The 57,438-nt window shown below is 66.8% G+C and carries 50 protein-coding genes (2 of these 50 only partly in view); 33 read left to right on the top strand and 17 right to left on the bottom strand.

Annotated features, from left to right (window positions below; all coding sequences use genetic code 11):
* The 7 genes from M9H71_RS04780 to M9H71_RS04750 all read left to right on the top strand — a co-directional run.
* Positions 1-1,284, top strand: partial view of an AMP-binding protein gene (locus M9H71_RS04780; RefSeq protein WP_455403938.1) — the 3' portion only. It extends 408 nt beyond the left edge of the window; 1,284 of the gene's 1,692 nt are visible here — the last part of the coding sequence; the start codon falls outside the window, past its left edge; its stop codon occupies positions 1,282-1,284.
* 18 nt (positions 1,285-1,302) lie between these two features.
* Positions 1,303-2,070, top strand: coding sequence for a 3-hydroxyacyl-CoA dehydrogenase (locus tag M9H71_RS04775; protein WP_011157856.1), 768 nt, complete (start codon positions 1,303-1,305; stop codon positions 2,068-2,070).
* 58 nt (positions 2,071-2,128) lie between these two features.
* Positions 2,129-3,316 carry an acetyl-CoA C-acetyltransferase gene (locus M9H71_RS04770; protein WP_455403937.1) on the top strand — a complete coding sequence of 396 codons (1,188 nt, stop codon included), beginning with the start codon at positions 2,129-2,131 and terminating at the stop codon, positions 3,314-3,316.
* A 7-nt stretch (positions 3,317-3,323) separates the two neighbouring features.
* Positions 3,324-4,451 carry an acyl-CoA dehydrogenase family protein gene (locus M9H71_RS04765; RefSeq protein WP_455403936.1) on the top strand — a complete coding sequence of 376 codons (1,128 nt, stop codon included), beginning with the start codon at positions 3,324-3,326 and terminating at the stop codon, positions 4,449-4,451.
* Positions 4,452-4,575: 124 nt separating this feature from the next.
* Positions 4,576-5,487 carry a DUF2163 domain-containing protein gene (locus M9H71_RS04760; RefSeq protein ID WP_455403935.1) on the top strand — a complete coding sequence of 304 codons (912 nt, stop codon included), beginning with the start codon at positions 4,576-4,578 and terminating at the stop codon, positions 5,485-5,487.
* Positions 5,488-5,526: 39 nt separating this feature from the next.
* A complete protein-coding gene (locus tag M9H71_RS04755; RefSeq protein ID WP_455403934.1) occupies positions 5,527-5,979 on the top strand; it encodes a peptidase P60 in 453 nt (150 codons plus the stop codon).
* Between the two features lie 56 nt (positions 5,980-6,035).
* Positions 6,036-6,461 carry a GFA family protein gene (locus tag M9H71_RS04750; RefSeq protein WP_107357462.1) on the top strand — a complete coding sequence of 142 codons (426 nt, stop codon included), beginning with the start codon at positions 6,036-6,038 and terminating at the stop codon, positions 6,459-6,461.
* Between the two features lie 36 nt (positions 6,462-6,497).
* On the opposite strand, the gene M9H71_RS04745 is transcribed toward M9H71_RS04750, so the two are convergent.
* Entirely contained in the window at positions 6,498-6,965 is a 468-nt protein-coding gene (locus M9H71_RS04745) for a hypothetical protein (RefSeq protein WP_455403933.1), read from the bottom strand.
* Between the two features lie 153 nt (positions 6,966-7,118).
* Between M9H71_RS04745 and M9H71_RS04740 the strand changes: the two genes are divergently transcribed.
* From M9H71_RS04740 to M9H71_RS04670, 15 genes are all read left to right on the top strand, one after another.
* Positions 7,119-7,592: a MarR family winged helix-turn-helix transcriptional regulator gene (locus M9H71_RS04740; RefSeq protein WP_455403932.1), complete on the top strand. Its 474-nt coding sequence runs from the start codon at positions 7,119-7,121 to the stop codon at positions 7,590-7,592.
* Position 7,593: 1 nt separating this feature from the next.
* Positions 7,594-8,046, top strand: coding sequence for a hypothetical protein (locus M9H71_RS04735; protein ID WP_455403931.1), 453 nt, complete (start codon positions 7,594-7,596; stop codon positions 8,044-8,046).
* A 179-nt stretch (positions 8,047-8,225) separates the two neighbouring features.
* Positions 8,226-12,098 (top strand): baseplate multidomain protein megatron, encoded by a 3,873-nt coding sequence (locus M9H71_RS04730; protein ID WP_455403930.1) that lies wholly within the window; start codon positions 8,226-8,228, stop codon positions 12,096-12,098.
* A 9-nt stretch (positions 12,099-12,107) separates the two neighbouring features.
* On the top strand, positions 12,108-13,238 hold the full coding sequence (locus M9H71_RS04725) for a DUF2793 domain-containing protein (protein WP_455403929.1): 1,131 nt from the start codon (positions 12,108-12,110) through the stop codon (positions 13,236-13,238).
* A gap of 1 nt (position 13,239) precedes the next feature.
* Positions 13,240-13,473, top strand: a complete 234-nt coding sequence (locus M9H71_RS04720) for a hypothetical protein (protein ID WP_455403928.1) — start codon at positions 13,240-13,242, stop codon at positions 13,471-13,473.
* A gap of 123 nt (positions 13,474-13,596) precedes the next feature.
* Positions 13,597-14,361, top strand: a complete 765-nt coding sequence (locus tag M9H71_RS04715; RefSeq protein ID WP_455403927.1) for a glycoside hydrolase family 19 protein — start codon at positions 13,597-13,599, stop codon at positions 14,359-14,361.
* A 2-nt stretch (positions 14,362-14,363) separates the two neighbouring features.
* Positions 14,364-14,936, top strand: a complete 573-nt coding sequence (locus M9H71_RS04710; RefSeq protein WP_455403926.1) for a 3TM-type holin — start codon at positions 14,364-14,366, stop codon at positions 14,934-14,936.
* Positions 14,937-15,054: 118 nt separating this feature from the next.
* Positions 15,055-15,729, top strand: coding sequence for a response regulator transcription factor (locus M9H71_RS04705; RefSeq protein WP_455403925.1), 675 nt, complete (start codon positions 15,055-15,057; stop codon positions 15,727-15,729).
* 15 nt (positions 15,730-15,744) lie between these two features.
* The gene (locus M9H71_RS04700; RefSeq protein WP_455403924.1) at positions 15,745-17,136 is read left to right on the top strand and encodes a sensor histidine kinase; all 1,392 of its coding nucleotides are present in this window, start codon (positions 15,745-15,747) and stop codon (positions 17,134-17,136) included.
* Positions 17,137-17,231: 95 nt separating this feature from the next.
* Positions 17,232-17,696 carry an RT0821/Lpp0805 family surface protein gene (locus M9H71_RS04695; RefSeq protein WP_455403923.1) on the top strand — a complete coding sequence of 155 codons (465 nt, stop codon included), beginning with the start codon at positions 17,232-17,234 and terminating at the stop codon, positions 17,694-17,696.
* Between the two features lie 218 nt (positions 17,697-17,914).
* Entirely contained in the window at positions 17,915-19,318 is a 1,404-nt protein-coding gene (locus tag M9H71_RS04690) for a hypothetical protein (RefSeq protein ID WP_455403922.1), read from the top strand.
* A gap of 162 nt (positions 19,319-19,480) precedes the next feature.
* The gene (gene ccmI / locus M9H71_RS04685) at positions 19,481-20,587 is read left to right on the top strand and encodes a c-type cytochrome biogenesis protein CcmI (RefSeq protein WP_455403921.1); all 1,107 of its coding nucleotides are present in this window, start codon (positions 19,481-19,483) and stop codon (positions 20,585-20,587) included.
* 114 nt (positions 20,588-20,701) lie between these two features.
* On the top strand, positions 20,702-21,190 hold the full coding sequence (gene ccmE, locus M9H71_RS04680; RefSeq protein ID WP_455403920.1) for a cytochrome c maturation protein CcmE: 489 nt from the start codon (positions 20,702-20,704) through the stop codon (positions 21,188-21,190).
* Complete coding sequence (locus tag M9H71_RS04675; protein ID WP_455403919.1) at positions 21,187-23,169, top strand: heme lyase CcmF/NrfE family subunit; 1,983 nt, start codon at positions 21,187-21,189, stop codon at positions 23,167-23,169. Before ccmE ends, M9H71_RS04675 begins: the two co-directional genes overlap by 4 nt.
* 13 nt (positions 23,170-23,182) lie before the next feature.
* A complete protein-coding gene (locus M9H71_RS04670) occupies positions 23,183-23,677 on the top strand; it encodes a cytochrome c-type biogenesis protein (protein WP_455403918.1) in 495 nt (164 codons plus the stop codon).
* A 33-nt stretch (positions 23,678-23,710) separates the two neighbouring features.
* On the opposite strand, the gene M9H71_RS04665 is transcribed toward M9H71_RS04670, so the two are convergent.
* Both M9H71_RS04665 and M9H71_RS04660 read right to left on the bottom strand, forming a co-directional pair.
* Positions 23,711-24,199 (bottom strand): ferritin-like domain-containing protein, encoded by a 489-nt coding sequence (locus M9H71_RS04665; RefSeq protein ID WP_455403917.1) that lies wholly within the window; start codon positions 24,197-24,199, stop codon positions 23,711-23,713.
* Between the two features lie 53 nt (positions 24,200-24,252).
* Positions 24,253-25,161, bottom strand: coding sequence for a 2Fe-2S iron-sulfur cluster-binding protein (locus M9H71_RS04660; protein WP_455403916.1), 909 nt, complete (start codon positions 25,159-25,161; stop codon positions 24,253-24,255).
* A gap of 369 nt (positions 25,162-25,530) precedes the next feature.
* On the opposite strand from M9H71_RS04660, the gene M9H71_RS04655 reads away from it, so the two are divergent.
* From M9H71_RS04655 to M9H71_RS04635, 5 genes are all read left to right on the top strand, one after another.
* Positions 25,531-27,102 (top strand): Do family serine endopeptidase, encoded by a 1,572-nt coding sequence (locus M9H71_RS04655; RefSeq protein WP_455403915.1) that lies wholly within the window; start codon positions 25,531-25,533, stop codon positions 27,100-27,102.
* 280 nt (positions 27,103-27,382) lie between these two features.
* Positions 27,383-28,063, top strand: a complete 681-nt coding sequence (locus M9H71_RS04650; RefSeq protein ID WP_164605380.1) for a response regulator transcription factor — start codon at positions 27,383-27,385, stop codon at positions 28,061-28,063.
* Between the two features lie 72 nt (positions 28,064-28,135).
* Entirely contained in the window at positions 28,136-29,467 is a 1,332-nt protein-coding gene (locus M9H71_RS04645) for a methyl-accepting chemotaxis protein (RefSeq protein ID WP_455403914.1), read from the top strand.
* Positions 29,468-29,695: 228 nt separating this feature from the next.
* A complete protein-coding gene (locus M9H71_RS04640) occupies positions 29,696-31,144 on the top strand; it encodes a sensor histidine kinase (protein WP_455403913.1) in 1,449 nt (482 codons plus the stop codon).
* Positions 31,141-34,113 carry a bifunctional [glutamine synthetase] adenylyltransferase/[glutamine synthetase]-adenylyl-L-tyrosine phosphorylase gene (locus M9H71_RS04635; protein WP_455403912.1) on the top strand — a complete coding sequence of 991 codons (2,973 nt, stop codon included), beginning with the start codon at positions 31,141-31,143 and terminating at the stop codon, positions 34,111-34,113. The genes M9H71_RS04640 and M9H71_RS04635 overlap by 4 nt, the downstream gene beginning before the upstream one ends.
* Before the next feature lie 57 nt (positions 34,114-34,170).
* On the opposite strand, the gene M9H71_RS04630 is transcribed toward M9H71_RS04635, so the two are convergent.
* Together M9H71_RS04630 and M9H71_RS04625 are read right to left on the bottom strand one after the other, a co-directional pair.
* Complete coding sequence (locus tag M9H71_RS04630) at positions 34,171-34,428, bottom strand: hypothetical protein (protein ID WP_455403911.1); 258 nt, start codon at positions 34,426-34,428, stop codon at positions 34,171-34,173.
* A gap of 79 nt (positions 34,429-34,507) precedes the next feature.
* Positions 34,508-35,530, bottom strand: coding sequence for a helix-turn-helix domain-containing protein (locus M9H71_RS04625; protein WP_455403910.1), 1,023 nt, complete (start codon positions 35,528-35,530; stop codon positions 34,508-34,510).
* A gap of 394 nt (positions 35,531-35,924) precedes the next feature.
* Between M9H71_RS04625 and M9H71_RS04620 the strand changes: the two genes are divergently transcribed.
* Positions 35,925-39,395 (top strand): S8 family peptidase, encoded by a 3,471-nt coding sequence (locus M9H71_RS04620; protein ID WP_455403909.1) that lies wholly within the window; start codon positions 35,925-35,927, stop codon positions 39,393-39,395.
* 315 nt (positions 39,396-39,710) lie between these two features.
* Here the strand turns inward: M9H71_RS04620 and M9H71_RS04615 are convergent, their stop codons facing one another.
* The 9 genes from M9H71_RS04615 to M9H71_RS04575 all read right to left on the bottom strand — a co-directional run bounded on the left by M9H71_RS04615 (position 39,711) and on the right by M9H71_RS04575 (position 51,626).
* Positions 39,711-42,020 (bottom strand): PAS domain-containing sensor histidine kinase, encoded by a 2,310-nt coding sequence (locus tag M9H71_RS04615; protein WP_455403908.1) that lies wholly within the window; start codon positions 42,018-42,020, stop codon positions 39,711-39,713.
* A gap of 202 nt (positions 42,021-42,222) precedes the next feature.
* Positions 42,223-43,602 carry a cation diffusion facilitator family transporter gene (locus tag M9H71_RS04610; RefSeq protein ID WP_455403907.1) on the bottom strand — a complete coding sequence of 460 codons (1,380 nt, stop codon included), beginning with the start codon at positions 43,600-43,602 and terminating at the stop codon, positions 42,223-42,225.
* Between the two features lie 131 nt (positions 43,603-43,733).
* Positions 43,734-44,702 carry a quinone oxidoreductase family protein gene (locus tag M9H71_RS04605; RefSeq protein ID WP_455403906.1) on the bottom strand — a complete coding sequence of 323 codons (969 nt, stop codon included), beginning with the start codon at positions 44,700-44,702 and terminating at the stop codon, positions 43,734-43,736.
* 43 nt (positions 44,703-44,745) lie between these two features.
* Positions 44,746-45,741, bottom strand: coding sequence for an NAD(P)H-dependent flavin oxidoreductase (locus M9H71_RS04600; RefSeq protein ID WP_455403905.1), 996 nt, complete (start codon positions 45,739-45,741; stop codon positions 44,746-44,748).
* 244 nt (positions 45,742-45,985) lie between these two features.
* Positions 45,986-46,771, bottom strand: coding sequence for a fumarylacetoacetate hydrolase family protein (locus M9H71_RS04595; protein ID WP_455403904.1), 786 nt, complete (start codon positions 46,769-46,771; stop codon positions 45,986-45,988).
* Between the two features lie 155 nt (positions 46,772-46,926).
* Positions 46,927-47,907: a 2-dehydropantoate 2-reductase gene (locus M9H71_RS04590; RefSeq protein WP_455403903.1), complete on the bottom strand. Its 981-nt coding sequence runs from the start codon at positions 47,905-47,907 to the stop codon at positions 46,927-46,929.
* Positions 47,908-48,007: 100 nt separating this feature from the next.
* The gene (gene oxlT / locus M9H71_RS04585; RefSeq protein WP_455403902.1) at positions 48,008-49,300 is read right to left on the bottom strand and encodes an oxalate/formate MFS antiporter; all 1,293 of its coding nucleotides are present in this window, start codon (positions 49,298-49,300) and stop codon (positions 48,008-48,010) included.
* A 169-nt stretch (positions 49,301-49,469) separates the two neighbouring features.
* Positions 49,470-50,747, bottom strand: a complete 1,278-nt coding sequence (gene frc, locus M9H71_RS04580) for a formyl-CoA transferase (protein WP_455403901.1) — start codon at positions 50,745-50,747, stop codon at positions 49,470-49,472.
* 147 nt (positions 50,748-50,894) lie between these two features.
* Positions 50,895-51,626: a GntR family transcriptional regulator gene (locus M9H71_RS04575; protein WP_455403900.1), complete on the bottom strand. Its 732-nt coding sequence runs from the start codon at positions 51,624-51,626 to the stop codon at positions 50,895-50,897.
* Between the two features lie 340 nt (positions 51,627-51,966).
* On the opposite strand from M9H71_RS04575, the gene pqqA reads away from it, so the two are divergent.
* The 5 genes from pqqA to pqqE all read left to right on the top strand — a co-directional run bounded on the left by pqqA (position 51,967) and on the right by pqqE (position 55,346).
* Complete coding sequence (pqqA, locus tag M9H71_RS04570; RefSeq protein ID WP_013503240.1) at positions 51,967-52,047, top strand: pyrroloquinoline quinone precursor peptide PqqA; 81 nt, start codon at positions 51,967-51,969, stop codon at positions 52,045-52,047.
* Positions 52,048-52,170: 123 nt separating this feature from the next.
* The gene (gene pqqB / locus M9H71_RS04565; RefSeq protein ID WP_455403899.1) at positions 52,171-53,097 is read left to right on the top strand and encodes a pyrroloquinoline quinone biosynthesis protein PqqB; all 927 of its coding nucleotides are present in this window, start codon (positions 52,171-52,173) and stop codon (positions 53,095-53,097) included.
* On the top strand, positions 53,094-53,858 hold the full coding sequence (pqqC, locus tag M9H71_RS04560; protein ID WP_455403898.1) for a pyrroloquinoline-quinone synthase PqqC: 765 nt from the start codon (positions 53,094-53,096) through the stop codon (positions 53,856-53,858). Before pqqB ends, pqqC begins: the two co-directional genes overlap by 4 nt.
* 4 nt (positions 53,859-53,862) lie before the next feature.
* Positions 53,863-54,171 carry a pyrroloquinoline quinone biosynthesis peptide chaperone PqqD gene (pqqD, locus tag M9H71_RS04555; protein WP_455403897.1) on the top strand — a complete coding sequence of 103 codons (309 nt, stop codon included), beginning with the start codon at positions 53,863-53,865 and terminating at the stop codon, positions 54,169-54,171.
* A complete protein-coding gene (pqqE, locus tag M9H71_RS04550; protein WP_455403896.1) occupies positions 54,168-55,346 on the top strand; it encodes a pyrroloquinoline quinone biosynthesis protein PqqE in 1,179 nt (392 codons plus the stop codon). Before pqqD ends, pqqE begins: the two co-directional genes overlap by 4 nt.
* A gap of 187 nt (positions 55,347-55,533) precedes the next feature.
* On the opposite strand, the gene M9H71_RS04545 is transcribed toward pqqE, so the two are convergent.
* The 3 genes in view from M9H71_RS04545 to M9H71_RS04535 are tightly spaced (at most 11 nt apart) and all read right to left on the bottom strand, a layout consistent with a single transcriptional unit that may run on beyond the window.
* The gene (locus M9H71_RS04545) at positions 55,534-56,409 is read right to left on the bottom strand and encodes an efflux RND transporter periplasmic adaptor subunit (protein WP_455403895.1); all 876 of its coding nucleotides are present in this window, start codon (positions 56,407-56,409) and stop codon (positions 55,534-55,536) included.
* 11 nt (positions 56,410-56,420) lie between these two features.
* Positions 56,421-56,630, bottom strand: a complete 210-nt coding sequence (locus M9H71_RS04540) for a DUF1656 domain-containing protein (protein WP_011157507.1) — start codon at positions 56,628-56,630, stop codon at positions 56,421-56,423.
* Positions 56,627-57,438: the final stretch of an FUSC family protein gene (locus M9H71_RS04535; RefSeq protein ID WP_455403894.1), read on the bottom strand. The gene runs 1,201 nt beyond the window's last position; only the last 812 of its 2,013 coding nucleotides appear in the window; the start codon falls outside the window, past its right edge; it ends in the stop codon at positions 56,627-56,629. Before M9H71_RS04535 ends, M9H71_RS04540 begins: the two co-directional genes overlap by 4 nt.

Raw genomic sequence — 57,438 nt, 5'->3', positions numbered from 1 at the left:
ATGAGCGCCGCCAAGCTGGTGGTCACCGATCTGGCCAACCGCGCCAAGCTCGCCGACGTCGCCGATTGCCCGACCGTCGCGATCGTGCTCCGGCCCGGCGAGACCGCGCCGCTCTGCGATCTCGATTTCCATGCCGAGATCGCGGCGCAATCGACCGAATTCGCTCCGGTGCTGCGCAAGGGCACCGACCTGTTCCTGATGATGTCGACCTCCGGCACCACCGGTCTGCCGAAGGGCGTGCCGGTGCCGATCAACGCGCTGCCGGCGTTCTATTCGTATATCCGCGATGCGGTCGATCTGCGCGCGGGCGACATCTTCTGGAACATCGCCGATCCGGGCTGGGCCTATGGCTTGTACTACGCGGTCACTGGCCCGCTGCTGCACGGCCACGCCACCACCTTCTACGACGGTCCGTTCACCGCCGAGAGCACCTACGGCCTGATCAAGCGCCGCGGCATCACCAACCTCGCCGGTGCGCCGACCGCGTATCGGCTGCTGATCGCAGCGGGTCCGGAAGCGGCGGCGCCGGTGAAGGGCCAGCTCCGCGTCGTCAGCAGCGCCGGCGAGCCGCTCAATCCGGAAGTGATCCGCTGGTTTGCCGAGCATCTCGCCGCGCCGATCCACGATCACTACGGCCAGACCGAGCTCGGCATGGTGGTCAACAATCACCACCGCCTGCGCCACACCGTGCATCCGGGTTCCGCCGGGCTCGCGATGCCGGGCTTCCGCGTCGCAGTGCTCGACGAGCACAGCAACGAACTGCCGCCGAACGTCCCGGGCGTGCTGAGCGTCGATTTAAAGCGTTCGCCGCTGATGTGGTTCTCCGGCTATTGGCAGCAGGAGACGCCGGCGATCGAAGGCGGTTACTACCGCACCGGCGACACCGTCGAACTGGAGCCGGATGGCTCGATCAGCTTCGTCGGCCGGGCCGACGACGTCATCACCTCGTCGGGCTATCGCATCGGTCCGTTCGACGTCGAAAGCGCGCTGATCGAGCACGCCGCGGTGATCGAGGCGGCGGTGATCGGCAAGCCCGATCCCGAGCGCACCGAGATCGTCAAAGCCTATGTGGTGCTCGCCAAGGACGTGACGCCGAGCGAGGCGCTGGCCGAGGAGCTGCGGCAATACGTCAAGAAGCGGCTCTCCGCGCACGCCTATCCGCGCGAGATCGAATTCCTGGAGCAACTCCCGAAAACGCCGAGCGGCAAGCTGCAGCGCTTCATCCTGCGCAAGCGCGACACCGAACCGGCGGGCACGACCCAGGGCTCTTCTTCTGCAGCTTGAGAGACGGATTGTATCATCATGAACATTACTGATCGCGTTTTCCTGGTCACTGGCGCTGCCTCCGGTCTCGGCGCTGCCACCGCCCGTACGCTGGTCGCCGGCGGCGCCAAGGTGGTCGGCCTCGATCTCAACGCCGAGGCTGGCGCCAAGCTCGAACAGGAGCTCGGTGCGAGCTTCCGCTTTCTCGCCACCGACGTCACCAAAGCCGAGGATGCCGAGGCGGCGGTGAAGCTCGCCCAGGACGTCTTCGGTCACGTCAACGGGTTGGTGAACTGCGCCGGCGTGGCGCCGGGCGAGAAGGTGCTCGGCCGCAACGGTCCGCACAAGCTCGACAGCTTCGCCCGGGCGATTACCATCAACCTGATCGGCAGCTTCAACATGATCCGGCTCGCCGCCGAGGCGATGAGCAAGGAACAGCCGGACGCCGAAGGCGAGCGCGGCGTCATCATCAACACCGCGTCGGTCGCAGCGTTCGACGGCCAGATCGGGCAGGCGGCCTACTCGGCGTCCAAGGGCGGCGTCGCCGCGATGACGCTGCCGATCGCGCGCGAATTGGCACAGCACGGCATTCGCGTCGTGACGATCGCGCCCGGCATCTTCGAAACGCCGATGATGGCAGGGATGCCGCAGCCGGTGCAGGATGCGCTCGGCAAGAGCGTGCCGTTCCCGCCGCGGCTCGGCCGGCCGGCCGAATATGCCGCGCTGGTGAAGGCGATCTGCGAGAATACGATGTTGAACGGCGAGGTGATCCGCCTCGACGGTGCACTGCGGATGGCGCCGCGCTGAGGCGCGGCGGTTTCTCTATTCATTCGATCAAACAAACCAAGATGCAGGGAGAACTCCCATGACCCACGATCCTATCGTTATCGTCGGCTCCGCGCGCACCCCGATGGGCGGCTTTCAGGGCGAGCTGAAGGACGCCACCGCATCCCAGCTCGGCGCGGCTGCGATTTCGGCCGCGGTCGAGCGCGCCGGCCTGAAGCCGGATGCGATCGACGAAGTCGTGTTCGGCTGCGTGCTGCCGGCCGGCCAGGGCCAAGCCCCGGCGCGCCAGGCGTCGCTTGGCGCCGGCCTGCCGCTCTCGGCCGGCTGCACCACGGTCAACAAGATGTGCGGCTCCGGCATGAAGGCCGCGATGTTCGCGCATGATCTGTTGATCGCCGGCAGCGCCACCATCGCAGTCGCCGGCGGCATGGAGAGCATGACCAACGCGCCGTATCTGCTCGACCGCGCGCGCGGCGGCTATCGCATGGGCCACGGCCGGGTGATCGACCACATGTTCCTCGACGGCCTGGAAGACGCCTACGACAAAGGGCGGCTGATGGGGACCTTCGCCGAGGACTGTGCGCAAAGCTATCAGTTCACCCGTGAGACCCAGGACAATTTCGCCATCACTTCGCTGACCCGTGCCCAGGCCGCGATCAAGGACGGTTCGTTCGCGCGCGAGATCACGCCGGTGACGATCAAGGCCGGCAAGTCGGACGTCACCGTGACCACCGACGAGCAGCCGCTGAAGGCCAAGCTCGACAAGATCCCGACGCTGAAGCCGGCCTTCCGCGAGGGCGGCACCGTGACGGCGGCGAACTCGTCGTCGATCTCCGACGGCGCTGCGGCGCTGGTGCTGATGCGCCGCTCGGAGGCCGACAAGCGCGGCCTGAAGCCGCTCGCGGCGATCGTCGGCCATTCCACCCACGCGCACGAGCCGGCGCTGTTCGCCACTGCGCCGATCGGCGCGATCCGCAAGCTCAGCGAGCGCACCGGCTGGAATCTCGCCGACGTCGATCTGTTCGAAGTCAACGAGGCGTTCGCGGTGGTGGCGCTGGCGGCGATGCACGATCTCGGCCTGCCGCACGACAAGGTCAACGTCCATGGCGGCGCCTGCGCGCTCGGCCATCCGATCGGCGCCTCCGGTGCACGCGTGCTGGTGACGCTGCTGGCGGCGCTGGAGAAGCACGACCTCAAGCGCGGCATCGCCTCGCTGTGCATCGGCGGCGGCGAAGCCACCGCTGTCGCGGTCGAGCGGCTGTCGTGAGCGCATCATGATCTTGAACGAACTGCAGACCCAGATCCGCGACACCGCCCGCGACTTCGCGCGTGAGCGGCTCGCCCCGACTGCGGCGGCGCGCGATGCCGCGCACGCCTTTCCGCGCGCCGAACTGACCGAAATGGGCCAGCTCGGCTTTCTCGGCATGCTGGTGCCGGAAGCCTATGGCGGCTCTGAGACCGGCATGGTGGCCTATACGCTTGCGCTGGAGGAGATTGCGGCGGGCGACGGCGCGTGCTCGACCATCGTCAGCGTGCATTCCTCCGTGGGCTGCATGCCGATCCTGAAATTCGGCACCGACGAGCAGAAGCAGCGCTTCCTGCCGAAGCTTGCGAGCGGCGAGTGGATCGGCGGCTTTGCGCTGACCGAGCCGCAGGCCGGCTCCGATGCCTCGAACCTGCGGACCACCGCGCGCCGCGACGGCGATCACTACGTCATCAACGGCGCCAAGCAGTTCATCACCTCGGGGCAGAACGGCCAGCTGATCATCCTGTTCGCCGTCACCGATCCGTCGGCCGGCAAGAAGGGCATCACCGCCTTCATCGTGCCGACCGATACGCCCGGCTACGAGGTGGTGCGGGTCGAGGACAAGCTTGGCCAGCATTCGTCCGACACTTGCCAGCTCGCCTTCAACGACATGCGGATTCCGGCCGACCTCCGGCTCGGCGCCGAAGGCGAGGGGCTGAAGATCGCGCTGTCGAACCTCGAAGGCGGCCGGATCGGCATCGCGTCGCAGGCGGTCGGCATGGCGCGCGCCGCGTTCGAAGCGGCCCGCGACTACGCGCGCGACCGCGTCACCTTCGGCAAGCCGATCATCGAGCATCAGGCGGTGGCGTTCCGGCTCGCCGACATGGCGACGCGCATCGCCGCCGCGCGGCAGATGGTGCTGCATGCGGCGAGCCTGCGCGAAGCCGGGCTGCCGTGCCTGACCGAAGCCTCGATGGCCAAGCTGCTTGCCTCCGAGACTGCCGAGGCGGTGTGCTCGTCGGCGATCCAGACGCTCGGCGGCTACGGTTACTTGAAGGACTTCCCGGTCGAGCGGATCTATCGCGACGTCCGCGTCTGCCAGATCTACGAAGGCACCAGCGACGTCCAGCGCATCGTGATCGCGCGCAATCTCTGATCTGAACTAATCGTCGGTCCCGGCGCGGCGCTTGTCGCCGCCGCCGGGCCGTCGATGCGACATCGTCCGCGAGGCATTGAGATGCCCGGCGGATGCGTCGTCGCGCGCCATCGAGGAGTTCGTCATGCGCAGCATTCCGGATGTGTTGCAGGCGAGGCTCGACAGCGGTGCGACGACGCTGGCGCAGTGCTGGATCGTGCGGCGGCGCGACGGCGTCGTGCTCGGCTTCACCGACCACGACCGCGATCTCGTCATCGAGGGCGTAAGCTGCCGCGCCGGCACCGGGTTCTCGGCGTCGGAGGCGTCGCAGCGGTTCGATCTGTCGGTCGATGGGGCGGAGATTTCCGGCGCGCTCGATGACGATCTGCTGCGCGAGGCGGATCTCGCCGCCGGGCGCTTCGACGCGGCGGCGATCGAGAGCTGGCTGGTGGATTGGAGCACGCCCGAACTGCGGGTGCTGACCGCGCGCGGCACGCTCGGCGAGGTGCGGCGCGAGGGCTCGGCGTTCACCGCGGAACTGCGCGGGCTCGCCGATCTGTTGTCGCAGGAGAGCGGCCGGCTCTACACCGCGAGCTGCAATGCCGATCTCGGCGACGCGCGCTGCCGTGTCGATCTCGGCAGTCCGGCGCGGCGCGGCGAGGGGACGGTCGTCGCGGCGCCAGGAACCTCCACTATCACGGTCTCCGGGCTCGACGGCTTCGCGCCCGGCCTGTTCACCGCCGGCCGGCTGAGCTGGCGCAGCGGCGCCAACCAAGGCGCGGCGGTCGAGATCAAGCAGCATCGTGTCGTCGGCGGCGAGGTGCGGCTGTCGCTGTGGCAGGCGATGGCCGAGCCGATCGCGGCCGGCGACGGCTTCGTCGTCACCGCCGGTTGCGACAAGCTGTTCGCGACCTGCCGCGACCGCTTTGCTAACAGCGACAATTTCCGCGGTTTCCCGCAGATCCCCGGCAACGATTTTGTCGTCAGCTATCCGGTGCCCGGCGCGCCCGGCAACACCGGCGAGCCGATCGGCCCGGTGCTGCGCGGCAATCTGTGACCGCGTCACGATCTCATCACTCCATCAAGCGAGGGCACGATGGATCAGCCATTGGGGCGCGACGCGATTGTCGCCGAAGCGCGGAGCTGGATCGGCACCCGCTATCGGCACCAGGCTTCGGTGAAGGGCGTTGGCTGCGACTGCCTCGGCCTGGTGCGCGGGGTGTGGCGCGCCTGTCTCGGCGAGGAGCCGGAAGCGCCCCCGCCTTACGCGCCGGATTGGGCCGAAGCCGGCGGCGACGAGACGCTGGCGGCGGCGGCGCTGCGCCATCTGGTGCCGGTGCCGTGCGATGCGTTCGACAAAGCCGACGTGCTGCTGTTCCGCTGGCGCGATGGCTGCGTCGCCAAGCACGCCGCGATCGCCAGCTCGGCCACGACGATGATCCATGCGCATGACGGCGCGGCGGTGTGCGAGGTCGCGATCACGCCGTGGTGGCGGCGCCGGCTGGCTTATGCGTTCACGTTCCCCGGCGTTGCAGATCCGCTGCGTTGACGACGCCGGAGCTGTCTGGTCAGGTCCGGCCGAGTTTCGAACGGGAGGTCTGCGGGATGGATCACGACAGCAACGTGCGGACCGGTGGATGCCATTGCGGGGCGGTGCGCTTCGAGGTCACGCTGAGCGACGGCTTCGACTCGATCCGGCGCTGCACCTGCTCGTATTGCCGGATGCGCGGTGCGGTGGTGGCGATGGCCGAGATGGGCGGGATCAAGATCCTGCAGGGCGAGGACGTGCTGACGACCTATCGCTTCCACACCGGTACGGCGCAGCACTTCTTCTGCTCGCGCTGCGGCATCTACACCCATCATCAGCGGCGATCCAATACGAACCTCTACGCCGTCAACGTCGCCTGCCTCGACGGCGTCAGCCCGTTCGATTTCACCGAGGTGCCGGTGATGGACGGCGTCAATCACACCAACGACACCGGCCAGCCGACAAGGCGCGCCGGCACGCTGCGCTTCATCGCGTCGGAGTGACCGCGCGCGCGGCGCGGCACGACAGCACAATCAGCTTCAGGCAGGGGCCTTGGCGTTGGCCGCCTTGGTCTCGGCGATCATCCGCTTGATGGCATCGACGGTTTCGGGCGGCAGGTGCTTGGCAGCGCCGAGCGCGACGTACAGTGCATTCAGCGTGTTGCGGCGGGCTTCCGGCGGAATCACCATCTTGGCGCGCGGGCCTTCGGCGAGTCCGTACAGCGCCTGCGCGGCGAGATCGAGATCGTAGCCCCACAGCCAGCACCACAGCCGGACCGCGGTAGACCAGCCGCGCTGATAGGCGCGCAGCGAGGTGCCGGCTTCGAACAGCGCCTTGACGGCGGCGTCGCGGGTGTCCTCGGGGGCGCCGGCATCGACCGCGGAGTAGCGCTCGGCGACGTCGAGCACTTCGATCCGCTTGGCCTGCAGCGCCACCACCGGCTTGCCGATGAAATACACCGCGCCATAGGCGAGGATCGCCACGACTACGCTCGCTAGAAATTCCATCGTCTGATCCTGCCGGCCGGTTCGCTCAAGCCGGGTACGATGCAAATACCGTGCACGCCGTCAACGCCGCCGGCATTGAACTTCCGTCGCGTCCGGGCGAGCAGGAGCGGTCGGAAGATTGACAGCACGCTGTCAAAATGACAGGATGCTGTCATGACGCAGGCGACCGATACCCCGTTCGACCATCCCGCCAACGCCCTCGTGCTGGAAGTCTTCCGGCTCAACGGCGCGCTGATCAGGTGCGGCGATGCGCTGGTGAAGCCGCTCGGGCTGACCAGCGCGCGCTGGCAGGTGCTGGGCTCGGTCGCCCACGGCCGCGGCACGTTCTCGGTGGCGCGGCTGGCCGACAACATGGGGCTGGCGCGGCAGTCGGTGCAGCGGATCGTCGATGAGCTGGCCGAGGCCGGGCTGGTCGGCTTCGCGCCGAACCCCGCGCACAAGCGCGCCAAGCTGGTGGTGCTGACGCCGCGCGGCGAGCGCGTGTTCAAGCAGGCGAGCGACCTGTGGGCGCCGGTCGCCGACGCGATGATCGCCGGCGCCGATCCGCGCCAACTGCGCAAGACCCGCGATGCGCTGATCGCGCTGCGCGAACGGCTCGATGAGCAATTCAGTGACAGGAGTTCGTAAAATGATCAGGAAGCTACACCCGATTGCGGGCATCATCGCGTTTCTCACCATCCTGGTGTTCTGGACCTCGACCGTCGTGGTCGAACTCGGCGGCGACGAGGCTGCGATTGCGGCGGTGAAGCTCCGCATCCTGTGGGGCCTCGCGGTTCTGATCCCGGCGATCGCGCTTGCGGGGGCCAGCGGCTTCAGGCTCGGCGGCAAGTCCCCGCATCCGATCGTCGCCGCCAAGCGCTGGCGGATGCCGTTCATCGCCATCAACGGCATCGCAGTGCTGGTGCCGTGTGCAGTTCTGCTGCAGCAGCGCGCCGCGGCCGGTCAGTTCGACCAGATCTTTACGGTGGTGCAGGCGGTGGAGCTGATCGCCGGCGCGATCAACCTGACGCTGATTGGTCTCAGCATCCGCGATGGTTTCCGGCTGACACGGCGGTTCGGCCTGTCGGCTGCGACGCAGTGAGTGATCCTCGCGCCTCCGCGGTGACGCGGCGGCTGTGAAGCCCGCTGGCCCGAACACCCGTTGGTCTTCGCGCGCCGCATCTGATCAAGAAGTCTGACGCCCGGGCCGGATGCCTCCGCCCGGGCGTTTTGCGTCGGCCGACGCTCTTGTCGTCCAGCAATCGCCGAAGGCGTGCTCCCATGGCAGCTCTCGTTCTTTCCGTCGCCGGCGCTGCGGCCGGTGCGCTGTTCGGTCCTGTCGGCGCGATCGCCGGGCGGATTGCGGGCGCGCTGATCGGCAATGCGCTCGATCAGTCGATGTTCGGCGGCAGCAGCGACACCTCGCGCGCGGTCGAAGGGCCGCGGCTGGCCGATCTCGACGTGATGGCCTCGACCGAAGGCGCGCCGATCCCGCGGGTCTATGGCCGCGCCCGGCTCGCCGGCCAGGTGATCTGGGCCACCGCGCTCGAGGAGGTGATCAGCGTCGAGCAGAGCACCACCGGCGGCGGAGGCGGCGGCAAGGGCTTCGGCGGCGGTGGGGGCGGGCAGACCACGACCACCACCACGACCTACAGTTACTTCGCCAACTTCGCGGTCGGGCTGTGCGAAGGGCCGATCGGCCGGGTGGCGCGAATCTGGGCCGACGGCAAGCCGCTCGATCTGTCCGGCCTCAACATTCGCGTCCATCGCGGCACCGAGGATCAGGCGCCCGACGGACTGATCGTCGCCAAGGAAGGCGCCGGCAATACGCCGGCCTATCGCGGGCTGGCTTACGTGGTGTTCGAGCGGCTGCCGCTGGCCGATTTCGGCAACCGGCTGCCGCAATTGTCGTTCGAGATCGTGCGGCCGATCGGCCGGCTCGAACAGATCACCCGCGCGGTGACGCTGATCCCCGGCACCACCGAATTCGGCTACGAGCCGGCGACGCGGGTGCAGGTGCTCGGCGCCGGCAGCGCCGCGCCCGAGAACCGCCATGTCGCTTATGCGCCGTCCGATGTGCTCGCCTCGCTCGACGATCTGCAGGGCGTCTGCCCCGGGCTGCAGCGCGTCGCGCTGGTGGTGGCGTGGTTCGGCACAGATCTGCGCGCGCAGGCCTGCACCGTCGAGCCCGGCGTCGAGCGCCGCGACAAGAAGCTCGATCAGGGCAGCTGGTCGGTAGCTGGTGCGACGCGCGCCAGCGCACGGCTGATCTCGCAGGTCGACGGACGGCCTGCGTATGGCGGCACGCCGTCCGACGAGACCGTGGTGCATCTGATCGGCGAACTGAAGGCGCGCGGGCTGAAGATCACGTTCTATCCGTTCGTGGTGATGGACGTGCCGGCCGGCAACGGCCTTCCCAATCCGTGGACCGGCGCGGCGCCGCAGCCGCCTTATCCCTGGCGCGGCCGCATCACCTGTGATCCGGCGCCGGGCGTGCCGGGCTCGCCGCAAGGCACTGCGACGGCCGCCGCGCAGGTCGCGCAGTTCTTCGCTGGGGGCGTCTGGAACTATCGCCGCATGATCCTACACTACGCGCAGCTCTGCGCCAATGCCGGCGGCGTCGATGCGTTCCTGATCGGCTCGGAGCTGCGCTCGCTGACGCGGGTGCGCTCGGCACCCGGCGTTTACCCGGCAGTGCAGCAGCTCGTCGCGCTCGCCGCCGACGTCAAGGCGATCGTCGGCGGCGGCACGCTGGTCACGTATGGAGCGGACTGGACCGAATACGGCGCCGACGTCGTGATGCCGGACGCGTCGGAGGTGCGGTTTCCGCTCGACCCGCTGTGGGCCTCGCCCGCGATCGGCGCGATCGGAATCGATTACTACGCACCGCTGGCCGATTGGCGGGACGATGCCGGCCATCTGGATTCGGCGATTGCCGTCACCACTTACGATCGCGATTACCTTGCCGGCAATGTCGAGGCCGGGGAGGGCTATGACTGGTATTACCCGGACGCGGCGGCGCGCACAGCGCAGGCGCGGGTGCCGATCACCGACGGGCTCGGCAAGCCGTGGATCCACCGCGTCAAAGATATCCGCAGCTTCTGGTCGCTGCCGCATCATGAACGGGTCGGCGGGGCCGAGTTGGCCTCGCCGACCGGCTGGGTGCCGATGAGCAAGCCGGTGTGGCTGACCGAGGTCGGCTGCCCGGCGGTCGACAAGGGCGCCAATCAGCCGAGCGTGTTTCCCGATCCGAAATCGAGCGAGAATTTTGCGCCATATTTCTCCAGCGGCGAGCGCGACGACCTGATCCAGCGCCGCTATCTCGAATGCCTGATCACGGCGTTCAGCGCTGAGACCCGCAACCCGGTGTCGCCGCTGTATGGCGGGCGGATGATCGACCTGTCGGCGATCCATCTGTGGACCTGGGACGCGCGGCCTTATCCGGTGTTTCCCGCCGCCGATGAGGTGTGGAGCGATGCGCCGAACTGGACCAGCGGGCACTGGCTGACCGGCCGGCTCGGCGGCGCGCCGCTCGATGCGCTGATTGCCGCGCTGCTGGCCGATGCCGGTGTCGGCGGAGTCGACAGCAGCGATCTGCGCGAAGGCTGCGACGGCTATGTGGTCGACCGGCCGATGTCGCCGCGGGCGATGATCGAGCCGCTGGCGCTGGCCTACAGTTTCGATGCGGTTGCGGCCGGCGGCGTGCTGCGCTTCGTGCAGCGTGGCGGCGCGCCGGTGATCGACCTCAACGAAGACGATCTGGTGCTGCCCGACAAGGGCGCGCCGTGGCGGCTGACGCGGGCGCAGGAGACCGAGCTGCCGCGCGAAACCGCGATCGCCTACAGCGATGCGCTGGCCGATTATCGCCGCGCTGCCGCCGCCTCGCGCCGGCTGGTCGGCGGTGCCAACCGGATGGTGAAGGCCGATCTCGCGGTCGTCACCAACGATGCGGCAGCGACGCGGCGCGCCGAGATCGTGCTGCAGGATCTGTGGGCCGGCCGCGAGCGCGCCAGCTTCGCGCTGGGCTTGCGACATCTGCGGCTCGCGCCCGGCGACGTGGTCGCGCTGATGCTGGCCGGCCGGCGGCGGCTGTTCGAGATCGACGAGGTGGTCGACACGAATACGCGGCAGGTGACGGCGCGCAGCATCGATCCCGACGTGTTTGCGCTGCCGCAGCGGATGCCGCGGCCGGCCGTGGCGACGATCCCGGCCGCGCTCGGCCCGGCCGAGGTGATCGCGCTCGATCTGCCGGTGATCGATGCTGCTGAGCCCGACGTGCTGACGCGGCTCGCGGTGTTCGCCAATCCGTGGCCGGTGGCGGAGACGATCTACGTGTCGGCCGATGGCGCGAGCTATCAGCCGCTGGCGCGCGCGCCGGCGCGGACGATCATCGGCACCACGCTCGATCCGCTGCCGCGCGGGCCGCTGGCGCGGTGGGACCGCGTCACCACGTTTCGCGTGCAGATCGGCGGCGGCGCGCTGGTGTCGCTGTCGGAGCTGCGGGTGCTGGCCGGCGGCAACGTGGCGGCGGTGCAGACGCCGGACGGCGGCTGGGAGATCCTGCAATTCGCCAGCGCCGAACTGATCGACGGCAACACTTATCGCTTGTCGCATCTACTGCGCGGGCAGGCCGGCAGCGACAGCGCGATGCGCGACCTGGTGCCGGCCGGCGCGCGGTTCGTGCTGCTCGATACCCATCTGGTGCCGATCGCGCGCGGGCTGTCGGCGCTCGGCCGCAGCCTGCGCCTGCGCGTCGTAGCAAGCGGGCGCAGCCATGACGATCCGAGCGCGGTCGACCTGACCGTGACGCCGGGGCTGGCCGCGTTGCGGCCGCTGGCGCCGGTGCATTTGTCGGCGCGCCGCGCCGCAGACGGCGTTCGTGTCGGCTGGATTCGCCGGACCCGGATCGACGGCGACGGCTGGGGCGTCGAGGTGCCGCTCGGCGAAGACAGCGAAGCCTACACGCTCGACATCCTCGGGAGCGGCGGCGCGGTGGTGCGGTCGATCCAAACCAGCGTGCCGCAAGCGCTGTACGCCGCCGCCGATGAGCTTGCGGATTTCGGCACGCCGCAAGCCTCGCTCACCGTCCGCGTCGCGCAGCTGTCCGCCACCGTCGGCCCGGGCTTCGCCGCCACCGCCACCTTCGCGTTGTGAGGACACATCATGACCACGGCCAATCTCGGTCTGCCTCTGATCGAGGCCAGCCAGGCGCAGAAGCACGTCACCCACAACGAGGCGCTGTTCAGCCTCGATGGCCTGGTGCAACTCGCGGTGCTGTCGTCGGCGGTGAGCGTGCCGCCGTCGTCGCCGGGCGAGGGCCAGCGCTGGATCGTCGCCGCCGGTGCCAGCGGCGCCTGGGCCGGCAAGAGCGGACAGGTCGCCGCTTACTACGACGGCGACTGGCGGTTCTTTGCGCCGAACCCGGGTTGGCTCGCCTATGATCTGTCGACGCAGACGCTGCTCGCCTGGAGCGGCGCGGCGTGGGTCAACGCGCTGGCGGCGTTTCAGAACCTGCCGCTGCTCGGCCTCAACACCACGGCGGATTCCAGTCGTCGCCTGGCGGTGAAGTCCGACAACGTGCTGCTGTCGAATGACGACGTCACGCCCGGCAGCGGCCATATGCGCCTGACCATCAACAAGAGCGCTGCCGCGAAAGATGCCGGGCTGATCCTGCAGGACAATTGGAGCGCGCGGGCGCTGCTCGGCCTGCTCGGCAATGACGACTTTGTCGTCAAGCTGACGCCGGATTCGGCGAATTACTACGCCGGCTTGCGGGCCTGGTCGGCGCTGCACGGCCGGCTCGATTTCAAGGACGCGCGGCGCCGGCAGCCGCTGCAATGGTCGCCGCGGCCGGGCAGTACCACGCTCGACGTTGTCGGCCTCGGCGCCACGCTCAGCGGCACGGCGACCGCGGTCGGTCCCTCGGCCGGCAATCTGTTCCTGTCGTCGCCGCGGCTCGATCTCGTTTCGGCAGCGAGCAGCGGCGCATCGGCCGGCGTGAGCGGCTCGTCGCTGACGCTGTGGCGCGGCAATGCCACGAGCCTCGGCGGATTCTATCTGCTGATGCGGTTCGGCATCGAGTGGTTTCACACCAACTGTCGACTGTTCGCCGGGCTGTATGGCTCGGCGAGCCCGATCGGCAATGTCAATCCGAGCACGCTGCTCAACCTGATCGGCGTCGGCTTCGATTCCGGCGACACGACCTTGTCGCTGCTCAGCAATGACGGCAGCGGCGCGGCGACCAAGACCAGCCTCGGCGCCGGCTTCCCGACCACCGGCGGGCAGGATCTGTGAGTTGTTAGTTTCGGCCGAGCCGAACGGCAGCGAGATCCGCTACCGCGTCGAACGGTTGAATTCCGGCGATGTGGCGAGCGGCGTCGTGACCAGCGACCTGCCGGTCGCGACGCAGTTCCTCACCCCGCATCTGTGGATGAACAACGGCAGCACCGCCGCTTCGGTCAACGTCGCGCTGTTTCAGATGTACGCCGAGCCGGCGGCACTGCTCGGCTCGCGCGGGGCGATTGGGTAACTATCAAGTAATTCGACCTCGTCATTGCGAGCGAAGCGAAGCAATCCAGAGTGCCGAGCACTGAAGCTGGATTGCTTCGTCGCTACGCTCCTCGCAATGACGTTTCCTTGTAGAGGCAATCCCATGAAAATCGAACAATCCTTGCTGCGGCGGATGTGGCCGCAGGGCGACCGGCGCGTGGCGGGACTGATTGCCGGTACCGCGGCGGCCTCCGAGAGCGTGTTCGCGCGGTTCGGTATCGATACGCCGGATCTGGCCGCGCATGTGATGGCGCAACTCAGCCACGAATGCGGGGCAGGGCGCGACGTGGTCGAGAACATGAACTACACCGCGGCGCGGATGATGCAGGTGTGGCCGTCGAGGTTTCCGACCCGGGCGAGTGCGGAGCCGTATGCGCACAATCCGCGGGCGCTCGCCAACAAGGTCTACAACGGCCGGATGGGCAATCGCGCCGGCTCCGACGACGGCTGGACTTTTCGCGGCCGCGGCGCGGCGCAGACCACCGGGCGTGAGGGCTATCAGCGGCTGGCTGCGATCACCGGTCTCGATCTGGTGAACGATCCCGATCTGCTGCTCGATCCGCGCTACTTCCTGCTCGGCGGCGTCGGCGATTTCATCGCCTGCGGCTGTCTGCCGTTCGCGCGGGCCGACGATGTGGTCGGCGTCACTCGGCGGCTCAATGGCGGCACCATCGGGCTCGCCGAGCGCAAGGCGTGGCTGACCAAATGGCGAGCGGAGTTGGCCGCGACGCCAGCGGTGATCGCATCGCCGCCGCTCGCGCCCGACCTGCCCGCGGATGCGCCGCCGCGATCCCAACCGACGCCGCCGTCCTCGTCTCGGTGGAGCCAACTCATCGCCGCGCTGGCCGCGGCCTTCAGGAGGGACTGATCATGGATTGGGCCGATCTCGCCAAACAGGTGATTGCACTCGGCGCTCCGGTGCTCGGCAGCGCGCTCGGCGGGCCGCTCGGCGGCGCGGCCGGCAAGATCCTGTCGGAGGCGCTGGGCGCACCGTCGCCGACGCCGGACGCGGTGCAGGCTTCGCTGCCAGCGGCCGTCCCCGACCAGATCGCCGAGGCCGAGATGCGCTGGTGCGAGGCGATCCGTGCCGAGGCGGAGACCCAGCGGATCGCGATCTCCGAGACTCAGGCCACGATCCGCGCCGAGCTGGCCGCGAGCGATCCGGTGCAGCGCTGGTGGCGGCCGGCCTATGCGTTCGAGCTGACCGCCGAATGCGCCGCGCTGTGGGCGGTGCTGGTGCACGAATTCTGGACCGGCGACGTCGCCACCATCAACGCGCTGATCGGCGCCACCGCGCTGCTGGTCGCCTATTGGGGTTTCCGATTCGGCGTGCTAGGCGTCTACGTCAGCGGCCGGACCCGTGAAAAGGTCTGCGCTGCCACCGGGCAGGACAGCCCGAGCGTGATCGACAGGCTGGCCAAAGCGGTCGTGAAGAAAAAGTAATCCGGCGCGTGCGCCATCGTTCACGGCGCATTCACCCCGCTGCCGCTCATCTTCATGCCTTCATGCCGTCACACTGTCAGCGTTCGCCTGCCAGTGGATCAAACGACCGGAGTTGAAGGTGCGTCTGCTCGTCGTCGAAGATGACCCCGATCTCAATCGCCAGCTCACCACCGCGCTGACCGACGCCGGCTACGTCGTCGATCGCGCCTTCGACGGCGAGGAGGGGCACTTCCTCGGCGACACCGAACCCTACGACGCGGTGGTGCTCGATATCGGCCTGCCGAAGATGGACGGCATTTCGGTGCTGGAGGCATGGCGGCGCAACAGCCGTGCGATGCCGGTGCTGATCCTCACCGCGCGCGACCGCTGGAGTGACAAGGTGCAGGGCTTCGACGCCGGCGCCGACGACTACGTCGCCAAGCCGTTTCACCTCGAAGAGGTGCTGGCCCGGATCCGCGCGCTGCTGCGCCGGAGCGCCGGCCACGCGCAATCCGAACTGACCTGCGGCCCGGTGGTGCTCGACACCCGCACCGGCCGGGTCAGCGTCAGCGGCAATCCGGTGAAGCTGACCAGCCACGAATATCGGCTGCTCGCTTATCTGATGCACCATGCCGGTCGGGTGGTGTCGCGCACCGAGCTGGTCGAGCATCTGTACGATCAGGACTTCGACCGCGACAGCAACACCATCGAAGTGTTCGTCGGCCGCATCCGCAAGAAGCTCGGCGTCGACATCATCCAGACCGTGCGCGGGCTCGGCTATCTGCTGTCGCCGCCAGCGGCGGACGCGCATTAGCGCGTCGGCGTCGCGGTGACCGCCAAACCCTCCCGCCGCGGCAGCTCACTCGCCACCCGGCTGTTCCTGTCGGCGACCGCGTGGGTGGTGGTGATCCTGGCGATCACCGGCATCGTGCTGTCGTCGGTGTATCGCGGCGCCTCCGAGCGCGCGTTCGACCGCCGGCTCAATCTCTATCTGCGCACCATCATCGCCGAGGTCGCGACCCCGGACGCCACCCAGGAATCGTTTCAGTCGATCGGCGAGCCGCTGTTCGATCTGCCGCTGTCCGGTTGGTACTGGCAGGTGGTCCGCACCGACGGCGACAAGCCGGAGACCCGCGCCTCGCGGTCGCTGTGGGACCGCAAGCTGCCGCGGCTCGAGGATCAGGGCATCGAGCTCGGCCCGTCCGGCGTGCGGCACGGCTATGTCGCCGGGCCGGAAGGCCAGACGCTGCGGATGGTCGAACGCCCGGTCGATCTCGGCCTCGACGGCAAGTTTCTCGTCACCGTCGCCGGCGACGCCACCGAGATATTCGAAGAGACCCGCACCTTCGACTACTATCTGGCAGGCACCTTCCTGGCGCTGTCGATCGGCCTGGTGTTGACCACGATCTTCCAGGTCCGGTTCGGCCTCGCGCCGCTGAAGCGGATTTCGGACTCGATCGTCGATGTCCGCTCCGGCCGCGCCGAGCGGCTGGAAGGCCAGTTCCCGGTCGAGATCGCAACGCTGGCGCGCGAGACCAACGCACTGATCGAGGCCAATCGCGAAATCGTCGAGCGCGCCCGCACCCATGTCGGCAATCTGGCGCATGCGATCAAGACGCCGCTCTCGGTGCTGGTCAACGAGGCCAGCGCCCGGCCGGGCGATCCCTTGGCGGCGAAGGTGATGGAGCAGGCCGAGCTGATGCGCAGCCAGGTCACCCATCATCTGGAGCGCGCCCGGATCGCGGCGCGGCTCACCGTGATCGGCACCATCACCGAGGTCGAGCCGGTGATCGAGGCGCTGCGCCGGACCATGGAAAAGATCCACCGTGACCGTGGCATCGAGGTCCGCGCTGAGGTCGCCTCCGGGCTCAAGTTCCGCGGCGAGCGCCAGGACCTCGAGGAGATGGTCGGCAATCTGGTCGACAACGCCTGCAAATGGGCGGCCGGGCGGGTGTTCATTGCCGTCACCAGCGAGAAGGCCGACGAGCCCGGGGCGCCGCCGAAGCTGCGGATCGTGGTCGACGACGACGGTATCGGGCTGTCCGCCGAGCAGCGTGCGATCGTCGCCCGGCGCGGCAAGCGGCTCGACGAGAGCAAGCCGGGCTCCGGCCTTGGCCTGGCTATTGTTGTTGATCTTGCAGCACTTTACGGCGGCGAGCTGAAGCTCGACAACGCCCCGATCGGCGGCCTGCGCGCCGAGCTGATCCTGCCTGCGGCATAAGGTGCCGGCGCCTGCCACAGCGCTGCCAGAATTTGCATCTTGTTTTCCTTAACGGTTATGGATGTAGGCTGTTGGCCTTCGGGGAGCCGTTGGGGATGACCATGACGTCTTGGGGGGTGAAGCCGCTGTTGCTGCTCGCCGGCGCGCTGGCGCTGGCTGGGTGCGATCGCACGTCCGGGCTGGTGGCCCGGGTGGATTCCTTCACCAGCACCGCGACCTCGGATTTCGGCCGCAACGACGGCAGCGCCGCGGTCGATTCCGCCCCGATGGGCGGCCTGATCGGGCCGAAAATCGGCGCGCTGCTCAATGCCGAGGACCGCCGGCTGGCCTATGCGGCCGAGCTGGAGGCGCTCGATCGCGGCGAATCCGGCGCCCCGGTGGCGTGGAAGAACGCCACCTCCGGCCGCTATGGCAACATCGTGCCGGGCCCGGCCTATCTGAAGCAGGGCTCGACCTGCCGCGGATTCTCCCATGCGGTGACGGTCGGCCAGCAGATCGAGATCTCGCGCGGCACCGCCTGCCGCGCCCATGACAGCGCGCCCTGGACGGCGCAAGGCTGAGCCCACGCTGGTCGCGCGACTGGAAGCCGATCGTTTCCAGCGCGTTATCGGCCGGATCGGCAGTTGCGGCAGAACCTGAATCCGGCTCCGCCAGCGGTGACCTCAACGCCTTCTTAAGATCGCCGTGGCTATCTCTGGGAACAGCGTCGCGGCGTGACGCGCACCATCCATTCGGTGCGCGGCGCTACGCGTGCGGCAGCCTGCAACCTATTAGGCGCATGAGCCAGACATCGACCGAACGGCTGAGAGACTATCTCTCCCAGCTCCCGCCGCAGTCCCAAGCGCTGCTCATGCGGGAATTCGAGCGCGCGCTCGAACGCGGCGACGATGTCGCGGTCGCCAGTTTCGTGCTGGAGGAATTGCGCAAGATCGTCCGCGGCTCCGACGACGACACCCAGCCGCGCACCGACGATCCGGCCCGGCTGATGTTCCGGGTGCTGGAACCGTTCCTGATCGACGCCAAGGAGACCCCGCGGCCCGGGCAGATCCGGCGTTCGTCGCTGACCTCGGTGTGGCAGTGGCTCGAGCGCGAGGGCATGCCCGACCAGATCCAGGAGTTCGAGGCCGCGCTGATCAGGCTGCGCAATGCGCCGGCCTCGCAGATCGAGCAGCACGTCCGCAAGCTGCAGCAGTCCGCGGCCGTGGCGATCGAGAAGCTGACCAATCCAGAGGCGGGCGTTGATCGCCAGCGCGCGATGTCGCGGGTCGGACCGCCGTCGGCGGTCGAGGATCTGGTGGCGATCGGGGCCGTGCTGAAGAATCGCGAGGCCATCGACACCTTCAACGGCAAGCTCTCCAGCAATCTTCGGGTGTTCGGCGACAGTCAGGTCAATTCGATGATCGCGGCGCTCAATGTGCCGGCGCTGCAGACGCCGATTCTGCTGCCGTTCGCCTTGACCCTGATCCTCGATCACCTCAACCAGCCGTGGCAGATCGTCCGGCTGGCGATCAAGGTCGCCGGCTCCGACGACGAGATCAAGGTTGCGGCGACGCCGTATGCCGTGGCGGTGACCATGGCGATCCAGGATCTGGCGCGATTCACCTTCGACATGCGCGAGGAAATCCGGCGCGGCCATTACGGCAACGTCGCCGAAAACCTCAAAGTGATTCACGACGGCGTCCGCGGTCTGCGGACCGAGCTCGACATCCGCAGCGATTCGACGTGGGGCAAGCAGCTCTCGACGATCCGTGTCGACATCTCCAACGCGGTGAAGTCCGAGATCGAGAGCGTGCCGGGCAGGGTTCGCCGGCTGCTGCGCCAGCGTCCGGACAAGGACATCACCTCCGGCTCCAGGCTCGACCAGATCGAGGTCGACGAGGCCGCGGCGCTGATCGATTTCGTCGCGGTGTGCCGGACCTATGCCAGCGAGCTGGCGATCAACGAAGTGACGCTGCGGACCTATTCCGAGCTGCAGCAATATGTCGAAAAATCCACCGAAGCGCTGGTGCAGTCGCTCCGCGGCTCGGATCCGCGGGTGAAGCCGTTCCGTCACGAGCAGGCCCAGGCCGCTATCCGGTTCTGCGAGGTGTTGTTCGGCCACGATTACGCCTCGCTGATGCGACGGGCGGTCGAAAACGCCATGGTGGTGGTGGAACGCAAGCCGGCGGCCCGCGCCGGCTAGCCTGCCCTTTGATTCAAATCAAGTTTCATCCCCTGCGGCGGCTTATCCGGTGCCGCAAATGTCAATTGCGGCTATCGTCCGACCATGGTGTAACCCGCCCGGGTTTTCGACCCGCCGGGCCGGTGACGCGGCCCTTTAGTCCTCACCCGGAATCTCGCTCGAATGGCGCTTTGGTTTGTGTTCGCGATGATGACGGCCGTGGCGGTGTTCGCCGTGCTGTGGCCGCTCGGGCGTGGCGTCCAGGCGCAGCGCGAGGGCAGCGAAGCCACGGTCTATAAGGACCAGCTCGCCGAGGTCGACCGCGATGCCGCGACCGGGCTGATCGGGGCGCCCGAAGCCGCCGCCGCCAAGGTCGAAATCGGTCGCCGGTTGCTCGCCAGCGCCGAGGCCGAACGCAGCGCGCCGACCAGCTCGAGGCGCGGGCCGCGCCGCGCGGTGGCGTTGCTGGCGCTGCTCGGGCTGCCGGTGCTCGCGCTGGCGGTGTATCTGCCGCTCGGCTCGCCGATGCTGCCCGACGACCCGCTGGCGGAGCGGGCCAAGGCGCCGGCGAACTCTCAGCCGCTCGACAATCTGGTGGCGCAGGTCGAGACGCATCTGGAGAAGAACCCGACCGACGGCCGCGGCTGGACCGTGCTGGCGCCGGTGCTGGCCAAGACCGGCCGGTTCGACGATGCGGCGCGCGCTTATCGCAATTCGATCACTTACGCCGGCGAGACCGCCGATCGCCGCGCCGATCTCGGCGAGGTGCTGACCTCGGCGGCCGGCGGCGTCGTCACCGCCGACGCCAAGACCGAATTCGAGCGCGCCACCGCGCTCAACCCCGACGAACCCAAGGCGCGTTACTATCTCGGCCTTGCGGCCGAGCAGGACGGCCGGCCGAAGGACGCCGCGACGATCTGGCGCGCGATGCTCGAGAAGGCACCGGCCGACGCGCCGTGGCGGCCGATGCTGCAGGCCGAGCTCGCGCGCCTCGACGGCACCGCCAAGCAGCCGGCCTTGCCGGAAGGCGCCGCCGCTGCCGTGCAGAACATGAGCGAGGCCGACCGCGCCGCGATGATCCAGGGCATGGTCGCCAAGCTCGCCGCCAAGCTGAAGCAGAACGGCGACGACGTCGACGGCTGGCTGCGGCTGGTGCGCGCCTATATGGTGCTCGGCGAAACCGACAAGGCCAAGAGCGCGCAGTCCGAAGCGCGCCAGGCGATGGCCGACAAGCCCGACCGGCTCAAGCAACTCAACGACGGCTTCAAGGGCCTCGGGCTCGACGGCTGACGACTGCGGCACGAACGATGCGGGTTTTCGACATCTTCGTCAGACACAGAATTCGAGCGACGCCGCGAAGCGTCGTTTTGAGGATCCGGTAGAGGACGCCGAGGCGAACTGACCATGACGCGTAAACAGCGGCGACTGGCGATGATCGGGGGCGCGGGCGTGGTGCTCGTCGTCGCGGTGGGATTGGTGCTCAACGCGATGCGCGACTCGATCGTGTTCTTCTCCACGCCGAAAATGGTGGCCGAGCAGCACATCGCCGCCGGCAAGCGGTTCCGGCTCGGCGGCGTGGTCGAGCCCGGCTCGCTGGAGCGCGGCGAGCAGCTCCGGGTGTCGTTCAAGGTCACCGACGGCAGCGCCACGCTGCCGGTCGCCTACAAGGGAATTCTGCCCGACCTGTTCCGCGAAGGGCAGGGCGTGATCGCCGAAGGCTCGCTCGACAAGGCCGGGGTGTTCGAAGCCGACACCGTGCTCGCCAAGCACGACGAGAAGTACATGCCGAAGGAAGTCGCCGACGCCCTGAAGAAGGACGGCCACTGGAAGGACGACTACGAGAAGAAGCCCGCCGGCCAGACCTCGGCCAGCGCGGCGGAGGGCGGCAAATGATCGCGGAGGCCGGGCACTACGCACTCGTCCTGGCGCTCGCTCTGGCGCTGATCCAGTCCACCGTTCCGCTGCTCGGCGCCCGGCTGGGCGACGGCGCGCTGATGAACGTGTCGCGCTCGACCGCGCTGGTGCAGCTGTTGTTCGCCGGCCTGTCGTTCACCGCGCTGGTGTGGCTGCACGTCACCTCCGACTTCTCGGTGGTGAACGTCTACGAGAACTCCCACTCGATGAAGCCGCTGCTCTACAAGATCACCGGCGTATGGGGAAACCACGAAGGCTCGATGCTGCTGTGGGTGGCGATCCTGGCGCTGTTCGGCGGCCTGGTCGCGGCGTTCGGCAACAACCTGCCGCTGTCGCTGCGCGCCCATGTGCTGGCGGTGCAGGGCTGGATCGCGACCGCGTTCTATCTGTTCATCCTGATCACCTCGAACCCGTTCGCGCGGATCGCCAATCCGCCGATCGAAGGCCGCGATCTCAACCCGGTGCTGCAGGACATCGGCCTCGCGGTGCATCCGCCGATGCTGTATCTCGGCTATGTCGGGTTCTCGATTTCATTCTCGTTCGCCGCCGCCGCGTTGATGGAAGGCCGGCTCGACGCCGCCTGGGCGCGCTGGGTGCGGCCTTGGACGCTGGTCGCCTGGATCTTCCTCACGCTCGGCATCGCGATGGGCTCGTATTGGGCCTACTACGAACTCGGCTGGGGCGGTTGGTGGTTCTGGGACCCGGTCGAGAACGCCTCGCTGATGCCGTGGCTCGCCGGCACCGCGCTGCTGCATTCGGCGCTGGTGATGGAGAAGCGCAACGCGCTGAAGGTCTGGACCATCCTGCTGTCGATCCTGACCTTCTCGCTGTCGCTGCTCGGCACCTTCCTGGTCCGCTCCGGCGTTCTCACCTCGGTCCACGCCTTCGCCACCGATCCGTCGCGCGGCGTGTTCATTCTGATGATCCTGTGCTTGTTCATCGGCGGCAGCCTGACGCTGTTCGCCTGGCGGGCTTCGTCGCTGAAGCAGGGCGGGCTGTTCGCACCGATCTCGCGTGAAGGCGCCCTGGTGCTGAACAATCTGTTCCTGACCACCGCCTGCGCCACCGTGTTCGTCGGCACGCTGTATCCGCTGGCGCTGGAAGTGCTGACCGGCGACAAGATCTCGGTCGGCGCGCCGTTCTTCAATCTCACCTTCGGCCCGCTGATGGTGCCGCTCCTGGTCGCAGTGCCGTTCGGCCCGCTGCTGGCCTGGAAGCGCGGCGATTTGATCGGAGCCTCGCAGCGGCTGATCGCCGCCGGCGTGGTGGCGCTGCTGGCGGTCGCCTTCGTGTACGCCTGGACCCGCGGCGGCGCGGTGCTGGCGCCGCTGGCGATCGGGCTGGCGATCTTCGTGATCGTCGGCGCGCTGGTCGACATCGCCGAGCGCGTCGCCCTGTTCCGCGCGCCGCTGGCGATCTCGCTGCGCCGCGCCTCCGGCCTGCCGCGCTCGGCCTGGGGCACGATGTTCGCCCATGCCGCCCTCGGCGTGGCGCTGATCGGCATCGTCTGCGAGACCACTTGGAACAGCGAGTACATCGCCGCAATGAAGCCGGGCGACAGCACCAAGCTCGCCGGCTACGAGTTCAAGTTCGAAGGCGCCACGCAGCGCCAGGGACCGAACTATCGCGAACTCCTGACGCAGTTCACCGTCAGCGAGAACGGTCGGCTGATCGGCGGAATGGCGCCGTCGAAGCGCAGCTTCATCACCCGGGGCTCGTCGACCACCGAGGCGGCGCTGCTGACCCGCGGCTTCAGCCAGCTCTACATCTCGCTCGGCGATCTCAACGACCAGGGCGCGGTGACGGTGCGGATCTATCACAAGCCGATGGTGCTCTTGATCTGGCTCGGCCCGATCATGATGGCGCTCGGCGGCCTGCTGTCGCTGTCCGATCGACGGCTTCGTGTCGGCGCGCCGAAACCCGCCAAAGCACCGCGCGTGCTGCAGCCGGCGGAGTAGGGTGGAGAGACCGATGCGGAAGCTGTTCGCCGCTCTGTTGATCGTTTGCGCAACCGTCGTTGCTGCCCCGCTGGCGCACGCGGTGCAGCCCGACGAGGTGATGGCCGATCCGAAGCAGGAGTCGCGGGCGCGCGAGCTTTCGCGCGAGTTGCGCTGCATGGTGTGCCAGAACCAGTCGATCGACGATTCCGACGCGACGCTGGCCAAGGATCTGCGCCTGTTGGTGCGCGAGCGGATCGCGGCCGGCGACAGCAACAAGCAGGTGATCGATTATCTGGTGTCGCGCTACGGCGAGTTCGTGCTGCTCAAGCCGCGGTTCGAACTGCACACGCTGCTGCTGTGGCTGCTGCCGCCGCTGGTGCTGTTCGGGGGCGGCTTCGGACTGTGGCTCCACACCCGCCGCCGCGGCCGCGACGCCGCCCGCACCGACGATGCGCCGAAGCCGCTCAGCGCCGACGAGCAGGCGCGGCTCGACAAGCTCCTGGCCGAAGGCGCGGATCGGACGTAATCCGATCCGCCTTCGTTGCGCGCCGTTCGAATCTCAGAACGGGGTAATTTCCATCGGCAGCGGCTTGCCGGCCTTGTGCAGCGCGATCCAGCGGTGCAGTTCGGCGACGTGACCGCTTTCCTCGGCGACGAACTCCTTGGCCAGCATTTTGATCTCGGGGTTGTCGGTGGTGTCGAGCACGTTCTTGTACCAGTCGAACGCCCCGGTCTCCGCCTCCAGCGCGATCTGCAGCGCCAGATCGCGGCCGATGAACGGGTCGGTGCCCCAGATCGCCGCCGCTTCCGGGCTTTCGATACCCGGCCATTGGAAGTCGCCGGGCTCCATCTGCGGGATGTCGCGGAAGCCGGCGCGTGCCTGCGCGTCCGCCTGATGCATCCGCGAGTAGTCCGCGAGCTGGCGGAACAGCTTCGAGACTTCCTTGTTGCCGCAACTATCCATCGCGTCGGCGAGCTGGCCGAACCGCAGCGCGGCTTCCTGCTCCAGCTTGATCGAATGCGCCAGAAACTCTTCGACTGTTTCCATCGTCGTCTCTCCTTGTTCGGCCGTCGCCGGAGTGGCGACGGCCGTCGCTGTCGTCAGGCGTTCTCCGCAGCCTTGGCGGCGTGCTTGAGCGACCATTCCTCCTGGGTGATCCAGGCCTCGAGAATACGGACGTGTTCGGCCTCTTCGCCGACGAACTCCTTGGCTGCCGCGGCGACTTCGCGGGACTTGGTGGTGGCTTCGACCGCGCGATAGAATTCGTAGCCGCGGCGCTCGCCCTGCAGCGCCGCCTTCAGCGCTCCGAGACGGGTCAGCGTGGTGTCCGACGCCCACACCGCGGCGCGTTCCGGCGTTGCATGATCGGGCCAGGCGTAGTCCGGCGGCACGTTCTTGCTGACGTCGATCGAACCGGCGCGCGTCTTCACTTCCGCCAGATGCAACCGCGAGAACTCGGCGAGCTGCGCGAACAGCTTGGCCACCGGCGTATTGCCGGCCTCGGCCATCGCCTTGGCGAGGTTATCGTAGTGCAATGCGGCGTCTTCCTCGACCTTGGCCGCGTAGCTGAAGAATTCCGGCAGGGTGTTGATTTCCATCCCGCCTTTGTAGTGCGCGGCGGCGGGGGTCACCGCCATGCGCTGCGGCTTGGTCTTGTCGCCCTCGAAGCGGACCATGATGTCTTCGTTGCGGACGAAGCACTGGCAGGCGAGGCGATAGCGCGGCGGAACGTCGTTGACCTCGGCATCGACGATCTCGTCCTTGGTGATCTTGCCGAGCTGGCGGAGGACTTCCTTTTCCTTCTCGGTCAGCGCCACCGCCGATTTGGCCTTCGGATTGAAATGCTCGACCTGCACCAGGCAGGAGCCGCATTCGCCGTCCTGACAATCGAACGGGATCGGAATGTTGTGCGATTTCGCAACCGCCAGAATGGTCCCGCGATCGCCCGCCACTGCATAGACGGTGACATCTTTCGCCATAACCGGGGACGAGAAGGTAATATTCGCCACGTTGCACTCTCCTGTCGTCAAGTTGCTGATCGACGCCGTGCTGGCGCCCTCCGGCAGCGCCTTGGCAAGATCCAGGCCATCACTGATTATGAAGTAATTCAGTTAGTTGCGTGGAGATCGGGGGGAGCGGGTGCGACCAAAGACGGATCGGATTCCCGACACGAATGTACGAACGGCGACAATTTCGGGGCGCGGAGCAGGACCGGAAGCGACCATCGGTCGCGGCCTGCCGGGGCGGAATACCGCCAAAATTACAAAAGTTTAATTCCTTCGCCAGAGCGCCGTAAGGCTGCAGGGCCCATCTTCCGAAGCAATGGTGCTGATCGGTTTCGCACCTTCGGTTTCAACTGGTCTTCGGAGATTTTCTCAATGCATGATCGTCGCCCCGTTCCGTCCTCGCAGTCTTCGCACCGGCCGCTCGCCAGGTCGTTGCTGTCGGCGCGCAAATTCGCGCTGATGGCCTCGGTGGTCGCCGGTCTGGGGGCAGGGGCTTACGGAATAGGTCATGGCAACGGTTCGTTCGATCTGATTGCAACGCCGGCGCACGCCCAGCAGGTCGGCGCCAAAGTTCAGCCGTCGCAACAGCCGGTCGGCTTTGCCGACATCGTCGACAAGGTGAAGCCGTCGGTGATTTCGGTGAAGGTCAACATCGCCGACAAGATGGCGAAGAACGACGATCGCGAAGACTTCTCGTTTCCGCCCGGCTCGCCGATGGAACGGTTCTTCCGCCGGTTCGGCGGCGAAATGCCGCCCGGCCTGCGCGGCCATCGCGGCGGCGGCATGATCACCGGCCAGGGCTCGGGCTTCTTCATCTCGGCCGACGGCTACGCGGTGACCAACAACCACGTCGTCGAAGGCGCCGACAAGGTCGAAGTCACGACCGACGACGGCAAGACTCACAAAGCGAAAGTCATCGGCACCGATCCGCGTACCGATCTGGCGCTGATCAAGGTCGAAGGCAGTTCGAATTTCCCCTACGCCAAGCTTGCCGAGGGCAAGCCGCGGATCGGTGACTGGGTGCTCGCGGTCGGCAATCCGTTCGGCCTCGGCGGCACCGTCACCGCCGGCATCGTCTCGGCGATGGGCCGCGACATCGGCAACGGGCCCTACGACGATTTCATCCAGATCGACGCACCGGTGAACAAGGGCAATTCCGGCGGCCCGGCGTTCAACACCAACGGCGAAGTCGTCGGCGTCAACACCGCGATCTACTCGCCCTCGGGCGGCAGCATCGGCATCGCGTTCTCGATCCCGGCCAACACCGTCCAGGCGGTGGTCGAGCAGCTCAAGGACAAGGGTTCGGTCAGCCGCGGCTGGATCGGCGTGCAGGTGCAGCCGGTGACGCCGGAGATCGCCGACAGCCTCGGCCTGAAAACGGCCGAAGGCGCGCTGGTCGCCGAGCCGCAGTCGAACGGCCCCGCAGCCAAGGCCGGGATCGAATCCGGCGACGTGATCACCGCGGTCGACGGCACCCCGGTCAAGGACGCACGGGAATTGGCACGCACTATCGGCGCGTTCGCGCCGGGGCATTCGGTCAAGCTCACCGTGTTCCACAAGGGCAAGGACCGCGAACTGACGCTGACGCTCGGCGAGTTGCCGAACAAGATCGAGGTCAGCAACTCCGATCGCGGCGACGGCGGCTCCAGTCAGGGGCTCGACCTGCCGAAGCTCGGCCTGACGCTGGCGCCTGCCGGCTCGGTCGCCGGTGCCGGCAAGGAAGGCGTGGTGGTGACCGACGTCGACCCGAAGAGCGCCGCCGCCGATCGCGGCTTCAAGGAGGGCGACGTCATCCTCGAAGTCGCCGGCAAGAACGTGTCGAACCCGGGTGACGTTCGCGACGCGCTCGCTTCGGCCAAGAAGGACAGCAAGAACAGCGTGCTGATGCGAGTTCGCAGCGGCGGATCGTCTCGCTTCGTTGCGGTTCCGATCGCCAAGGGCTGATCGGCGCAGCGATGACGACAGCAATGGAGAGTGTCGCCGGCAATCGTCGCCCCCAGCCGACGGCTCTGTCCCGGGGACGGGCCTTAACCCGCTCGTCCCCACTTTACACCTTCCGTTAGGAGTTCAGCCCCCCTCCGTCGGAAGGCTCAGGCGGGCGGTGGAGTCCCCCAGCTCCATCGCCCGTTCCTGTCCCGGGGGCGTTCGTGCCGCCTTGCAAGGAGGCTGAAGCCGCGTCATGTTGCAACAGAGCCCGCAAAGTTTGAGCAAGTCCGACAGCAATATGCGTCTGTTGATCATCGAGGACGACCGCGAATCCGCCGATTACCTGGTCAAGGCATTTCGCGAGGTCGGCCACGTCGCCGATCTAGCCGGCGACGGCGAAGAGGGCCTGGCGCTGGCGGAGAGTGGCGACTACGACGTCCTCGTGGTCGACCGGATGCTGCCGAAGCGCGACGGCCTGTCGGTGATCGGAAGCCTGCGTGACAAGGGCAACCGCACGCCGGTGTTGATCTTGTCGGCGCTCGGCCAGGTCGATGACCGCATCAAAGGGCTGCGCGCCGGCGGCGACGATTATCTGCCGAAGCCTTACGCCTTCGCCGAACTGTTGGCGCGCGTCGAGGTGCTGTCGCGGCGCCATGGCGGACCGGCCGAGGAGACCAGCTACCGCGTCGGCGATCTGGAACTCGACCGGCTGTCGCATCGCGTCACGCGCGGCAGCGAGGAGCTGACGCTGCAGCCGCGCGAGTTCAGGCTGCTCGAATATCTGATGAAGCACGCCGGCCAGGTAGTCACCCGCACCATGCTGCTGGAGAACGTCTGGGACTATCACTTCGATCCGCAGACCAATGTCATCGACGTGCACATCTCGCGGCTGCGCTCGAAGATCGACAAGGGGTTCGACCGGCCGCTGCTGCACACCATCCGCGGTGCCGGCTACATGATCAGAGACGGGCTGCGCTGACCGCGGCCGGGCCGGCTCCATCTCGCCTCCCGGTATCTAGATGGGGCGAAGCCATCGTTTCTTAATTTTCATATGCGAGCGTCCCTCAAACCGACACACCAGGGATGTGAACGCCGCATGTTTATGGGACGCCAGAAGAAGCAGGAACTCATTCAGAAGGCCGAATGGCTCGACACTCTGTCGCTGCATTGCGGCATCGGGCTGTGGGACGCGATCCTGTACGAAGGCGATGCGATGCATCCCAAGGCTCGCTGGACCTGGTCGTCCGAGTTTCGCCGGCTGTGTGGCTACAGCTCCGAGGCCGAATTTCCCAACGTCGTGCAATCCTGGTCGGATCGCCTGCATCCCGACGATGTGGCTCCGACCTTCGCGGCCTTCACCCAGACCTGCCAGACCGGCGTCGGCTACGACGTGAAGTATCGCCTCAAGGTCAAGGACGGCAGCTATCGCTGGTTCCGCGCCACCGGCGGCGTTGTGCTCGACGAAAACCGCAAGCCGCGGCGTGCCTGCGGTTCGCTGGTCGACATCGACGAACTGGTGAAGGCGGAGAACCAGAAGCGCGACACGATCCATCAGCTCGCCAACGATTTCGAAGGCGCCATCGGCAAGATCGTCAGAACGGTGTCGTCGGCTTCCGCCGACCTCGAAAGCTCGGCACGTCAGCTCGCGACCACGGCCGACACCTCGCAGCAACTCGCCGGCAACGTCGCTGCGGCCTCCGAAGAAGCCACCAGCAACGTGCAGTCGGTCGCGTCGGCGACTGATCAGCTGTCGTCGTCGATCCGCGAGATCAGTCAGCAGGTTCAGGAATCCGCACGAATCGCCGGCGACGCCGTCGGCCAGGCGCGCAACACCACCGATCGCGTCAGCGAACTGTCGATGGCAGCCACGCGGATCGGCGACGTCGTCGAACTGATCAACACCATCGCGGGCCAGACCAATCTGCTCGCGCTCAACGCCACGATCGAGGCGGCGCGCGCGGGCGAGGCCGGTCGCGGCTTCTCGGTGGTGGCGGCCGAAGTCAAGGCGCTCGCCGAGCAGACCGCGAAGGCCACCGGCGAGATCGGTCAGCAGATCAGCCGGATCCAATCCGCCACACAGGAATCGGTCGGCGCGATCAGCGAGATCAGCGGCACGATCGAGAAGCTGTCGGAGATCTCCGCGCACATCGCCTCCGCGGTCGAAGAGCAGGGCGCGGCGACGCAGGAGATCTCACGCAACATTCAGCAGACCGCGCAGGGCACCGAGCGTGTCTCCGCGACCATTCTGGACGTCAAGCGCGGCGCGGTCGAAACCGGCTCGTCGTCGTCGCAGTTGCTCTCGTCGGCACAGTCGCTGTCGCAGGAAAGCGGCCGGCTCGAAGACGAAGTCAGCCGCTTCCTTCGCACCGTACGCGCCTCTTAGCGCACGGCCTTATGCGGCTCGCAGCGCCAGATGCGGTGCTGCGCCAGCTATTACTCGCACCGGGGCGCCGCCTTCAACAGGGCGGCGCCCCGGTCTTTGTTTGAAAGGTGCGTACTGATCCGCAGTGTCGTTCCTTGAACGATTTGTCACTTTGGATTCAGGCCTGAAGTGTCTAATTTGCCGATATGAAACCGCTTCCACAGCATCGCCGCCGCCGGGACGTGATCCGTGACCGCGTTCGGTAAACTGATCCGAACTACCGCGTTTCGGCTGACGCTGGTCTATCTGTTCCTGTTCGGCTTGTTCGCAGCCTCGCTGGTGGCGTACTTCGCCTGGACCACGCGCAAGCTGATCACCGATCAGATCACCACCACGGTCGATGCCGAGATCGCCGAGATCAACGACATCTATGGCCGCCGCGGTCTGCGCGGCGTGGTGTTCACCATCGAAAACCGCGCGCTGCGGCCCGGGGCCAATCTCTATCTCGTCACCACGCCGGCAGGGCAGGCGGTCGCGGGCAATGTCGGCGCGCTGGCGCCGGGAGTGATGAGCAAGCTCGGCTGGAGCGAGACGTTCTATCGCCGGCTCGACGATCAAGAGCGATCCAATCACCGCGCACTGGTTCGAGTCACCGAACTGTCCAGCGGCTTTCGCCTCCTGGTCGGCCGCGATCTGGAAGAGCGGCGGCGGCTCAACAAAGTGGTGCGCTCGGCGGCGCAATGGTCGGTGCTGATTGTGGTCGTGCTCGGCCTCGGCGGCGGCGTGTTCGCCGCGCGACGCGTGCTGCGACGGATCGATGCGATGACCGGCACGACGCAGCGGATCATGGCCGGCGATCTGTCGGGGCGGCTGCCGGTCGGCCGCAGCGGCGACGAGCTCGACCGTCTGGCGGAAAATCTCAACGCCATGCTGGAGCGGATCGAAGCCCTGATGTCGGGGATGAAGGAAGTCTCCGACAACATCGCGCACGATCTGAAGACGCCGCTGACGCGGCTGCGCAACCGCGCCGAGGAGGCGCTGGCGGGCGCCTCGAGCGAGACCGACTATCGCGTGGCGCTGGAACGCACGATCGAAGAATCCGACGGCTTGATCCGCACCTTCAACGCGCTGCTGATGATCGCGCGCGCCGAAGCCGGCTACGCCAGCGGCGACATGACAGATTTCGACGTCGCCGAAATCGCGCGCGACATCCACGAATTGTACGAGCCGCTGGCCGAAGACAACGCGCTCAGCCTGCAGGTCGAAGCACTGGCCGCACCGGTGCGCGGCAATCGCGAATTGATCAGCCAGGCGCTCGCCAATCTGGTCGAGAACGCGATCAAATACGGCAAGCCGCAATCGCCTGCTGACGGTAGCGCGGATGCTGCCACGGCCATCGTGCGGATCGAAGCGCGGCGCGACGGCGATCAGGTGCTGCTCAGCGTCACCGACCACGGCATCGGTATTCCGGAGGCCGATCGCAAGCACGCGATCGAACGTTTCGTGCGGCTGGAGGCCAGCCGCACCCTGCCGGGCTCCGGGCTCGGCCTCAGCCTCGCCTCGGCGGTGGCGCGCCTGCACGGGGGCGAACTGCGACTTGCCGACGCGGACCCCGGTTTGCGCGCCACGCTTGCAATTCCGGCGCGCACGGGCGAAGGACAGGCCTCCGCAACGACTCTCGAACCGGCTCCGGCATGATTTCTTCCGCGATCGACGCGGACCTCGACCAGACCGCTTTGGCAGCGCGCTTCGGCGCCGGGCCGTGCCTGTACGATCCCGTGCTGGCGGCCGAGCGGCTGGCCGGATGGCTCGCCGATGTGGCGCCGGATCAGGCCAAGGCGATCGCCTCGCTCGGCACCGCGTTTCCGGCGGTGCAGACTGCGCTGCAGTCGATCGCCGAGGCCTCGCCGTATCTGTTCGATCTGATCCGCGCCGATCCGGCCCGGCTGCTGCGCGTGCTGCGCGGCGCGCCGGAGCAGGGGCTGGCCAAGCTGCTGGAGAGCGCCGAGACCTCGGTCGCCGCTGCGTCGTCCGAGGACGAGGTCATGGCGGCGCTGCGCCGGATGAAGGCCGAGGCCGCGCTCTTGATCGCGCTGTGCGACATCGGCGGGATCTGGCCGGTGATGCAGGTGACGCAGGCGCTCACCGATCTGGCCGGCCGCTCGGTGCAGATGACGCTGCGCTTCCTGTTGCGTCAGGAAGCCGGCCGCGGCCGGATCGTGCCGCCGAATCCCGACTGCCCGGAGCAGGGCTCCGGCCTGATCGTGCTGGCGATGGGCAAGATGGGCGCCGGCGAGTTGAACTATTCCAGCGACATCGACCTGATCGTTTTCTACGAACTCGACGCGCCGACTCTCGCGCCGGACATCGAGCCGCAGCCGTTCTTCGTGCGCGTCACCCAGGGGCTCAGCCGCATCCTGCAGCAGCGCCGCGGCGACGGCTACGTGTTCCGTGTCGACCTGCGACTGCGACCCGATCCGGCCTCGACGCCGGTGGCGCTTTCGACGCTGTCGGCGCTCGATTACTACGAACGCGAGGGCCGCACCTGGGAACGCGCCGCGATGATCAAGGCGCGGCCCTGCGCTGGCGATCTGGTCGCGGGCGAGGCAATGCTGTCGGAGATCGCGCCCTTCGTCTGGCGCAAGCATCTGGACTTCGCCGCGCTCGCCGACGTCCACGACATGAAGCGGCAGATGCAGACCTATCGCGGCCAGACCGAGGTCGCGGTGGAAGGCCACAACGTCAAGGTCGGCCGCGGCGGCATCCGCGAGATCGAGTTCTTCGCCCAGACCCAGCAACTGATCGCCGGCGGCCGCCATCCGGAACTGCGGGTGCGGCCGACGCTCGAGGCGCTCGATATTCTGGCGGCGCGCAACTGGATCACCTATCAGGCGCGCGACGAGCTGACCGAGGCGTATCTGTTCCTGCGCAAGGTCGAGCACCGGGTGCAGATGATCGCCGACGAGCAGACCCATGCGCTGCCCGACAGCATCGATGCGATCGAACGGTTCTCCCGCTTCCTCGGTTACGACAGCCGAGAAGCCTTTGCGCGCGATCTGCTCGGCTATCTCGAACGTGTGCAGGGCCATTACGGCAAGTTGTTTGAAGGCGATCCGACCGGCACCGCGAAGCTGCCGCCGGTCGATTACGGCGCCGGCCCGGAAGACATGCGCCTGCTCGATCACCTGCTGTCGCTCGGCTACAAGAAGCCGGTGATGGTCGCGACCACGCTGCAGCAATGGATGACCGGCGGCTATCGCGTGCTCAAGGTCGAGACTACGCAGCGCGCTTTCCGCGAGTTCGTCCCGGCGCTGATCGAGGAGCTGGCGCGCGCCGAACAGCCGGACGACGCGATCAACGCGTTCGACCGGTTGCTGCAGGCGCTGCATCGCGGCGGCCGGCTGATCTCGCTGCTCAGTCAGAACCGCGATCTGCTGACGCTGGTGGCGCTGGTGCTCGGCGCCGCGCCGCGGCTTGGCGACATGCTGGCTCAGCAGCCGCAGATCCTCGACGGGCTGATCGATCCGCGATTCTTCGGCGCGATGCCGGATCAGGCCGAACTATCGGCGCGGCTGGCGGTGACGCTGGCGGATGCCGATTCCTACGAAGAGTTTCTCGATCGGATGCGGCTGTTCGGTCAGGAGAGTCTGTTCCTGATCGGGACGCGGATTCTGTCCGGCACGGTGCCGACCCAGCAGGCCGCGGTGGCGTTCGCCGACGTCGCCGAAGGCATCGTCGGCACGGTGCACGGCCTCGTCAGCGAGCAGTTCGCCTCGACCTACGGCCGGGTCAAGGATCAGCAGACCGCGATCCTGGCGATGGGCAAGCTCGGCAGCCGCGAGATGACGGCGTCGTCCGACCTCGACCTGATCCTGATCTACGATTTCGACGACGATGCACCGGACAGCGACGGCGAACGCTCGCTGCACGGCGCGCAGTACTTCGCGCGCTTCACCCAGCGGCTGATCTCGGCCTTCACCACGCGGACCAATTACGGCGTGTTGTACGACGTCGACATGCGGCTGCGGCCGTCGGGCCGCGCCGGCCCGGTCGCGTCGCGGCTCGATGCGTTCGCGGCCTATCAGGAACAGGAGGCCTGGACCTGGGAGCATCTGGCGCTGACGCGGGCGCGGGTGATCTCGGCGCCGCCGGCGTTTCGCCGCAGGATCGAGCAGGTGATCCGCGCCGTGCTGACGCGGCCGCGCGATGCGGGGATCATCGCCAACGATGTCGCCGAGATGCGCCGCGCGATCGCGCAGGAGAAGGGCGAGGACGACGTCTGGGACCTGAAATACGCCGCCGGCGGCATGGTCGATATCGACTTCATCGCGCAGTATCTGCAGCTCGTGCATGCGCACGAGGCGCCGGATATTCTCCACGTCAACACGCTCGCGGCGCTCGACAATGCGACGCGGCTCGGTTTCCTGGCCTCCGCCGACGCCGAGGTGCTGCGGCCGGCAGCGCGGCTGTATCAGGACCTGACGCAGATCCTGCGGTTGTGTGTCAGCGAGAAATTCAAGCCTGAAACCGCCGGCGACGATCTGTTGCGGGTGTTGGTGCGCGCCGGCGATGCGCCGGACTTCTCGTCGCTGCAGGCAAGGGTGAAAGAAACCCAGTCCGACGTGCGCGCGATCTTCAACCGCTTGATCGGCGGCGAGGGCGCATAGCGAGCGCCGCCGCGATCCGCAGCGCGATGGCTGCCTGGTCGTGCAGCCCGCTTGCGATTACTTCGCTGCTTCGGCGCCGGCCGCCGGCACCTGCTCGCAATCCATCGAATACACCAGCTTGCCGCTCGCGGTGTGGCCGATCGGCTGGCAGCCGGCGACGCCGTCGTCGGGCGGGGCCGTAATGGCGCCGCGCGCTTCCGTCGGTGCCTCGTCCTGCTTGGTCATGACGACGTAGCCGATGCCGACCGCCGCGCCGACGATCGCCAGTCGAAACATCCAGACCGAAGTCTGGTGGAAGGCGGCACTGAAGTCCACGGCCGGGCTCCTTGCGTCAATCGTTGTCCCGCTCTTACACGGCGGCTTCGAACGCGGACAAGCGGGATTTTTGGCTAGCTCAGCCGGCCTGCCTCAGCGGATCTTGCGCCACGGCAGTCCACCATCGCTGCACCACTGCCGGGCTGGTGAGCTGGATCGCTGCGGAAGCGTCGAGCTGCGCCTTGCGATAGGCGCTGGCGGTGACGCCAAACCGGGCGCGGAACGAGCGGCTGAAATGCGCCTCGCTCTTGAAGCCGAGATCGGACGCGAGGCGCGACAGTCGCCGCGTCTCCAACGGATCGGCGAGCGCCGCCTGCACGGCGAGCAGGCGGCGTTCCTGGACATAGCGCATCACCCCGCCGCGATCGGCGAACAACCGGTACAGCGACGCGCGCGACACTTCGAGCTGCTGCGCCAGCCAGTCGGGCGACAGCTCTGGCCGAGCGAGGTTGTCGCGGATCAGCGCTTCGGTGAGCGCCAGAATGGTCTCGTCGGCGCTGCGTTGCGGCGCGAGGTCGGCCTCGGCGGCGGGCGCCAGCAACCGGCGTAGAAACTCGGCGGTCTCCGCAACGGTGGCCGCGACGTCGGCCTCGGTCAGTTGCGCGCTGCGCTCCTGCAGCGAGCGGATATAGGCGGCCAGCAGATCGTTGCGCAGCGGATCGAGCTTCGGCTTGAGGGTGTGCAGCGGCACGCCGCCGAGCAGCCTGCGTGGCACGATCAGGCACATCGTGGTCGATGCAAAGGCGCGGGTCGAGATCGGGCAGGCGAGATCGATCAGCGCCACCTTGCCGGGGCCGATCACGGTCTGCTGCCGCGTCACCTCGCCGTTGAAGCCGCCGGTGACGTAGAGGTGCAGCAGCAGGTGATCCGGCGTCATCGCGATGCGCTGGGCATCGCGGACGAAGTCCTGGGCGTTGAACGCGACCTTGGCGACCACCAGGTCGCCGATGATGATGCCATAGGCCGAGCCGGTCGGCGTCTTCCTGCTCGGGCCGCAGCGCCGCGGCTCGAACAACGGGGAGATCACCGCGCTCCAGGTCGCGAATGCGTTGGCCTCGTCGAGGCCGGAGGTCACGTAATAGAGTCGGGGAAGGGGCGCCATCGGGTCGATTGATCTTCAAGCCGGCTCGACAGGCCATCGGCATTTGCGCCGCCGGTGGCCAAGTGCCTTCAGCTTAGCGGGTTTTTCCACGAAAGACGATGCGTCTCCGCGCCGCCAGCCGACAGGACGCGGTCGCGATGGATTGCGCGCTCCGCGTGTGCCCGCGCCAAGGCGAGGAGGTGGCCGACACTCCCGCCCGTCCTGTTCTGAGACGCAAAGTCAAAGGAAAACGCCACCTTCAACCTGAATCCGGCCGCTCCGCTCTGTCGCGACGTATTCGCACCGATTTAGAACTACGCGAACACCGAGGCGAAGTGTTCGTCAGTTCGCCGATCGAGACAGAAGACCGAGCATGCGCGGCTGAGGCGCCTGCTCGGACAGGAAGGGAAAGTCCGTGAGCACCGTGGGGCGTTTTCGTCATCTCTCGTCGCTGCTGTTGTGTACGACGTTTCTTGTCAGCACTCCGATGTCAGCCGCGTTGTATGCGGCGGAATCGCCTTCGAAATCGGTTGCCAAGTCTGCCTTGTCGCCTGACCTGAAGGCGAAGTTCTCCGATGCGATGCGGCAGGGCGAGCGCGCGCTGATCGCGCAGGCTTACGACAGCACGTATCGCGATCCCGGACTCCGCGACGCCGTGGTGCGCCATGTCTCCACGCTGGCGCCGAGCGCGCTGCGCGACGTCAGCACGGCTGCCGATCTCGGCGTGCTGACCTCCGGTCAGCGGATGGTCCTCGCGCCGAACGCTGCGCAAGTGCTCGCGACCCGCACCGCATCGGTCTCGGGATTGACCGCGTCGTCGTATCAGAACGTTGCGATGGCGATGAACAACTCGCCGAACCTGCCGAACCAGATGCCTGACGCGAAACTTCAGACCTGGAATCTGGATAGGATCGGTGCGCAGGCGGCCTATGACCGTGGCTTCACCGGCGCCGGCGTCACCGTCACGGTGGCTGATACCGGCTTCGACACGACCAATGCCGGCCTCGTCAACAAGCTGCGCACCAACCTCGGCAAGAACTACGTCGTCGAGATCGGCAAGGCGTTCGATCCGAATGACCTTTCGCCCGAGAGCGCGCAGAAGACCGACATCCACGGCTCGCACGTTGCCGGCATAATCGCGGCCGAGAAGTTCACCAATGTCGATGCGCACGGCGTCGCTTACGATGCCAACATCATTCCGCTGCGTGCGATCACCGAGATAGGTTACACCACCTACGGGACGGTCGACTCTTCCGCGCTGGCGCTGAATTACTTCGCCAGCCTGAGCGGGACGATGGTGTACAACGCCAGCTATGGCCCGAACTCCGACGGTCTGACCAATCTGAAGCAATGGACAGTCGGAAACATCGATGACGAGGCGAATGCCGCGTTCAATGTGCTCAAGGCCGGCAAGATCATCGTCGCCGCCGCCGGTAACGACCGCGTCGAAAATCCGGTCGCCGCCCGCAATGCCAACGGCATTGCGCTGATGCCGTTCTTCAATCCGGCGCACGCCGCGCTTGGTGTGTACGACGATCAGGGACAGCAGCTCGACGGATCTGCCCTTCAACATCAGCAGGGTCAGATTATTTCGGTGATGTCGGTGGGCATCACCAAGGCGGCTGCGTCCTATTCGAATCTGTGCGGCGTCACCGCGAGCTGGTGCGTGGCCGCGCCCGGTGGCGATGATGCAACGGGCGCGCTGGTGTATTCGACCGTTCCGGTGAACACCTACGGCTTCGCGCAGGGCACCTCGATGGCGGCGCCGACGGTGTCGGGCGCGATCGCGGTGCTGATCCAGGCCAATCCGAGCTACAATGCCCAGGACCTGTCGCGCCTGTTGTTCTCGACCACCGAAGATCTCGGCGCGCCCGGCGTCGATGCCGTGTTCGGTTACGGTCTGATCCGGCTCGATCGCGCTACCGACGGTCCGACCACGCTCGCCGCCAACACGGCGGTGTCGGTCGCGGCCGATCAAACCACCTACTGGAGCCGGTTGCTCACCACCGACGGCGACTTCTCCAAAGTCGGCGCCGGCATTCTGAGCGTCTCCGGCCGCACCAACGCCGGCGGCAATGTGTTCGCTCAGCTCGGCACGCTCGCGGTCGACGGCACGCTGACGATGTCGGCCGGCCATCGCCTCGAAGTCGCGCAGCCCGCAACCCTGGCCGGCTTCGGCACGATCGCCGGCGACACCGTGATCGCGGGTACGCTGTCGCCGGGCAAGATGGCCAATATCGGCGACCTGGTGAGCAACAATGTGGTGCCGGCCGGCACCGTGCTGAACGGCAACTCCGTCGGCTCGCTGACCTTCAACGGCAACGTCACGCTGACCGCGACGGCCAATACCAGGATCGATATCGACGGCTCGCTGATCGTGCCCGGCGGCCCCGGCACCTACGACAAGATCTACGTCACCGGCGCCGGCAACGTGTTCTACGCGGCCGGCACGCTGACCCCGGTGCTGCGCGGCAGCGTCGGCACCGTGAGCAACTACACGCCGGCGCTCGGCACCGAATTCGCCTTCGTGCAGGCGACCGACGGCGCCAGCACCGCGGGCAGCTTCTCCAACCTGGTGCAGCCGACCTCAGGGCTGCCGGCCAACGGCCGCTTCGACCTGATCTACAGCCCGACTTCGATCGCCCTGGTAGTGACGCCGTCGAGCTTCAGCCAGCTCGCCGAAGCCGACAAGCTGGGGCCGACGCAGCAGTCGATCGCCCGCATCCTCGACAACAAGCGCGCGGCCGCGGGCGTGATGCCGAGCGCCAACGAGAAGGCGCTGTACGACGCGCTGTACAAGCTCGACACCGAGGCGCAGTTCGACCAGGCGCTCGGTCAGCTCGCCGGCCCCGGCCAGCCGGCGATGGCGTCTGCGCCGCTGCAGGCGTTCACCGGCTTTCTCGGCGCGATCGGCGACCGCCAGGACATGCTGACGTCGGGCAGCGAGCTCGGCCAGAACGGCACCGCGCAATCGTTCGCGCTGTCCTACGCGGGCCACAACACGATGAGCGCCGGGACCAACGCGGCGATGAATGCGTTCGCCAGCATCTCGCCGGCCGAGCGGGTGCAGGACGGCTGGTCGGTTTGGGGGCAGGGCTTCGGTCGCAACAGCCGGATCCGCGACAGCGGCGATCTGTCGGGCTCGAAAGCGGTCAGCGCCGGTTTCACGTTCGGCGTCGACCGCCGGTTCTCCAACAGCCTGACCGCCGGCGGTGCGTTCGGCTACGTTCGCACCACCGCGACCAGCACCGACATGCAGGGCACCGTCGATACCTACGCCGGCGCCGCCTATGCGAGCTGGACGCCGGGTGCCGCGGTCGTCGATGTCCGGATCGCGGCCGGTCCGAGCCAGATGGCGACCAGCCGCCAGATCCTGCTGTCGCCCACCAGCCTGCAGGGCAGCGCAAATGGCGTCGGCGTCGGCACCACGTTCGAAGCCGGCTATCGGTTCGCGATGGGGCGTGACGTGACGCTGAAGCCGTTCGTCGGCATGACCTGGCAGGGCTTCCGCCGCGACGCTTACAGCGAAAGCCAGCTTCCGATCGGCCTCGTCTATGCGGCCCGGACCTACGACAAGCTGACCTCGACGGTCGGCGCCGCGGTGAGCGCGCGGCTGCGCACCACCGACGGCACCACGCTGGCGCCGGAGCTGAAGGTCGGCTGGGGCCACGATCTGCGCGACACTACGCTGGTCAGCGAGGCCGCGTTGCTCGACAACGCGTTCCTGGTCGATGCGGCGCAGCCCGGCCGCGATGCGGCGCTGGTCGGCGCCAAACTGTCCGGCTGGCGCACCGAAACGTTCCGGATGTTCGCGGCCTATAGCGGCGAATTCCGTAGCAACGCCACCAGCCATCAGGTCTCGGCCGGCGCCCGCGTCAACTGGTAGGCACAGGTCGTAGAGTTCATGCGAAAGCCCCGGTTCTGAGTGATCAGAACCGGGGTGTTTTTTGCGCGTCTGTCCGGCGCGGGCAAGACTCGCGCTATGCGAACAGCATGGCGTGGTGGAGCGGCTCTGTTGCTCAATCCCGCGAGGTTCCGGGTTCGCGAGCTGTCGCTCGCGCCCCGGAACGACGACCTGGTTGATAGCTCAGACCCACCGCGAGTCATTCCGGGGCGCGCGCAGCGCGAACCCGGAATCTCGTGTGAAACGGAAGCAAACGTTCGCGCTGCTGCGCAGTGGCAGAGACCAAGCGAGAAGAGATCAGGCGGCGAGCTGGCGCTGGCGGCAGGCGCGCGGCAGGCTGACCATTACGACGGTGCCTTCGCCGAGCGTCGAGCGCAGCCGCATCGCGCCGCCGTGCAGATTGACCAGCGACTTGGCGATGGCGAGGCCGAGGCCGGAGCCGTGGTAGGTCTTGGTGAGCTGGCTCTCGACCTGTTCGAACGGCTGGCCGAGGCGGCGCAGGGACTGCGGCGGAATGCCGATGCCGGTGTCGGCGATCATCAATACGATCCGTTCGCCGGCGACGCGGCTGCGCACTGTGACGCGGCCGGCGTCGGGGGTGAACTTCACCGCGTTCGACAGCAGATTGATCAGGATCTGCTTGATGGCGCGGCGGTCGGCGACGATCGGGATCTGATCGCCGATCTCGGCGCGCAGATTGAGGTGTTTGTGCTCGGCCCGGCCGGCCACCACCTTCAGCGACTCGCCGATCGTCTTGGAGAGGTCGAGCGGCTCCATCTCCAGCCGCATCCGTCCGGCCTCGATCTTCGACATGTCGAGGATGTCGTTGATCACCTCCAGCAGATAGTGACCGCTGGTCATGATGTCGTGGCAGTATTCCTGATACTTCTCAGAGCCGAGCGTGCCGAACATGCCGCTGCCCATGATCTCCGAGAAGCCGATGATGGCGTTGAGCGGCGTGCGCAGCTCGTGGCTCATATTGGCCAGGAATTTCGACTTGGTCTGATTGGCTTCCTCGGCGCGGGTTTTCTCCAGCGAGTATTTGTGCGCGAGGTCGACCAGCTCCTTGGTCTTCTTCTCGAGTTGCGCCTGGCTCAGTTTCAGATCGGCGACCGTGGCGCGCAGCCGCAGATCGTTGTCGACCAGCTTCTGTTCGTGAGCCTTGATCCTGGTGATGTCGGTGCCGACCGCGACGTAGCCGCCGTCCTTGGTGCGGCGTTCGCTGATGTGCAGCCAGTTGCCGTCGTCGAGCTGTGCTTCGAAGGTGCGGGCGCCGGGCGCGACGCCGCCATTGTCGCACAGCCTCGTGCGAAGCTGCGGCATCCGGCCGACTTCGAGGATGGTCTCGTAGGAGGTGCCGGGCTCGACCGCCGAATCCGGCAGCTTGTGCAGCCGCTGGAAGTGCGAATTGCACAGCACCAGGCGGTTCTCGGAATCCCACAGCACGAACGCTTCGGGGATGGTCTCGATCGCGTCGCGCAGCCGCAGATCGGCTTCGACCGAGCGCTCGGCGAGACTCTTCTGTTCGGTGATGTCGACGGCGATGCCGATCAGATGCTTGTCGGAGGAGTCGGCTTCCTGGCTCAGCTCGCAGCGCATCCGAAGCCAGATCCAGTGGCCTTGCGCGTGCCGCATCCGGAAGCTGTGGTCGATGTGATCGACGCGGCCGTCCATCAGCTCGTCGGCGATCGCGAACAGGTCGATGTCGTCGCCCTCGACCAGGGCGTTGACCTCGCCGAAGGTCAACAGGTCGTTGCGGCTCTCGAGCCCGAGCAGCGTGAACATCGATTGCGACCAGAAGATTCGGCCGCGGCTGAGATCCCAGTCCCACAGGCCGCAGCGACCGCGGTTGAGCGCGGTGTCGATCCGGCTGCGCACCGCGTCGTTGATCAGGTCGCCTTCGCGGGCGCGGGTCGATTGCCAATGGAACGCGAAGCCGAGAATCAGCACCACGAAGCCGGTGGTCGCCGACAGCGTCACCTGCAGCGCGGTGTCGGACCGGAACACCGAGCCGGTGTCCTCCTGAATGATCACGACCTGACCGGGGAGCGACTTCACCACATGCATCGTCGCCAGCGCCGAGGTGCCGCCGGGAAGCATGATCTCGCTAACACCGGTCTGCTGCCCCGACTTGGTCAGCGACGCGGCGCCCAGCACTTCGAGAAACCGGTTGTCGACTCCGCTTGGGCTGCCCACCGGCAGCCGCGCGAGAATTCGCTGATCGGCGCTGGTTACGATGACGTGCCGTCCGGCCGCGATGCCCCACGACGGAATCAGGCCGGGCAATAGATTCTGCAAACGCTCGATCGAGGCGGGCCGGTCCAGCCTGACGACGCCGATGTGTTCGAGCCGTTCGGCCAGCAGATCGGCGAGCGCACTGAGATCGCGGTTCAGAGCACCGCGCTTCTGCTTGCCCTGTTCGATGATCTGAACGGCGGCGCCGAAGAAAATGGTGACGAGAAACGCGATGATCAGCAGAGGGACTGCTCGCCGCAAAATCGGCTCTGCATTCAGCAGGCGATGATACGCGGGTTTGGCGATCGATTGCGCCAATCCTTTGATCGAATCGGATTGACCGCACGCGTCCGCCGCCTGCACGCGCGCCATACGTGGCCCCCACCAAGTATCCGTCTGCCCCGTTCGAGCAGCGAGCGCCGTTCGAATCACAGTTAGGATTTGAATCGACTTTTAGCGGGCTGTCGAGAGTCAACGATTCCGGGGATCTGAAAAATCCTTATCCAAAGGTGAATCGCGCCGACATTTTTTCGTGAGTCGAGTCCGAAACGAGAACGGCTGCGGCTCGCAGCGCTCAATCGGCGTTCGGCGGTTCAGCGTGACTGATCACGCGCTTCACGCTCGGGAATTCGGCGCGCAGGCGACGTTCGATCTCGTCGACCTGATCGTGCACGGCGATGACGCTCATCGACGGATCGGCGTAGCAATGGAAGTTGACGATCTCGCCGGCCTCGGTGTCGCGAACGCGGACGCTGTGGACGTCGTGGATCGCGCCGTTGCGGGTGAGATTGTTCAGTGCCGTGCGGATCTCTGCGACGCGCGACGGCGCTGCGTCGGAGCCTTGCGGCAGCTCGGGCTCCAGCGGCTCGATGTGAGTGTCGACCTCGACGTCGGTGCCGAAATCCTCGCGGATGTGATCCTCGAGCCGGTGCGCGATGTCGTGAGCGTCGACCAGCGGCATCTCGCCGTCGACCTCGAGATCGATGCTGACGATCAGCTTGTGGCCGAGATCGTGCACCGTGACGTGATGCACGGCGAGGCCGGAGTTGCGTGCGATCACCATGATGCGCTCGCGCACGCTTTCATTGTCGCGGGCCACCGGAATTGCCGTGAAGGTGAGGTCCGCATCACCGAACTCGGCGGTGAGCGATTCCTGGGCCTTGCGATTGATCTCGTCGATGCGGTCGATCGGATAGGTGCGGGGCACTTCGACCAGAGCGTCGATGAAATGCGTCGGGCCGACCATGCGGGTGCGCAGCCGCTCGATGCCGACGACGCCCGGAACAGCCGTGATGACGTCGCGCGCCTTCTCCGACACGCCGTCCGGCGCGCGGTCGAGCAGAGTCTGGATGGTTGAGCGGCCGAGCCGCAGACCGAGGATCGAGACGATCGCCGCGACACCGATCGCGGCGGCGGCGTCGCCCCAGGCGAAGCCGAAAGCCGACAAGCTCAGGCCGGCGATCACCGCGAACGAGCTGAGCACGTCGGAGCCAAAATGCAACGCGTCGGCGGCCAACGCCTGGCTCTTGGTGGCGACCGCGGTCCGGTGCAGCGCCCAGGCGCGCCACAGATTGACGACGATGTCGACGCCGAGGATTGCGAAGGCGAGATATGAGAAGGTCGGCGGCGTCGAGCCTTCGCGCAGCCGGCTGTAGGCTTCGACCAGGATGCCTCCGGCCAGAACATAGAGCAGGGCGATCACGCCGAGCGCCGACAGACTCTCGATCTTGCCGTGACCGTAGTGATGCGCATCGTCGGCCGGCCGGTCCGAGATCCGCACCACGAACCAGGTGATGATGGTGGCGACCAGATCGATCGAGCTGTGCAGCGCCTCGGAGATCAGCGCCAACGAGCCGATGGCGATGCCGATGGCGAATTTTGCCGCGGCCATGGTGGCACTCGCGACAACGGAGATCGCGGCCACTCGCGATTTGGTGCTGGCGACGTCGTTCATAGCGCGGGATTTAGCAGTCTCGTGCGACGCCGGAAAGGCGCCGGACCCGTTCCGCTGGTGGGTAACGGGTCCGCTCGCGCAAGCTGCGAATTAGTTTCAATTAAGATGGCTGTGGCCGGTGCGAAACCGGCTCAGATCGTCACCACGATCTTGCCGAAATGGCGATTGGCTTCCATGTGCGCGAACGCCGCGCCGATCTCCGCGAACCGAAACACCTTGTCGATCGGCAGCTTCAGGCTGCGCGATTCGATTGCCGGCCAGATGTCGCCGCGGACTTGGCGGAAGATCTCGCGGATCTCCTCGATGCTGCGGGTGCGGAAGGTGACGCCGACATAGTCGATCCGCCGGGCCGCGTGCAGATCGAAGTTGAACTCGGCATGGGTGCCGCCGAGCCGGCCGACATTGACGATGCGGCCGAGCACACGGGTTGCCGCGAGGTTCTGGTTGGCGACTTTGCCGGAGATCTGGTCGATCACGAGGTCGACACCGGCACCGCCGGTGGTGGCGAGCACCTGATCGACCCATCCGTCGCCGGAGGAGTCGATCGCAAGGTCGGCGCCGAACTGATGCAGCCTGTCGCGCCGGCCCTTGTCGGTCGACGAGCCGATTACTGTGCGGGCGCCCTTCAGCTTGGCGATCTGCATCGCCATCAACCCGACCCCTGAGCTGGCGCCTTGCACCAACACCGATTGTCCGGAGCGCAGCTTGCCGATCGCCACGACCGCGTTGTGCATCGTGGTGAGCGCGACCGGCAGGGTCGCGGCGTCCTCGAAGCTCATATTGTCCGGGATCGACAAGAGCCGGCCGTGATCGGCGAGGGTGTACTCGCCGAACGCGCCGGTGCCGGACCCCATCACCCGGTCGCCGACCTTGCAGCCATAGGCCTCGTCGCCGACCGCTTCGATTTCGCCGGCGAACTCCATGCCGAGCACGGCGCCGACGCCCCCGGCAGCGCCGTGGGCGTGGCCCTTGGTCATGCCGAGGTCGGCGCGGTTGAGCCCGCAGGCGCGGACCCGGATCAGGACTTGCGGACCTTTCGGAGCCGGCTTGTCGACTTCGGTGATGGCGGCGCCACCGGCACCGTAGACATAGGCTTTCATCGCAAGCTCGTCCTGTTTTCGCAGCGCCGACCCGGCGCGCGTCTTACTCTGCGGCCTCGCGTGCGCCGCCCGAAACCATCGCCTCGAGTCGGCTGCGGATGATCGCCTCGGCCTCGCGGACGATCCGCGACACCAGCTCGCCGCAGCTTGGAATATCATGGATCAGGCCCTGCACCATGCCCGCCGACCATACGCCTTCGTCGGTATCCCCGGTGACGTAGACCATCTTGCCGCGCGAGCCGGCGACCAATTCCTTGACCTGCTCGAATGTCGCGCCCTGTTTCTCCAGCTCGATCACCTGCTGGCTGATCGCATTCTTGGCGACCCGCGAGGTGTTGCGCAGGGTGCGGAAGATCAGGTCGGTGGAGCGTTCGTCGTTGGCGACGATCTTCTCCTTCACCGTCTGATGGATCGGGCTCTCCTTGGTGCACATGAAGCGGGTGCCCATGTTGATGCCGTCGGCGCCGAGCGCGAGCGCGGCGACCAGACCGCGCGCATCGGCGAAGCCGCCCGAGGCGATCATCGGAATCTTGATCTTGTCGGCGGCGGCCGGGATCAGCACCAGGCCGGGCGTGTCGTCCTCACCGGGATGGCCGGCGCATTCGAAGCCGTCGATCGAGATACCGTCGACGCCCATCCGCTCCGCCGACAGCGCGTGGCGGACGCTGGTGCATTTGTGCAGCACCTTGACGCCGTGCTTCTTGAACTCCTCGACGTGCTCCTGCGGCTTGTTGCCGGCGGTCTCGACGATCTTGACGCCGCTCTCGATGATGACGCGGCGATACTCGGCATAAGGCGGCGGCTTGATCGCCGGCAGGATGGTGAGATTGACGCCGAACGGCTTGTCGGTCATCTCGCGGCAGCGCGCGATTTCCTTGGCGAGGTCTTCCGGCGTCGGCTGCGTCAGCGCGGTGATCATGCCGAGCGCGCCGGCATTGGCGACCGCAGCGACGAGCTCGGCGCGGCCGACCCATTGCATGCCGCCTTGCACGATCGGATGTTCGATGCCGAAGGCTTCGGTGAAACGGGTCTTGATCATCTGGGTCCCCCTTGGACTTCTCGGCGCCTGACGCGCCTGTTGCTGTTGCTGGCGGCCGGGAGATTGCCGAAGCGACGGCGAAATGTCCAATGCGTGGGGAGGGGAGTGGTCCGCATTTCCAGCGTCATTCCGGGGCGCTCACGTCAGCGAGCGAACCCGAAATCTCGACGTGGTGAAAACAACTTCGGGATTCCGGGTTCGCGCTGCGCGCGCCCCGGAATGACGTGTGTGTGGCGAGAGAGCGTCAGGCTTTCGCCGCCTGGCGGAATTCGTTGTGCAGTTCGCCGATGCCTTCGATCGCGATGGTGACGGCGTTGACCGGCTCCTTCATCACGCCGACGCCGACCGAGGTGCCGCAGCAAATCAGATCGCCGGGCTCCAGCGTCATGTCGTGCGATAGCAGGCTGACGAGCTGATGTGGCGCGAAGATCATGTCGGCGACCGGGTAGTTCTGTCGCTCGGCGCCGTTCAGAATGGTGCGGATCGACAGCGCCTGCGGATCGAGCCCGGTGGCGATCGCCGGGCCGAATGGGCCGAAGCCGTCGAAGCTCTTGGCCCGCGCCCATTGCGGGAAGCTCGGATCGCGATTGAGGATATCGGCGGCGGTGATGTCGTTGACGCAGGTGTAGCCGAAGATATGCGATGCCGCCTCGGATTCGGAGATGTTGCTGCAACGCTTGCCGATGACGATGCCCAGCTCGCCCTCATACACCACCTTGCCGTCGTAGGAGGCGGGACGGTTCACCACGGCGCCGTGCGATGTGACGCTGGTGGTGGCTTTCAGGAAGTACAATGGCTCCGGCGGGATCGACTGATTGAGCTTGGCGGCGAGCGCCCGAAAGTTGTTCCACAGCCCGATGATCTTGCCCGGCGTACACGGGCTGAGCAGCTCGACATCGCCGAGCTGCAGCGTCTGCCCGGTCGGCTGATGAGCGCCGAACATGTCGCCGTCATGCACGGTGATATCCGAATGCGCGATGGTCCCGAACCCGACCGCGCCACCTGCGCGAAAACGAACCCATTTGGTCATGGCGTAGTGTTCCTCAACTCGGGAGTCATTCCGGGGCGCGCATGAAATGCGCGAACCCGGAATCTCGATGGAATAGGCGTGCTAACAACCTCGGGATTCCGGGTTCGCTCGCTGGCGCGAGCGCCCCGGAATGACGGGGTGGGGAGCGCAGGTGATTAGTACAGCCCCGCCACCTTGGCGCGCTGGATGACGAGGCCGAGGACGGAGTCGATCGCGGGAGTGGGGATGTTGGTCATCCGGCCCATCTCCTGCACCACGGTGACCAGCGGATCGATCTCCATCGGGCGGCCGCGTTCGAGGTCCTGCAGCATCGAGGTCTTGTGCGCGCCGACCTTGCGGGCGCCTTCGATGCGGCGTTCGACGTCGACGCGGAACTTGACGCCGAAGGTCTCGGCGATCTGCTGCGCTTCCAGCATCATCGCCTTCGACAGCGCGCGGGTCGCCGGATCGGAGGCGATCACGTCGAGCGTGGCATGGGTGAGGGCGCTGATCGGATTGAAGCAGACGTTGCCCCACAGCTTCAGCCAGATCTCGTCACGGATGCGGTCGAGGATCGGTGCCTTCAATCCGGAGGCTTCGAATACTTTCGACAGGTTCTCGACGTCCGAAGTGGTCTCGCCCGACGGCTCGCCGATCGGGAATTTGTCGCCATAGACGTGGCGAATTACGCCGGGCGCCTCCAGCTCGGTCGCCGGATAGACGATGCAGCCGATGCCGCGCTCGGGGCCGAGCTCCTTCCACTGGCGGCCGCCCGGATCGATGCTCTCCAGGGTGCGGCCTTCGAATTCGTTGCCGCCGTGCTTGTGGAAGTACCAATACGGCACGCCGTTCACCGCGGTGACGATGCGGGTGTGCGAGCCGAGCAACGGCTTCATCGAATCGATCGCGCCGGTGATCGAGTGCGCCTTCAGGCAGATGATGATGACGTCCTGGACGCCGAGTTCGGCCGGCTTGTCGGTGGCGTTGGGCTTGATCACCCGCTCTTCGTCGCCGATCAGCAGCTTGAGCCCGTTCTCCTTCATCGCCTGCAGATGCGCGCCGCGCGCCACCAGGCTGACGTCGGCGGCGCCGGATCGGGCGAGCTGAACGCCGAGATAACCGCCGATCGCGCCGGCGCCATAGATACAGATCTTCATGCGATTTCCCATCAGACAGACAACAAGACAGGCGTGGCCGTTCGGCCACGCCGCGGTGATACCAGATTGGCCTGTGGCGCGGACGTCGCCGCCGCGCCGATCAAACCATTTCGCTTTTGGCGACGACGCGGCGTCGCCATGGCTTGAGCACCAGCAGTGCCAAGAGCGACGCCAGAATGTTGGCGGCGGCCGCGATCAGGAACACCAGATCCCAACTGCCGCTGGATTGCTGCAGCGAATTGGCGAACGGCACCAGCAGCGCCGCGGTGCCCTTGGCGGTGTACAGCAGGCCCGCATTGGTGGCTGCGAACTTCGACCCGAACGTATCGGTGCAGGTCGACGGGAACAGCGAGTAGATCTCGCCCCAGGCGAAGAACACCAGCCCCGACAGCAGCACGAACCACACCGGATCCTGCCCGTGCGCATACAGCGCGTAGATGCCGATGCCCTCGAGCCCGAACGCGATGAACATCGTGTTCTCGCGGCCGATCTTGTCCGACACCCAGCCGAAGAACGGCCGCGTCAGACCGTTGAGGATGCGGTCGAAGGTGGCCGCGAAGGTCACCGCCGTCATGGTCATCGCCATCAGCGTCACCGGCGTGTCGGCGATCTTCCAGTCGGCGGCGATCGGCTTCAGATTGGCGGTGACCATCAGCCCGCCGGCGCCGACGATCACGAACATGAAGTACATCAGCCAGAACACCGGCTGGCGCAGCACTTCGGTCGGCCGGTAGTCGCGTCGCGTCTGGATTACATTGGCGTTGCGCTGCGGCGACGGCACCTGGCCCGGCCTCGGTGCGAGGAGCAGGAGCGACAGGAACACGATCACGATGCCCTGGCCGAGACCGAAATACATGAACGTGGTCTGAAAGCCGGAGTCGCGGATCATCGCCTGGATCGGCGCCACGGTGAGCGCCGAGCCGGCGCCGAAGCCCGCCGCCGTCAATCCGGCCGCCAAGCCGCGCTTGTCCGGAAACCATTTCAGCGCGTTGCCGACACAGGTGCCGTAAACGGCGCCGGCACCGATGCCGGCGACGATCATGCCGAGATAGAAGCCCGACAGCGTCGTCGCCTGCGCGTTGATCGCCCAGCCGAGCGCACACAGGATGCCGCCGATCAGCACCACGAGGCGCGGACCGTATTTGTCGACGAACCAGCCCTCGATCGGCACCAGCCAGGTCTCGAACAACACGAAGAGAGTGAATGCCCATTGGATCGAGGCGCGGTCCCAGCCGAAGGTTCTCTGAATGTCGGGGACGAAGAACGTCCAACCGTACTGATAATTGGCGATCATCACCATCGCGCCGACGCCGATGGCGAGTTGCGTCCAGCGATAGCTTTCACTCACGCGCCGCGTCTGAGCGGCGGGCACTCCATGCACCGTGTCCGTCATGTTTCCTCCGTGAGCCAGCGCCTCTGTCGGGAGCCGTGCGGTCACCATTGTGATCGTACTAATCACAAGGTGCAAGGAGAGAAAATAACAACCGGACTTGTTAGGGCGTGCGGGCGAGTTAGTTCAGCCGCGCCCGTGATAGTCGGGCGCGGCGAGCGCGATGCAGCGATTACTCCGCCGCCTGTTTGCGCGGTGGCGTCGTTGCGCCGGAGTCGTGAATCTCGGCGACGTGGGCGTCGCTGTAGCCGAGGACGTCGCGCAGGATTTCGTCGGTGTGTTCACCGAGCAGCGGCGAGCGCTTCACCTCGGTGGGGGAGTCCGACAGCTTGATCGGATTGCCGACCGACAGATACTTGCCGCGGGCCGGGTGATCGATCTCGACGATGGTGCCGGTGGCGCGCAGCGACTGATCCTCGGCGAGCTCCTTCATCGACAGGATCGGGCCGCAGGGGATGTCGTCGGCGTTGAGGATTTCCATGGCCTCAAACTTGGTCTTGGTCATGGTCCATTGCTCGATCCGAGCGAAGATCTCGTTGAGCCGCGACAGCCGGGCCGGCGGCGTGGCGTAGTCCGGATGCGTCTTCCAGCCGGTCTCGCCGATCACGTCGCAGATCTTCTCCCACACCGGCGCCTGGGTGATGACGTAGATGTAGGCGTTCGGATCCTGCTCCCAGCCCTTGCACTTGAGGATACGCCCCGGCTGGCCGCCGCCGGAATCGTTGCCGGCGCGCGGCACCGCCTCGCCGAATTCGATGCCTTCGCCGAACTGGCTGTATTCTTTCAGCGGACCGTGGGCGAGGCGCTGCTGATCGCGCAGCTTGACGCGGCAGAGGTTCAGCACGCCGTCCTGCATCGCCGCGGTGACACGCTGGCCGCGGCCGGTGTGGTGGCGCTGATACAGCGCGGTGACGATGCCGAGCGCGAGGTGCAGGCCTGTGCCGCTATCGCCGATCTGCGCGCCGGTGACCAGCGGCAGGCCGTCGCGAAATCCGGTGGTGGAGGCGGCGCCGCCGGTGCACTGCGCGACGTTTTCGTAGACCTTGCAGTCTTCATACGGGCCGGGACCGAAGCCCTTGATTGAGGCGACGATCATCCGCGGGTTGATCTCCTGGATCTTCTCCCAGGTGAAGCCCATCCGGTCGAGCACGCCGGGGCCGAAATTCTCCACCAGCACGTCGCAGGTGCGGATCAGCGCGGTCAGCACCTCCTTGCCCTTCGGGTTCTTGGTGTCGAGCGTGATCGACCGCTTGTTGTGGTTCAGCATGGTGAAATACAGGCTGTCCACCTTCGGGATGTCCTGCAGCTGACCTCGGGTGATGTCGCCGCTGCCGGGGCGCTCCACCTTGATCACGTCGGCGCCGAACCACGCCAGCAGTTGCGTGCAGGTCGGGCCGGACTGGACGTGGGTGAAGTCGAGAACGCGAACGCCGTCGAGCGCCTTGGTCATCTGGTTACTCCGTGGTGTTCAGTTTCTTGTCGAGGTTAGCTCTCAGTTCGTCATTGCGAGGAGCGAAGCGACGAAGCAATCCAGCGGCCCGTGCTTGCGTCCTGGATTGCTTCGCCTTCGGCTCGCAATGACGTGGATAGGCGTGCGTCAGGCGAACAGCTCCTGGCCGTGGGTCTCGACGTAAGCGGCCAGCCGCAGCGTGTGATCGCGCGCCAGCTTTTCCGCGAGCTCGGTGTCGCGTGCCTCCAGCGCCTCGATCATCGCCAGATGCTCGGGCAGGGAGGCGGCGATGCGCTCCTTGCGGCCGATGGTGAGCTGGCGATAGCCGCGGACGTGGATCAGGATGTCGTTGGTCATGTCGACCAGCACCGGCGACTCGCTGAGCGAAATCAGCGCTTGATGGAACACGATGTTGGCGCGGGAATACTCGTCGATGTGATCCTGCGGCAGCCGGTCGGGGCCGAATTCCTTGAACACGTCGCGGAGCGAGGCGATGTCGCGCTTGCGGGCCACGATGGTGATCAGCCGCGCCGCCATGCTCTCCAGCGCCGCCCAGGCGCGGATCATGTCGACGATTTCCGCCTTGGTCCGGCGCACCACGATGATGCCTCGCCGCGGCACCGCCTTCACCAGGCCTTCCTGTTCGAGCATCGCGATCGCTTCACGGATCGGCGTGCGGCTGACGCCGAGCTTGTCCGACAGCGCGCGCTCGTCGAGCATCACCGGCTCGGGCGTGGTGTAGATGTCCATCTTGAGGATCGCCTGCTTCAGCGCCTCGTAGGCCTTGGTCTTGAAGCTGGTCTCCGGCGCGAGCCGCATGATGCCGAGCTCCGGCTCGGCAGGCGTTTCGTTCGCAGTCGGGCGGGCACGCGCGATCATCGGCATCCTCGGCTGGCGGCTCGGGCCACCACACCCTGATCTGGCATACCAGATGCCAGCCGGTCAAGCCCGGCAGGGCGGTGGTTTTGGCGTTCTCGAAGCGTTCGTGGGACGTTCTGGCATGCCACTGGGCAAGGGGCCTTCCGAACGCCGTCAGTCGGTGCGTCGGCAGCTTGGCACTGGGCCGCTTCGGGTGAGGCGGATGTCGGGGGTGCTGGATGGGCGCTGCATCACCGCGGAGTGATCGCTGCACCGCGCAACGCTGTTTGCTTGCGCGGGTTGTGAACCAGACCTATCGTTGCCCCATTGCGGCAACAGACCTGCAAATCGGGAGGACCTCATGGCCTGGAAGAAACCTGAAATCGTCGAGATCGCGGTCGGCATGGAAATCAACATGTATGCCTGCGCGGCGCGCAAGTAATCGAATCGCAGCCTTGTTGTGACGACGGCGAACAGCGCGATCGGCAGTCTCTGTCGGTCGCGGTGGTCTGCGCATTGAGTTGCGCGCGGTGCCGTCGATGGGGACGTCAGCGGAAGGCGATCGATGCTGCGGGTGATCGTTCTCGGCGCCGCAGCCGGCGGCGGGGTGCCGCAATGGAATTGCGGTTGTCCGGTCTGTCGTGCGGCCTTCGCTGACCCCGAACTCCGCCGTACTCAGGCATCGGTGGCGGTCAGCGCCGATGGCGCGCATTGGTTTCTCATCAACGCTGCGCCGGATTTGCGCCAGCAGATCATCTCCACTCCGCAACTGCATCCGCGCCCAGGCGCGTTACGCCACAGCCCGATCGCCGGCGTGGTGCTCACCAATGGCGAGGTCGATGCGGTTGCCGGCCTGCTGTCGATGCGGGAAGGCTCGCCGTTCACGATCTATGCCCATGCCAAGGTGTTGGCGATCCTGAAGGCCAACAGCATCTTCAACGTGCTGAACGAGACATTGGTGGCGCGGCAGCCGATCGCGATCGATCAGACGTTCGCCCTATGCCTGCCCGACGGGGCGCCGTCGGGCCTCGAGGTGCAGGCCTTCGCGGTGCCGGGCAAGGGCGCGTGGTATCTCGAAGGCCAGACCCATCCGGGCGGAGCCGACGGCGAGGGCGATACGCTCGGGCTGACCATCACAGAGACGGCAAGCGGCCAGACCGTTCACATTCTGACCGCGTGCGCCCGCGTCACCGACGACCTCAAGGCACGGCTCGCCGGCGCGCCGCTGCTGCTGTTCGACGGCACGGTGTGGCGCGACGACGAGCTGATCGCAGCCGGCCTCGGCGCCAAGACCGGGCAGGCGATGGGACATATCGCGATGGCGGGTGACGACGGCGCGATCGCCGCACTGTCGGAGCTCGGCATCGCAGAGAAGCTGTTCGTTCACGTCAACAATTCCAACCCCGCTCTGCTGGCCCACTCGACCGAGCGCCGGCAGCTCGAAACGGCCGGCTGGCAGATCCCGGCCGACGGCACGGAGGTGACGTTGTGAATGCGATGACTGCGTTTTCGCTGAATGGCGCCGCGCCGCTCGCCAATGCCGACGAGTTGGAAGCGGCGCTGCGCCAGATCGGCGCCGCGCGCTATCACAATCTGCATCCGTTTCACCGCCTGCTGCACGGCGGCAAGCTCAACAAGGGGCAGGTGCAGGCCTGGGCGCTGAACCGTTACTACTATCAGAGCTCGATCCCGATCAAGGACGCGGTGGTGATCTCGCGGTTTCGCGACCGCGCCACCCGCGTCGAGTGGCGGCACCGCATCGAAGATCACGACGGCGATCTGTCCAGCGAAGGCGGCATCGAGCGCTGGCTGAAGCTGACCGAAGGTCTCGGTCTCGACAGCGGTTACGTCGAGTCGACCCAGGGCATTCTGCCGGCGACGCGGTTTGCGGTGGATGCGTATGTGCATTTCGTCCGCGACCGCACGCCGCTGGAGGCGATCGCCTCGTCGCTGACCGAATTGTTCGCACCTAATCTGCACGAGGAGCGGATCGCCGGGATGCTGGCGCATTACGACTTCGTCAATCCCGAGATCATGAGCTACTTCAAGCGCCGCCTGGAGCAGGCGCCGCGCGATGCCGACTTTGCGCTTGCTTACGTCAAGCAGCACGCCACCACCCCGGCCGAGCGCGAAGCGGTGTGCAACGCGCTGATCTTCAAGACCAACGTGCTGTGGGCCCAGCTCGACGCGCTGCATCACGCCTATGTCGACGGCCACATCCCGCCCGGCGCGTTCGTGCCGCAAGGGTTTTGAGCCGATGGCGCCGCGCCGCATCAGCGTCAGCGAGACCAGCCGCCCGGTGCTGCCACGCCACGCCCGGCTGAAGTTCGACGAGACGCGGCAGCGTTGGGTGATCCTGGCGCCCGAACGGGTGCTGGCGCCGGACGAGATCGCGGTTGAAATCCTGCAGCTCTGCGACGGCGCGCGCGATGTGGTGGCCATCATCGATGCGCTGGCGGCGAAGTACGCCGCGGGCCGCGCCGAGATCGGCCGCGATGTGATCGCGATGCTGCAGGATCTCGCCGACAAGGGCTTTCTCACCGAGGCGCGGGAGACCGCGCCGTGACCGAGACTGCTGCCAGCGTTGCGACGACCGACGGCATTGCCGTGCTGGAGAAGCCCGGCAGCGTCGCAGAGACGTTCGGAATTCCGCTGGCGGTGTTGCTGGAGCTGACGCATCGCTGCCCGCTGCAATGCCCGTATTGCTCCAATCCGCTGGAGCTTGAGCGCGGCGGCGCGGAGCTGTCGACCGACGAATGGAAGCGGGTGCTCAGCGAGCTTGCGCGCATCGGCGTGCTGCAGGTGCATTTCTCCGGCGGCGAGCCGACGGCGCGCAAGGATCTGGTCGAACTGGTGCGTCATGCCACCGAGGTCGGGCTCTACACCAACCTGATCACCTCGGCGGTGCTGCTCAGCCGGGAGCGGCTGGCGGCACTGGCCGATGCCGGGCTCGCCCATGTGCAGATCAGCTTTCAGGGCAGCGAGGCTTCGCTGGCCGACCGCGTCGGTGGCTTTGCCGGCGGGCACGCCAAGAAGCTCGAGGTCGCGCGCTGGACCCGCGAGCTCGATCTGCCGCTCACCGTCAATGCGGTGATGCACCGGCAGAACCTGCATCTATTGCCGGACATCATCGCGATGGCGCTCGCGCTCGATGCCGACCGGCTCGAAGTCGCCAATGTGCAGTATTACGGTTGGGCGCTGAAGAACCGCGCCGCGCTGATGCCGACGCTTGCGCAGATCGAGGACTGTACCGCGACCGTCGAGGCGGCGCGCGAGCGGCTGAAAGGCCAGCTCGCGATCGACTATGTGATCCCGGATTACTACGCGGCGCGGCCGAAGAAGTGCATGGGCGGCTGGGGCCGGCAATTCTTCAACATCTCGCCGAGCGGCAAGGTGCTGCCGTGCCATGCCGCCGAGACCATCACCGGGCTCGACTTCCCGTCGGTGCGGAACGGCGCGTCGATCGCCGAGATCTGGCGGAGTGCCGAGGCGTTCAATCGCTATCGCGGCACCAGATGGATGCGAGAGCCGTGCGCGAGCTGCGCGTTCAAGGAGATCGATTTCGGCGGCTGCCGCTGTCAGGCCTTCGCATTGGCCGGCGACGCTGCCGCGACCGATCCCGCCTGCGCACTGTCGCCACTGCACGACCGCATCTTCAAGACCGCAGAAACGGAGGCCGAGTCCGGCAGTGACCGCTTCCTGTATCGCAATTTTGCCGGTGGGACGGTGGAAAGCGAGTAACGCAGCCTCTATTTCGTCATTCCGGGGCGCGCGGAGCGCGAGCCCGGAATCCATAACCACCGGTTTCTGTTTCTTGGACGAGCTTCGCCGCCTCAGTGCGTCACCGCGAGTCCAGGGACTATGGATTCCGGACTTGCGCGCAAGAGCGCGCAATCCGGAATGACGGAAGCTAAGTTGTGCAGCGTGTTCAGCCGCCGCGGCGCTCGATCACCACGGTGGCGGTGCGGCCGACTACGAGGCGGACCTCGGGCGGCACGTGGTCGAGCGCAATGCGCACCGGAATTCGCTGTGCCAGCCGCACCCAGTTGAATGTCGGGTTGACGTTCGGCAGCAGCTTGGCGCCGGCGCTGCGGTCGCGATCCTCGATGCCGCCTGCGATGCTCTGGACGTGACCATAGAGCGGGCTGCGCTCGCCCATCAACCGGACCTCGGCATGGTCGCCGACTTTGATCGACGGCAGCTTGGTTTCCTCGAAGTAACCATCGACGTGTAGAGTCGCCTGATCGATCAGCGCAGCGACGCCGGCGCCGGCGTGGACATAGGCGCCGGGACGGAGATCGAAATTGGTGATCAGGCCGCCGACCTGGGCGCGGACTTCCGAGCGGTCGAGATTGAGCTTGGCGATGTCGCGATCGGCCATCGCCTGATGTAGGGCGGCTTCGGCCTCGGCCTGGGCCGCGGTGATCTGCTCGCGCTTCTGCTCGGTGACGGCGTCGCTGCTGAGATTGCGATAGCGTGCCAGATCCTTGTTGGCGGCGTCGAGCGCGGCGACGCGACCTTCGACCGCGGCGTCGGCCTGGCGCAGCGCCAAGGTGAAGCGCTCGCGATCGATCCGGAACAGGATGTCGCCCTTCTTCACTACCTGGTTGTCGACGACCAGCACCTCGGAGACGAGGCCGGAGACGTCCGGCGCCACCGCGACGATGTCGGCGCGCACACGGCCGTCGCGGGTCCACGGATCGATCTCGTAGTGCACCCACAGCCGCCAGCCGATCAGCGCGGCGATCAGGACGCCGAGCGTGGTGACACTGAGGCGGACGAGCAGAAGCGGAGTCTTTCCCATGGCTGGCCCTTTCATTGCGGCCACCCCGAAACCAGGCCGAGTGCGACGAACACGATGACGACGAAGATGGTGAGGTTGAACAAGGTGTGATGCCAGACGAGGTGATAGAAGTTGAGCCACACCAGCAGGCGCGACACCAGGCTGGTGAGAATGAAGGCCGCGGCGGCGCAGATCAGGATGGTCGGCACGAACACGCCGAGGATGTTGAGTTCAGCAGTCATGGAAACTCCGCGCCGGCGAGTTGCGGCGGCTTGGCGGCCGGGAATAGGCAGCGGCGCAGGCCGACGAGGCCGAGCACCGCGCGCCGCGCGGTGGCGCTCGGCTCGTCGCGAACCGCGGCGAGGGCGCGGTCGAGCGTTCTGAGTAGTCCGGCCGGCGGCGCCGATGAAGCTGACGCGTAGTGCCGCTCCAGCCGGATCAGCAGCAGTTCCAGCCGGCGACGAGCGCCGCGCCGCAGCTCACGCCGGGCCCGGTGCAGGTCGAGAATGTTGAAGCCGGCCCGCAGCTCGCGCAGCGCTTCGGGCATGGTGTGGCCGGCGGCGGCGGCGCGCGGCGCCAGCAGCATCATTCGGTCGATCATCAGTCCCGCGACGCTGGCGCGCTGGTTTTCGCTGCTGATATCGGCGGCCTGCGCCAGCGTGGTGCGGTTGGCGTTGATCAGGCGCAGCGCGCTCCATTCGGCGCCGACAGGTCGCAGCACGGCGGTGACCAGCGCGGCCAGGCCGGTGCCGGTGATCACGGCGACGGTCGAGTTGAGGAAGCCCGCGGTATCGAAGCTGTACATCTCCTGCAGTGCGATCAGACTGGCGGTGTTCACCGCAAGACCAAGGCCGATCGGATAGGTGGCAGGCGCAGCCATCAGAAGGCCGAACAGAACGAAGGCGGGCGCCAGGACCAGAGCCAGACTCTCGAAATTGTGCAGCGCCGGCAGGATCACCAGCAGATAGAACGCCGCTGCGATGGCGGCCACGATGGTCCATTTGGTGAGGCCGACGATCGACGGATAAGGATCGTCGCGTGCCGCGAACA

The sequence above is a fragment of the Rhodopseudomonas parapalustris genome (genome assembly GCF_053772255.1).
The sequence above is the reverse complement of the archived record's forward strand: the minus strand, read 5'-3'. Positions and strand labels throughout refer to the sequence as shown.

What these genes read in the sequence shown, in the direction of transcription:
- M9H71_RS04540 (WP_011157507.1), bottom strand. Translation starts at nt 56,630, where the DNA reads ATGACTGCTGAACTCAACATCCTCGGCGTGTTCGTGCCGACCATCCTG.
- M9H71_RS04710 (WP_455403926.1), top strand. Translation starts at nt 14,364, where the DNA reads ATGGATTGGGCCGATCTCGCCAAACAGGTGATTGCACTCGGCGCTCCG.
- M9H71_RS04610 (WP_455403907.1), bottom strand. Translation starts at nt 43,602, where the DNA reads ATGAACGACGTCGCCAGCACCAAATCGCGAGTGGCCGCGATCTCCGTT.
- M9H71_RS04740 (WP_455403932.1), top strand. Translation starts at nt 7,119, where the DNA reads ATGACGCAGGCGACCGATACCCCGTTCGACCATCCCGCCAACGCCCTC.
- M9H71_RS04745 (WP_455403933.1), bottom strand. Translation starts at nt 6,965, where the DNA reads ATGGAATTTCTAGCGAGCGTAGTCGTGGCGATCCTCGCCTATGGCGCG.
- pqqD (WP_455403897.1), top strand. Translation starts at nt 53,863, where the DNA reads ATGGCGCCGCGCCGCATCAGCGTCAGCGAGACCAGCCGCCCGGTGCTG.
- M9H71_RS04730 (WP_455403930.1), top strand. Translation starts at nt 8,226, where the DNA reads ATGGCAGCTCTCGTTCTTTCCGTCGCCGGCGCTGCGGCCGGTGCGCTG.
- M9H71_RS04735 (WP_455403931.1), top strand. Translation starts at nt 7,594, where the DNA reads ATGATCAGGAAGCTACACCCGATTGCGGGCATCATCGCGTTTCTCACC.
- M9H71_RS04645 (WP_455403914.1), top strand. Translation starts at nt 28,136, where the DNA reads ATGCGAGCGTCCCTCAAACCGACACACCAGGGATGTGAACGCCGCATG.
- M9H71_RS04755 (WP_455403934.1), top strand. Translation starts at nt 5,527, where the DNA reads ATGGATCAGCCATTGGGGCGCGACGCGATTGTCGCCGAAGCGCGGAGC.
- pqqB (WP_455403899.1), top strand. Translation starts at nt 52,171, where the DNA reads ATGCTGCGGGTGATCGTTCTCGGCGCCGCAGCCGGCGGCGGGGTGCCG.
- M9H71_RS04665 (WP_455403917.1), bottom strand. Translation starts at nt 24,199, where the DNA reads ATGGAAACAGTCGAAGAGTTTCTGGCGCATTCGATCAAGCTGGAGCAG.
- M9H71_RS04725 (WP_455403929.1), top strand. Translation starts at nt 12,108, where the DNA reads ATGACCACGGCCAATCTCGGTCTGCCTCTGATCGAGGCCAGCCAGGCG.
- M9H71_RS04715 (WP_455403927.1), top strand. Translation starts at nt 13,597, where the DNA reads ATGAAAATCGAACAATCCTTGCTGCGGCGGATGTGGCCGCAGGGCGAC.
- M9H71_RS04670 (WP_455403918.1), top strand. Translation starts at nt 23,183, where the DNA reads ATGCGGAAGCTGTTCGCCGCTCTGTTGATCGTTTGCGCAACCGTCGTT.
- M9H71_RS04765 (WP_455403936.1), top strand. Translation starts at nt 3,324, where the DNA reads ATGATCTTGAACGAACTGCAGACCCAGATCCGCGACACCGCCCGCGAC.
- M9H71_RS04575 (WP_455403900.1), bottom strand. Translation starts at nt 51,626, where the DNA reads ATGATCGCGCGTGCCCGCCCGACTGCGAACGAAACGCCTGCCGAGCCG.
- M9H71_RS04675 (WP_455403919.1), top strand. Translation starts at nt 21,187, where the DNA reads ATGATCGCGGAGGCCGGGCACTACGCACTCGTCCTGGCGCTCGCTCTG.
- M9H71_RS04760 (WP_455403935.1), top strand. Translation starts at nt 4,576, where the DNA reads ATGCGCAGCATTCCGGATGTGTTGCAGGCGAGGCTCGACAGCGGTGCG.
- M9H71_RS04600 (WP_455403905.1), bottom strand. Translation starts at nt 45,741, where the DNA reads ATGATCAAGACCCGTTTCACCGAAGCCTTCGGCATCGAACATCCGATC.
- M9H71_RS04655 (WP_455403915.1), top strand. Translation starts at nt 25,531, where the DNA reads ATGCATGATCGTCGCCCCGTTCCGTCCTCGCAGTCTTCGCACCGGCCG.
- frc (WP_455403901.1), bottom strand. Translation starts at nt 50,747, where the DNA reads ATGACCAAGGCGCTCGACGGCGTTCGCGTTCTCGACTTCACCCACGTC.
- M9H71_RS04775 (WP_011157856.1), top strand. Translation starts at nt 1,303, where the DNA reads ATGAACATTACTGATCGCGTTTTCCTGGTCACTGGCGCTGCCTCCGGT.
- M9H71_RS04635 (WP_455403912.1), top strand. Translation starts at nt 31,141, where the DNA reads ATGATTTCTTCCGCGATCGACGCGGACCTCGACCAGACCGCTTTGGCA.
- M9H71_RS04545 (WP_455403895.1), bottom strand. Translation starts at nt 56,409, where the DNA reads ATGGGAAAGACTCCGCTTCTGCTCGTCCGCCTCAGTGTCACCACGCTC.
- M9H71_RS04615 (WP_455403908.1), bottom strand. Translation starts at nt 42,020, where the DNA reads ATGGCGCGCGTGCAGGCGGCGGACGCGTGCGGTCAATCCGATTCGATC.
- ccmE (WP_455403920.1), top strand. Translation starts at nt 20,702, where the DNA reads ATGACGCGTAAACAGCGGCGACTGGCGATGATCGGGGGCGCGGGCGTG.
- M9H71_RS04595 (WP_455403904.1), bottom strand. Translation starts at nt 46,771, where the DNA reads ATGACCAAATGGGTTCGTTTTCGCGCAGGTGGCGCGGTCGGGTTCGGG.
- M9H71_RS04605 (WP_455403906.1), bottom strand. Translation starts at nt 44,702, where the DNA reads ATGAAAGCCTATGTCTACGGTGCCGGTGGCGCCGCCATCACCGAAGTC.
- M9H71_RS04590 (WP_455403903.1), bottom strand. Translation starts at nt 47,907, where the DNA reads ATGAAGATCTGTATCTATGGCGCCGGCGCGATCGGCGGTTATCTCGGC.
- M9H71_RS04690 (WP_455403922.1), top strand. Translation starts at nt 17,915, where the DNA reads ATGAGCCAGACATCGACCGAACGGCTGAGAGACTATCTCTCCCAGCTC.
- M9H71_RS04650 (WP_164605380.1), top strand. Translation starts at nt 27,383, where the DNA reads ATGCGTCTGTTGATCATCGAGGACGACCGCGAATCCGCCGATTACCTG.
- oxlT (WP_455403902.1), bottom strand. Translation starts at nt 49,300, where the DNA reads ATGACGGACACGGTGCATGGAGTGCCCGCCGCTCAGACGCGGCGCGTG.
- pqqA (WP_013503240.1), top strand. Translation starts at nt 51,967, where the DNA reads ATGGCCTGGAAGAAACCTGAAATCGTCGAGATCGCGGTCGGCATGGAA.
- M9H71_RS04770 (WP_455403937.1), top strand. Translation starts at nt 2,129, where the DNA reads ATGACCCACGATCCTATCGTTATCGTCGGCTCCGCGCGCACCCCGATG.
- M9H71_RS04695 (WP_455403923.1), top strand. Translation starts at nt 17,232, where the DNA reads ATGACCATGACGTCTTGGGGGGTGAAGCCGCTGTTGCTGCTCGCCGGC.
- M9H71_RS04625 (WP_455403910.1), bottom strand. Translation starts at nt 35,530, where the DNA reads ATGGCGCCCCTTCCCCGACTCTATTACGTGACCTCCGGCCTCGACGAG.
- ccmI (WP_455403921.1), top strand. Translation starts at nt 19,481, where the DNA reads ATGGCGCTTTGGTTTGTGTTCGCGATGATGACGGCCGTGGCGGTGTTC.
- M9H71_RS04750 (WP_107357462.1), top strand. Translation starts at nt 6,036, where the DNA reads ATGGATCACGACAGCAACGTGCGGACCGGTGGATGCCATTGCGGGGCG.